Annotated in this window: 50 protein-coding genes (1 of these 50 cut by a window edge); 36 read left to right on the forward strand and 14 right to left on the reverse strand. The window is 71.8% G+C overall.

Features of this window, described 5'->3' with window-relative positions; translation table 11 throughout:
* The first annotated feature begins 133 nt into the window (after nucleotides 1-133).
* Genes ACYVIP_RS11915 through ACYVIP_RS11925 form a run of 3 tightly spaced genes read left to right on the forward strand, consistent with a single transcriptional unit; the run spans nucleotide 134 to nucleotide 2,166 of the window.
* The gene (locus ACYVIP_RS11915) at nucleotides 134-553 is read left to right on the forward strand and encodes a lipocalin-like domain-containing protein (protein ID WP_460395229.1); all 420 of its coding nucleotides are present in this window, start codon (nucleotides 134-136) and stop codon (nucleotides 551-553) included.
* Nucleotides 546-1,370, forward strand: coding sequence for an amidohydrolase family protein (locus ACYVIP_RS11920; protein ID WP_460395231.1), 825 nt, complete (start codon nucleotides 546-548; stop codon nucleotides 1,368-1,370). Before ACYVIP_RS11915 ends, ACYVIP_RS11920 begins: the two co-directional genes overlap by 8 nt.
* Entirely contained in the window at nucleotides 1,363-2,166 is an 804-nt protein-coding gene (locus ACYVIP_RS11925; RefSeq protein ID WP_460395233.1) for an amidohydrolase family protein, read from the forward strand. The genes ACYVIP_RS11920 and ACYVIP_RS11925 overlap by 8 nt, the downstream gene beginning before the upstream one ends.
* Here ACYVIP_RS11925 and ACYVIP_RS11930 read toward each other — a convergent pair.
* The gene (locus ACYVIP_RS11930) at nucleotides 2,131-3,078 is read right to left on the reverse strand and encodes a LysR substrate-binding domain-containing protein (RefSeq protein WP_460395235.1); all 948 of its coding nucleotides are present in this window, start codon (nucleotides 3,076-3,078) and stop codon (nucleotides 2,131-2,133) included. The genes ACYVIP_RS11925 and ACYVIP_RS11930 overlap by 36 nt on opposite strands.
* A gap of 118 nt (nucleotides 3,079-3,196) precedes the next feature.
* Here ACYVIP_RS11930 and ACYVIP_RS11935 point away from each other — a divergent pair, with 118 nt between their 5' ends.
* From ACYVIP_RS11935 to ACYVIP_RS11980, 10 genes are all read left to right on the forward strand, one after another.
* A complete protein-coding gene (locus ACYVIP_RS11935; RefSeq protein ID WP_460395237.1) occupies nucleotides 3,197-5,479 on the forward strand; it encodes a CaiB/BaiF CoA transferase family protein in 2,283 nt (760 codons plus the stop codon).
* On the forward strand, nucleotides 5,476-6,732 hold the full coding sequence (locus ACYVIP_RS11940; protein ID WP_460395239.1) for an amidohydrolase family protein: 1,257 nt from the start codon (nucleotides 5,476-5,478) through the stop codon (nucleotides 6,730-6,732). The genes ACYVIP_RS11935 and ACYVIP_RS11940 overlap by 4 nt, the downstream gene beginning before the upstream one ends.
* Nucleotides 6,722-7,729 carry a peptidyl-alpha-hydroxyglycine alpha-amidating lyase family protein gene (locus ACYVIP_RS11945; protein WP_460395241.1) on the forward strand — a complete coding sequence of 336 codons (1,008 nt, stop codon included), beginning with the start codon at nucleotides 6,722-6,724 and terminating at the stop codon, nucleotides 7,727-7,729. Before ACYVIP_RS11940 ends, ACYVIP_RS11945 begins: the two co-directional genes overlap by 11 nt.
* 12 nt (nucleotides 7,730-7,741) lie before the next feature.
* The gene (locus tag ACYVIP_RS11950; RefSeq protein ID WP_460395243.1) at nucleotides 7,742-8,941 is read left to right on the forward strand and encodes a uroporphyrinogen decarboxylase/cobalamine-independent methonine synthase family protein; all 1,200 of its coding nucleotides are present in this window, start codon (nucleotides 7,742-7,744) and stop codon (nucleotides 8,939-8,941) included.
* Nucleotides 8,938-9,414 (forward strand): methylenetetrahydrofolate reductase C-terminal domain-containing protein, encoded by a 477-nt coding sequence (locus ACYVIP_RS11955; RefSeq protein ID WP_460395245.1) that lies wholly within the window; start codon nucleotides 8,938-8,940, stop codon nucleotides 9,412-9,414. Before ACYVIP_RS11950 ends, ACYVIP_RS11955 begins: the two co-directional genes overlap by 4 nt.
* The gene (locus ACYVIP_RS11960) at nucleotides 9,411-10,385 is read left to right on the forward strand and encodes a methylenetetrahydrofolate reductase (protein WP_460395247.1); all 975 of its coding nucleotides are present in this window, start codon (nucleotides 9,411-9,413) and stop codon (nucleotides 10,383-10,385) included. Before ACYVIP_RS11955 ends, ACYVIP_RS11960 begins: the two co-directional genes overlap by 4 nt.
* Nucleotides 10,375-11,835 carry a hypothetical protein gene (locus ACYVIP_RS11965; RefSeq protein WP_460395249.1) on the forward strand — a complete coding sequence of 487 codons (1,461 nt, stop codon included), beginning with the start codon at nucleotides 10,375-10,377 and terminating at the stop codon, nucleotides 11,833-11,835. The genes ACYVIP_RS11960 and ACYVIP_RS11965 overlap by 11 nt, the downstream gene beginning before the upstream one ends.
* 1 nt (nucleotide 11,836) lies before the next feature.
* Nucleotides 11,837-12,943, forward strand: coding sequence for a uroporphyrinogen decarboxylase/cobalamine-independent methonine synthase family protein (locus ACYVIP_RS11970; RefSeq protein ID WP_460395252.1), 1,107 nt, complete (start codon nucleotides 11,837-11,839; stop codon nucleotides 12,941-12,943).
* Nucleotides 12,940-13,794: a formyltetrahydrofolate deformylase gene (gene purU / locus ACYVIP_RS11975; protein ID WP_460395254.1), complete on the forward strand. Its 855-nt coding sequence runs from the start codon at nucleotides 12,940-12,942 to the stop codon at nucleotides 13,792-13,794. The genes ACYVIP_RS11970 and purU overlap by 4 nt, the downstream gene beginning before the upstream one ends.
* Before the next feature lie 68 nt (nucleotides 13,795-13,862).
* Nucleotides 13,863-15,089, forward strand: coding sequence for an MFS transporter (locus ACYVIP_RS11980; RefSeq protein WP_460395256.1), 1,227 nt, complete (start codon nucleotides 13,863-13,865; stop codon nucleotides 15,087-15,089).
* Nucleotides 15,090-15,115: 26 nt separating this feature from the next.
* Here ACYVIP_RS11980 and ACYVIP_RS11985 read toward each other — a convergent pair whose 3' ends face one another.
* From ACYVIP_RS11985 to ACYVIP_RS12000, 4 genes are read right to left on the reverse strand one after another with little or no spacing between them, the layout of a single operon-like run.
* On the reverse strand, nucleotides 15,116-15,877 hold the full coding sequence (locus ACYVIP_RS11985) for an SDR family oxidoreductase (RefSeq protein ID WP_460395258.1): 762 nt from the start codon (nucleotides 15,875-15,877) through the stop codon (nucleotides 15,116-15,118).
* A gap of 5 nt (nucleotides 15,878-15,882) precedes the next feature.
* Nucleotides 15,883-16,902, reverse strand: coding sequence for a LysR family transcriptional regulator (locus ACYVIP_RS11990; protein WP_460395260.1), 1,020 nt, complete (start codon nucleotides 16,900-16,902; stop codon nucleotides 15,883-15,885).
* 32 nt (nucleotides 16,903-16,934) lie between these two features.
* Nucleotides 16,935-18,053, reverse strand: a complete 1,119-nt coding sequence (locus ACYVIP_RS11995; RefSeq protein ID WP_460395262.1) for a CaiB/BaiF CoA transferase family protein — start codon at nucleotides 18,051-18,053, stop codon at nucleotides 16,935-16,937.
* Between the two features lie 7 nt (nucleotides 18,054-18,060).
* Nucleotides 18,061-18,885: an enoyl-CoA hydratase/isomerase family protein gene (locus tag ACYVIP_RS12000; protein ID WP_460395264.1), complete on the reverse strand. Its 825-nt coding sequence runs from the start codon at nucleotides 18,883-18,885 to the stop codon at nucleotides 18,061-18,063.
* 167 nt (nucleotides 18,886-19,052) lie between these two features.
* Between ACYVIP_RS12000 and ACYVIP_RS12005 the strand changes: the two genes are divergently transcribed.
* The 5 genes from ACYVIP_RS12005 to ACYVIP_RS12025 all read left to right on the forward strand — a co-directional run bounded on the left by ACYVIP_RS12005 (nucleotide 19,053) and on the right by ACYVIP_RS12025 (nucleotide 24,139).
* Nucleotides 19,053-20,027: a tripartite tricarboxylate transporter substrate binding protein gene (locus ACYVIP_RS12005; protein ID WP_460395266.1), complete on the forward strand. Its 975-nt coding sequence runs from the start codon at nucleotides 19,053-19,055 to the stop codon at nucleotides 20,025-20,027.
* The gene (locus ACYVIP_RS12010; protein WP_460395268.1) at nucleotides 20,027-20,494 is read left to right on the forward strand and encodes a tripartite tricarboxylate transporter TctB family protein; all 468 of its coding nucleotides are present in this window, start codon (nucleotides 20,027-20,029) and stop codon (nucleotides 20,492-20,494) included. Before ACYVIP_RS12005 ends, ACYVIP_RS12010 begins: the two co-directional genes overlap by 1 nt.
* Before the next feature lie 13 nt (nucleotides 20,495-20,507).
* Nucleotides 20,508-21,998 carry a tripartite tricarboxylate transporter permease gene (locus ACYVIP_RS12015; protein ID WP_460395270.1) on the forward strand — a complete coding sequence of 497 codons (1,491 nt, stop codon included), beginning with the start codon at nucleotides 20,508-20,510 and terminating at the stop codon, nucleotides 21,996-21,998.
* Between the two features lie 228 nt (nucleotides 21,999-22,226).
* On the forward strand, nucleotides 22,227-22,874 hold the full coding sequence (locus ACYVIP_RS12020) for a response regulator transcription factor (RefSeq protein ID WP_460395272.1): 648 nt from the start codon (nucleotides 22,227-22,229) through the stop codon (nucleotides 22,872-22,874).
* Entirely contained in the window at nucleotides 22,871-24,139 is a 1,269-nt protein-coding gene (locus ACYVIP_RS12025) for a sensor histidine kinase (protein ID WP_460395274.1), read from the forward strand. Before ACYVIP_RS12020 ends, ACYVIP_RS12025 begins: the two co-directional genes overlap by 4 nt.
* Here the strand turns inward: ACYVIP_RS12025 and ACYVIP_RS12030 are convergent.
* A complete protein-coding gene (locus ACYVIP_RS12030; protein ID WP_460395276.1) occupies nucleotides 24,120-25,619 on the reverse strand; it encodes an aromatic amino acid ammonia-lyase in 1,500 nt (499 codons plus the stop codon). The two genes, ACYVIP_RS12025 and ACYVIP_RS12030, sit on opposite strands and share 20 nt — an antisense overlap.
* Nucleotides 25,620-25,681: 62 nt before the next feature.
* On the opposite strand from ACYVIP_RS12030, the gene ACYVIP_RS12035 reads away from it, so the two are divergent.
* The 7 genes from ACYVIP_RS12035 to ACYVIP_RS12065 are packed head-to-tail and all read left to right on the forward strand — an operon-like array spanning nucleotide 25,682 to nucleotide 34,289.
* Nucleotides 25,682-27,232 carry an NAD(P)-binding domain-containing protein gene (locus ACYVIP_RS12035; RefSeq protein ID WP_460395278.1) on the forward strand — a complete coding sequence of 517 codons (1,551 nt, stop codon included), beginning with the start codon at nucleotides 25,682-25,684 and terminating at the stop codon, nucleotides 27,230-27,232.
* Nucleotides 27,219-28,604: a class I adenylate-forming enzyme family protein gene (locus ACYVIP_RS12040; protein WP_460395280.1), complete on the forward strand. Its 1,386-nt coding sequence runs from the start codon at nucleotides 27,219-27,221 to the stop codon at nucleotides 28,602-28,604. The genes ACYVIP_RS12035 and ACYVIP_RS12040 overlap by 14 nt, the downstream gene beginning before the upstream one ends.
* Before the next feature lie 14 nt (nucleotides 28,605-28,618).
* The gene (locus ACYVIP_RS12045) at nucleotides 28,619-30,181 is read left to right on the forward strand and encodes an NAD(P)-binding domain-containing protein (RefSeq protein ID WP_460395282.1); all 1,563 of its coding nucleotides are present in this window, start codon (nucleotides 28,619-28,621) and stop codon (nucleotides 30,179-30,181) included.
* Nucleotides 30,178-31,230 (forward strand): alpha-hydroxy acid oxidase, encoded by a 1,053-nt coding sequence (locus ACYVIP_RS12050; protein ID WP_460395284.1) that lies wholly within the window; start codon nucleotides 30,178-30,180, stop codon nucleotides 31,228-31,230. The genes ACYVIP_RS12045 and ACYVIP_RS12050 overlap by 4 nt, the downstream gene beginning before the upstream one ends.
* The gene (locus ACYVIP_RS12055) at nucleotides 31,227-32,591 is read left to right on the forward strand and encodes a cytochrome P450 (protein WP_460395286.1); all 1,365 of its coding nucleotides are present in this window, start codon (nucleotides 31,227-31,229) and stop codon (nucleotides 32,589-32,591) included. Before ACYVIP_RS12050 ends, ACYVIP_RS12055 begins: the two co-directional genes overlap by 4 nt.
* A complete protein-coding gene (locus ACYVIP_RS12060) occupies nucleotides 32,588-33,877 on the forward strand; it encodes a cation:proton antiporter (protein WP_460395288.1) in 1,290 nt (429 codons plus the stop codon). Before ACYVIP_RS12055 ends, ACYVIP_RS12060 begins: the two co-directional genes overlap by 4 nt.
* A gap of 37 nt (nucleotides 33,878-33,914) precedes the next feature.
* Nucleotides 33,915-34,289, forward strand: a complete 375-nt coding sequence (locus ACYVIP_RS12065) for a YccF domain-containing protein (protein ID WP_460395290.1) — start codon at nucleotides 33,915-33,917, stop codon at nucleotides 34,287-34,289.
* Nucleotides 34,290-34,301: 12 nt separating this feature from the next.
* On the opposite strand, the gene betT is transcribed toward ACYVIP_RS12065, so the two are convergent.
* The 3 genes from betT to ACYVIP_RS12080 are packed head-to-tail and all read right to left on the reverse strand — an operon-like array spanning nucleotide 34,302 to nucleotide 39,484.
* Nucleotides 34,302-36,353 (reverse strand): choline BCCT transporter BetT, encoded by a 2,052-nt coding sequence (gene betT, locus ACYVIP_RS12070; RefSeq protein ID WP_460395292.1) that lies wholly within the window; start codon nucleotides 36,351-36,353, stop codon nucleotides 34,302-34,304.
* A gap of 3 nt (nucleotides 36,354-36,356) precedes the next feature.
* Entirely contained in the window at nucleotides 36,357-38,018 is a 1,662-nt protein-coding gene (gene betA / locus ACYVIP_RS12075; protein WP_460395294.1) for a choline dehydrogenase, read from the reverse strand.
* Nucleotides 38,015-39,484, reverse strand: a complete 1,470-nt coding sequence (locus ACYVIP_RS12080; protein ID WP_460395296.1) for an aldehyde dehydrogenase family protein — start codon at nucleotides 39,482-39,484, stop codon at nucleotides 38,015-38,017. Before ACYVIP_RS12080 ends, betA begins: the two co-directional genes overlap by 4 nt.
* A gap of 90 nt (nucleotides 39,485-39,574) precedes the next feature.
* Between ACYVIP_RS12080 and ACYVIP_RS12085 the strand changes: the two genes are divergently transcribed.
* The 3 genes from ACYVIP_RS12085 (at nucleotide 39,575) to ACYVIP_RS12095 (ending at nucleotide 41,747) form a co-directional block, all read left to right on the forward strand.
* Nucleotides 39,575-40,150, forward strand: coding sequence for a TetR/AcrR family transcriptional regulator (locus tag ACYVIP_RS12085; RefSeq protein ID WP_460395298.1), 576 nt, complete (start codon nucleotides 39,575-39,577; stop codon nucleotides 40,148-40,150).
* A 146-nt stretch (nucleotides 40,151-40,296) separates the two neighbouring features.
* A complete protein-coding gene (locus ACYVIP_RS12090; RefSeq protein WP_460395300.1) occupies nucleotides 40,297-41,379 on the forward strand; it encodes a hypothetical protein in 1,083 nt (360 codons plus the stop codon).
* Nucleotides 41,376-41,747: a hypothetical protein gene (locus ACYVIP_RS12095; RefSeq protein ID WP_460395302.1), complete on the forward strand. Its 372-nt coding sequence runs from the start codon at nucleotides 41,376-41,378 to the stop codon at nucleotides 41,745-41,747. Before ACYVIP_RS12090 ends, ACYVIP_RS12095 begins: the two co-directional genes overlap by 4 nt.
* A gap of 19 nt (nucleotides 41,748-41,766) precedes the next feature.
* Here the strand turns inward: ACYVIP_RS12095 and ACYVIP_RS12100 are convergent, their stop codons facing one another.
* From ACYVIP_RS12100 to ACYVIP_RS12110, 3 genes are all read right to left on the reverse strand, one after another.
* Nucleotides 41,767-43,089 carry an MFS transporter gene (locus ACYVIP_RS12100; RefSeq protein ID WP_460395304.1) on the reverse strand — a complete coding sequence of 441 codons (1,323 nt, stop codon included), beginning with the start codon at nucleotides 43,087-43,089 and terminating at the stop codon, nucleotides 41,767-41,769.
* A 152-nt stretch (nucleotides 43,090-43,241) separates the two neighbouring features.
* Nucleotides 43,242-45,053: a flavin-containing monooxygenase gene (locus ACYVIP_RS12105; RefSeq protein ID WP_460395306.1), complete on the reverse strand. Its 1,812-nt coding sequence runs from the start codon at nucleotides 45,051-45,053 to the stop codon at nucleotides 43,242-43,244.
* A 33-nt stretch (nucleotides 45,054-45,086) separates the two neighbouring features.
* Complete coding sequence (locus ACYVIP_RS12110) at nucleotides 45,087-45,851, reverse strand: SDR family NAD(P)-dependent oxidoreductase (protein WP_460395308.1); 765 nt, start codon at nucleotides 45,849-45,851, stop codon at nucleotides 45,087-45,089.
* A gap of 108 nt (nucleotides 45,852-45,959) precedes the next feature.
* Between ACYVIP_RS12110 and ACYVIP_RS12115 the strand changes: the two genes are divergently transcribed.
* Nucleotides 45,960-46,577: a TetR/AcrR family transcriptional regulator gene (locus ACYVIP_RS12115; protein WP_460395310.1), complete on the forward strand. Its 618-nt coding sequence runs from the start codon at nucleotides 45,960-45,962 to the stop codon at nucleotides 46,575-46,577.
* Between the two features lie 3 nt (nucleotides 46,578-46,580).
* Here the strand turns inward: ACYVIP_RS12115 and ACYVIP_RS12120 are convergent, their stop codons facing one another.
* Both ACYVIP_RS12120 and ACYVIP_RS12125 read right to left on the reverse strand, forming a co-directional pair.
* A complete protein-coding gene (locus ACYVIP_RS12120; protein WP_460395312.1) occupies nucleotides 46,581-47,231 on the reverse strand; it encodes a response regulator in 651 nt (216 codons plus the stop codon).
* Nucleotides 47,228-48,361: a sensor histidine kinase gene (locus ACYVIP_RS12125; RefSeq protein ID WP_460395314.1), complete on the reverse strand. Its 1,134-nt coding sequence runs from the start codon at nucleotides 48,359-48,361 to the stop codon at nucleotides 47,228-47,230. The genes ACYVIP_RS12120 and ACYVIP_RS12125 overlap by 4 nt, the downstream gene beginning before the upstream one ends.
* 174 nt (nucleotides 48,362-48,535) lie before the next feature.
* Between ACYVIP_RS12125 and ACYVIP_RS12130 the strand changes: the two genes are divergently transcribed.
* The 7 genes from ACYVIP_RS12130 to ACYVIP_RS12160 all read left to right on the forward strand — a co-directional run.
* Nucleotides 48,536-50,065: a multicopper oxidase family protein gene (locus ACYVIP_RS12130; protein ID WP_460395316.1), complete on the forward strand. Its 1,530-nt coding sequence runs from the start codon at nucleotides 48,536-48,538 to the stop codon at nucleotides 50,063-50,065.
* Nucleotides 50,062-51,201 (forward strand): MFS transporter, encoded by a 1,140-nt coding sequence (locus tag ACYVIP_RS12135; protein ID WP_460395318.1) that lies wholly within the window; start codon nucleotides 50,062-50,064, stop codon nucleotides 51,199-51,201. The genes ACYVIP_RS12130 and ACYVIP_RS12135 overlap by 4 nt, the downstream gene beginning before the upstream one ends.
* Nucleotides 51,198-51,614 carry a Dabb family protein gene (locus ACYVIP_RS12140; RefSeq protein ID WP_460395320.1) on the forward strand — a complete coding sequence of 139 codons (417 nt, stop codon included), beginning with the start codon at nucleotides 51,198-51,200 and terminating at the stop codon, nucleotides 51,612-51,614. Before ACYVIP_RS12135 ends, ACYVIP_RS12140 begins: the two co-directional genes overlap by 4 nt.
* A gap of 1 nt (nucleotide 51,615) precedes the next feature.
* On the forward strand, nucleotides 51,616-52,665 hold the full coding sequence (locus tag ACYVIP_RS12145; RefSeq protein WP_460395322.1) for a medium chain dehydrogenase/reductase family protein: 1,050 nt from the start codon (nucleotides 51,616-51,618) through the stop codon (nucleotides 52,663-52,665).
* Nucleotides 52,662-53,255 (forward strand): ABC transporter permease, encoded by a 594-nt coding sequence (locus ACYVIP_RS12150; protein WP_460395324.1) that lies wholly within the window; start codon nucleotides 52,662-52,664, stop codon nucleotides 53,253-53,255. The genes ACYVIP_RS12145 and ACYVIP_RS12150 overlap by 4 nt, the downstream gene beginning before the upstream one ends.
* Nucleotides 53,256-53,425: 170 nt before the next feature.
* Complete coding sequence (locus ACYVIP_RS12155; protein WP_460395326.1) at nucleotides 53,426-54,925, forward strand: non-reducing end alpha-L-arabinofuranosidase family hydrolase; 1,500 nt, start codon at nucleotides 53,426-53,428, stop codon at nucleotides 54,923-54,925.
* Between the two features lie 201 nt (nucleotides 54,926-55,126).
* A protein-coding gene (locus ACYVIP_RS12160) for an ABC transporter substrate-binding protein (protein WP_460395680.1) crosses the window boundary here: on the forward strand, nucleotides 55,127-56,758 show its 5' portion. The gene runs 27 nt beyond the window's last position; the window shows 1,632 of its 1,659 coding nt (coding positions 1-1,632); it begins with the start codon at nucleotides 55,127-55,129; the stop codon falls past the right edge of the window.

Below are 56,758 nucleotides of genomic sequence, written 5' to 3' on the forward strand. Positions count from 1 at the left end.
CCACCCCGGGCGCGGCGGTGACCGGGGTCGGGCTCGGCCACCAGTTCGTGGTCGTCGGCAACGACGCGACCATGCTCGCCAGAACCGCGCACGGCCTGGTCGGCGCCGTGCGCGACGGGCTGGGGAGTGGCTCGTGAGCCCGGTCGTGGGGACCTGGGCGCTGGTCGCCCACGCCGTGCCGTTGGCCGACCCGGCACACCGGCACCCGCTGGGGCCCCGCCCGCTCGGGCAGCTGATCTACACCGCCGACGGCTACATGTCGGTGCACTACATGGCCGGCGACCGGCCACCGCTCACCTCGGCGAACTGGCGCTACGCGACCGACGAGGAGCGGCTCGCCGCGGTGGGCACCTACGGTGGCTACTCCGGCCGCTACACCTGGCTGGGCGACCGGGTCGAACACCACGTCGACGCGAGCATCAACCCCAGCTGGATCGGGCAGACCCTGGTCCGCGACGTCGAGTTCCATGGCGCGGACCTCGTGCTGTACGTCGGCTCCCAGGACCCGGGGTCGCCGCCGACGCCCGTGCTGACCTGGCGCCGGCGTGGCTGAGCCGGCGCTGGTCGACGCGCACGCCCACCTGGTCACCGACGATCCCGCCTACCCGATGGCGACGCCGGCCCGCCCGGATCAGGTGATGCGGGCGGAGACCCTGCTCGAGTCGTTGCGCGCCAACGGTCTGCACGGCGCGGTCGCGGTGCAGCGGGCACACGTGTACGGCTACGACAACAGCTACGTCCTGGACTCGGCGCGCCGGCACCCGGACCGGCTGCGCGCGATGTGCGTGCTCGACGGGCAGGCGCCGGACGCGGGCTCCACCGTGCGCGATCTCGCCGCCCGGGGGGCCGCCGCCGTCCGCCTGACCGCGCCGGGCGGCAACCAGCACGGCGGCCCGGCTGGCGTCGACTGGTTCGCCGGCGAGCAGGCCCGGCAGGTCTGGGCGGCGGCCGAGGACACCGGCCTGTCGATGTGCCTGCACGTGTACCGCTGGCACCGCGACGACGTGCTGCGCGCGCTGCCCTCGGTGGTGCGCGCGTTCCCCGGGGTGCCGGTGGTGCTCGACCACGTGGCCTCGGTGGACCTGGCCGACCCGGACCTGTTGCTGGCGTTGGTCGACGTGCCGGCGGTGCACGTCAAGGTGACCACGTTGAACTTCGCCCGGCTCGACGACCCGCGACCGCTGGTCGAGTGGCTGGTGGCGCGCTTCGGCGCCGACCGGCTGCTGTGGGGATCCGACGTCACGCAGACCAGGGGCACCCACGCCGAGATGGTGACCACGGCCCGCCGCGCGGTCGCCGGGCTGTCCGAAGTGGACGCCGCGCGGGTCCTCGGGGGCACCGCGGCGCGGCTCTACCGGCTCGATGGGTGACCCGGTGCTGGTCGACACCCACGTGCACCTGTTCACCCGTGCGCTGCCGCTGGCGTCGACCGCGTGGACCGCGCCGGCGGCCGACCTGCCGGTCGAGGCGTTCGAGGAGCTGATGGCCCGGCACGGCGTGACCCACGGGGTCATCTCGGCGATGAGCCTGCTCGCCGACCGCAACGCCTACACGATCGCCGCGCTGCGCCGGAACCCCCGGCTGCGCGGCACGGTCGACGTCGACCCCGGCATCGACCGTGCCGCACTGGCCGCGCTGCGGGAGGAGGGCGTGGTCGGCGTCCGCTTCCAGTGGCGCAGGCGAACACCGCTGCCCGACCTCACCGATCCCGACCACCGCCGCCTGCTGCGCCAGGTGGCCGACCTCGGCTGGCACGTGGAGCTGAACGTCGAACGCGACCGCCTGCCACCGGTGCTCGACCAGCTCCAGCGGTCCGGTGTGGACGTCGTGGTCGACCACTACGGCGATCCCAGCCCGCGCCACGGTTTCGCCACGCCCGGCGGGCAGGCGCTGCTGCGGGCGCTGGACACCGGCCGCGTGCGGGTGAAGCTCTCGGCCGGCTACCGCTTCCCGGTCACCGCCGAGCAGTTGGCGGGCTTCGCCGCGACGCTGCTCGCCAACGCCGGCCCGGGACGGGTGTTCTGGGGCAGCGACGCCCCGTTCGTCGGCGCCGCCCGCCCCACGAGCTACCAGGGGGAGCTGGCGGTCCTGGCCAGCGTCGTGCCCGATCCCGTGCTGCGGCAGGAGATCTCAGCCGGGGCGCACGCCTTCTACTTCGGCCGCTGAGCGTCCAACGGCGGTCTCGCTGAGCAGCCAGGCCCGGAACGCGGTGAACGCGCGGGTGGCCTGGCGGTCGGCCGGGCGGGTCAGGCAGAAGCGCATCAGCGGGCCGACGCCCTGCGCGAAGGGCATGACGAGCTGGTCGGCGGCGAGGTCGGCGGCGACGAACGTGAGCGGGGCGAGCGCGACACCCTGGCCGGCGGCGGCCGCCCGGCAGGTCAGGCTCGAGTCGCCGAAGCCGGGGCCGTGGCGGGCGTCGAGGCCGGTGAGCCCGGCGGCGGCGAACCACCGGTCCCACAGCTCCGGGGAGGCCGCCGAACGCAGGAACCCGTGCGCGGGCAGCCGGGCGACGTCGGCGGGCACCGCGAGCCGGTACCGCTCCCGGTAGGCGGGACTGCACACGAGCACGACCTCGTCGGCGACCAGCACGTCGGTCTCGAACCCCGGTGAGGTCTGCCGGCCGGCGGGCAGGATCTCCGCGTCGACGTCGCCCTGCCCGAAGTCGTCTGGCCGGCTGGAGGTCGTCAGCTCCAGCGCCACCCACGGCTGGCTCTGGTGGAACTCGGCCAGCCGGGGGATGAGCCAGTGGGTGGCGAACAGGGTGTAGGCGCGGAGGTGCAGCGCGTGCTCGCTGCCGGCGCGGCCGGTGAGCTCGTCGGTGGCCGCGCCGATCGCGGCCAGGTGCCGGGTCACCGCCTCCAGGTACCGCGCGCCGTCCGCGGTGAGCCGCAGGCCGCGGCCCTCGTGCTGGAACAGCGCCACCCCGAGCCACGACTCGAGCACGCGGACCTGCCTGCTGACCGCGCCGGGGGTGACCACCAGCTCCTCGGCCGCCGCCCGGATGCTGCCCAGCCGCCCGGCCACCTCGAAGGTGCGTAACGCGTTCAGCGGCGGGAGACGCCTCGGTTCTGGCCGCATGCCGCGAGTGTCCGCGACTGTTGAGCCAAGGTCAACGGTCGCGGGCTTTTCCGTCGTCCCAGCGGGTCCGCCGGCGCCATACGCTCGGCACACGGTCACTGTGGACAGAGGAGGCACCATGGCGGGTCCCCTGGAGGGAGTCCGGGTCGTCGACTTCGGCCACCACGTCGCGGGGCCGCTGCTCGCGGTCATGCTCGCCGACCAGGGTGCCGACGTGGTGCACATCGACGCGCCGGGCAGCCGGGAAGCCGACCGGGCGGCCGACGCGTTCCTCAACCGGGGCAAGCGGCGCATCACCCTCGACCTCACCGACCCCGGTGACCTGGACATCGCCCACCGCCTCGCGACCCGCGCCGACGTGCTGGTGGAGAACTTCCGGCCAGGGGTGCTGGCGCGCCACGGCCTCGACTGGGAGCGGCTGCGGGAGACCGCCCCCTGGCTGGTCCACGTGTCGCTGCCCGGGTTCGCCCCGGACGACCCGCGCGCGGGCCTGCGTGCCTGGGAGGGCGTCGTGGACGCCGCGACCGGCAACTGCCGCCTGCGCGCCGGCGAGGCCCCGGACGGCTGGGACGACCTGGTGCCCACCTACAGCGCGATCCCGGTCGCCTCCAACTTCGCCGCGTTCCTCGGCGCGGTCGGCGTGGTGGCCGCGTTGGTCGAGCGCCACCGGTCCGGGCTTGGCCAACAGGTCTCGGTGCCGCTGTTCGACGCGGTGTTCGAGGCGATCGGCGACGCGGGCGCCTACGTCACCGAGTGGGGCCTGACGCCGCCGCGTCCCATCAGGAGCAACGGCAGTGGCACCTACGCGTGCGCCGGCGGCGGCTACGTGCAGTTCAACCCGATCGGCGCCACCCGCCGGTTCGTTGCCTGGTTCCTGCGGGCCGCGGACCGGCCGGAGTGGATCGACGACCCCGACGACATCGACGACGACCTGCTCCGCAAGCGCCTCACCACGCTGTTCGCCACCCGCACCGCCCAGGAGTGGGAGGACCTCGGGCGCGCGGCCGGCGTGCCGCTGGCCAGGATCCGCACCCCGGCGGAGTGGCTGGAGACCCCGCACGCCCGCGCGTCGGGCGCCGTCACGTCGCTCGACGACCCGAGGTTGGGCCCGACGCTCATGCCGGGCACCGCGCTGCACGTCGGCGCAGACACAGACGCCGGGCCGCGCCCGCGCCGGCTGCCGGACGCGGACCGCGACGACATCCTGCGCGAGTTGGCCGCACCGGCACCCGACCGTCCACTCGGGACAGGCGAGCGCCGCCGCCCGCTGGCGGGGCTGCGCGTGCTGGACCTGACCCAGATCCTCGCCGGGCCCACCGCCGGGCGGATCCTGGCCGAGCTTGGCGCGGACGTGGTCAAGGTCAACGCCCCCGGCCGCACGATCTTCGCCCACGGCGTGGTCAACCGCGGCAAGCGGACCGTCCTGCTCGACGTGCGCGCCGACCCCGGCCAGGACGTCTTCTGGCGACTCGTCGATGACACCGATGTCGTACTGCAGAACTTCCCGCCCGGCACGGCCGAGCGCTACGGCATCGGCCACGACCGGGCCCGCGCCCGCCGGCCGGACCTCGTGCACGTCGCGGTCAGCTGCTACGGCGATGTCGGCCCGTGGGCGGCCGGCCGTGGCTACGAGACCCAGGGCCAGGCGGTGACCGGGCTGATGGCCCGCGCAGGCGGGCCAGACAGCCGGCCGGCCGTGCTCGGTCCGTACAACCTGCTCGACTACGGCACCGGCGTGCTCGCCGCGTTCGGCGCCGCGCTCGGCGTCTACCACCGCGCGGTCACCGGCGAGGGGCTGACGCTGCGCACGTCACTGGCGCAGGCCGGCACCTACCACCAGGCGACCTTCCTGATCAAACACGCCCGCGGCGCGCCCGGCCGCGAACCCGCCGGGCCGATGGCCAGGGGAACCACGCCGCTGCAACGGTTCTACCGGGCCAGCGACGGCTGGTTCTTCCTCGGCGCCACCCTCGCCGACCGCGACCGGCTCGCGGAGGTGGCCGGGTTCACCGTGCCGCGCGGGCGATCGCTGGACATCCTCCAGCCGCGGTTCGACGCCGCGTTCTCGACCATGACCGCGCGCGAGTGGGTGGAACTGTTGCGCGCCATGGGAATCGGCGCGCACGAGGTCGTCGACCTCGCGGAGCTGATGACCGACCCGCTGGTGCGCCGGCGGGGACTGAGTGTGACCCAGGTTTCGGCAGAAGTAGGTGAGGTGACCATGCCAGGCATCGCGTTGTCCATGTCCGCAACGGGTCCGCGCATCGGCGCGCCCGTCGCGCCGGCCGGCACGGACGCCGTCGCGGTGCTCGACCGGATCGGGCTCGGCGCCACCGTCGCCGAGCTCGAGGCCGCCGGCGCGCTGCAGACGGCGGGCCTGCCCCACGGGTGGCGGCGATGACCCCGCCACCGGACCGGGGTTTCGACCTCGTCCTCCGCAGCGGACACGTCCTGGACCCGGGCTCCGGGCTGGACGGGCGCATGGACATCGGGATCACCGGCGGCCGGATCGCGGCCATCGCGCCGGAGCTGGACACCACGGGCGCCGGCCGGATCCTCGACGCGCGCGGCGCGGACCGCTACGTGGTCCCCGGCCTGATCGACATCCACACCCACGTGGCGCACGGCGCGACCACGGCCGGCGTCGGCATGGGCTGCTGTGACCCCGACGTCGTCGGCGTCGGCTCCGGGGTGACCACGCTCGTGGACGCCGGCTCGGTCGGCGTGGCCAACATCGGCGTGTTCCCGGTGCACATCCTGCCCCGCACGCGCACCAGGGTGACCGTCTTCGTGAACGCCGGGCGGTACGCGCACACCATGCCGGGCCCGGCCGACTTCGCCTCCCTGGACGACATCGACGCCCCCGCCATCGCCTCCTGCGTGGAGCACAACCCCGGGCTCGTCGGCGGGGTCAAGCTGCGGCTGGTCGGCGAGCTGGTCAACGAACGCGGCGAGGACCTCGTGCGCCGGTCCTCGGCGATCGCCCGCGAGCACGGCGTGCCGCTCATGGTCCACATCGGCGACCTGAAGGCGGCGCGGCGGCCGAGGCAGGACCGGCTGGGCGAAGTGACCCGCTACTTGCTCGACGCCCTCCAGCCGGGCGACATCCTGACCCACCTGTGCACCCCGAACCCCGGTGGCGTGATGACCGGCGTGACCGACAGCGTCGACGCCACGATCGCGCTGCTCAACGAGGTCCGGGCGCGCGGAGTCGTGCTCGACCCGGCCGTGGGCATGGGCAACTTCGGCTACGCGGTCGCCCGCGAGCAGGCCGAGCGCGGCCTGCTGCCGGACACCATCAGCAGCGACGTCACGTCGATGGGCCAGTCGTTCCACAGCCTGGTGGAGTGCATGGCCAAGTTCATGGCGGTCGGCTACTCCTTCGCCGACGTGGTGGCCATGACGACCGGGCGGGCCGCCGCGGCCATCGGCCGCCAGGACGACCTCGGCGCCATCGCTGTCGGGCGGGAGGCCGACCTGACCGTCCTGGACCTGGTGGCTGGCGACTTCACGTTCACCGACACCACCAAGGCCGCCTTCGACGGCCAGCACGGCATCGTCCCCGTGCACACCGTGCGCGCCGGCGAGCTCGTGCCGCCGGTCTGGGGCACCCACCCGTGGGGCTGGCTGCCGAGGCGGACCGATGACCGCTGACCTTGCCTACGAGGTACTGACCGACTGGGAACGCACGCCGCCGGGACACCGCCACGTGGACGTGGCCGGGGTGGACGTCGACGCCGACGACCGGGTGTACCTGTTGACGCGCGAGGAGAACCGCGTGTTCGTCTACGACCGCGACGGCACCTTCCGCACGACCTGGGGCGAGGGCGTCTTCACCACGCCCCACGGCCTGACCGTCGCCCCCGACGGGACCGTGTACTGCGTGGACTGCGGCGACCACACCGTGCGGCGGTTCAGCCAGGACGGCACGTTGCTGGCGACCATCGGCACCCCCGGCGTGGCCACCGACACCGGGTACCGCCGGGGCGGCGGGACATCCGTGGTGCACAACGTCGAGACGGTCGCCCGGCCGGCCGGGCCGTTCAACGGATGCACCAACCTCACCGTGGCCCCGACCGGCGACCTCTACGTCGCCGACGGCTACGGCAACTGCCGGGTGCACCGCTTCACCCCGGACGGCGAGCTGATCGCGTCGTGGGGCGGGATCGGCATCGGGCCGGGCGAGTTCCACCTGCCGCACGGCATCCTCGCGACGCCCGAAGGCCGCGTCCTGGTCGGCGACCGGGAGAACGACCGGATCCAGGTCTTCGACCTCGACGGCGCGTACGTCACGTCCTGGACCGACGTGCAACGGCCGACCGACCTCGCCGTCGACCGGGACGGCCTGGTCTACGTGTCGGAGCTGTGGCGACCCCGCGGCACCGCCTCGTTCACCCGGGGCGCCACCCCGGTCGACCTCCCCGGCCGGGTCACGGTCCTCGACCCGGCCGGCGGCGTCGTCGCCCGCTGGGGCGCGTCGACCACGATGCGCGGCGCGCCGGGCAACTTCGTCGCCCCGCACGCGATCGCCGTGGACTCCGTTGGCGACGTCTACGTCGGCGAGGTGACCGGCACCTTCGGGGTCCGCGCCGGCCGGGTGCCGGCGAGCCTTGGCGCCCACCAACTCCAGAAGTTCGTCCGAACCACCTGAGGCGGGAACAGCATGCGACGCAACGACGGACACATCAGGACATCGCACGGCGGGAACCTGCCCCTGCCCGCCGACCTGGACGCGCTGCTGGCCACCGAGGACCGCGACCAGCTGGCCGTCGAGACCCGGCTGGTCTCGGCGGTGCGGGAGGTCGTCGGCACCCAGGTCGGCCACGGCATCGACGTCGTCAACGACGGCGAGTACGTCAAGGCGGGCGCCGCGGGCGCCTACACCGGGTACATCAACGCCCGGGTCACCGGCTGGGAGGTGCGCGACGGCGACGCCGCACCGCCGGCCAAGCGGGGCGGGCCAGGCGAGCGGGACCGCGCGCTGTTCCCCGGGACCTACGAGTCGGGCCTGTGGCTGTCGGGATCCGGCGGCGCGCTCCGGCCCGGCTTCGCCACCCCCGGCCGGACCCCACGCCGGCGCGGCACCCGGGTGTGCGTGGAACCGGTGCGCTACACCGGCCACGACGCGGTCGCGGCCGACATCAAGGCGTTGCGGGCGGCCCTGCCCGGCGGGGACACCGAGGGCTTCATCGCCGCGCTCGGCCCGCTCAGCCTCGGCGCCGGCGCGGTGAACGAGCACTACGCCACCGAGGAGGAGTACCTGTTCGCGGTGGCCGAGGTGATGCGCGAGGAGTACCGGGCGATCACCGACGCCGGCCTGATCGTGCAGCTCGACGAGCCGGAGTTCCTGACCACCTGGACCTTCCACCCGGACTGGGACGTGCCCCGGTACCGCAAGTACCTGGAGCTGGCCGTCGAGGTGATCAACCACGCGCTGGCCGGCGTCCCGCTCGAACAGGTGCGCTTCCACAGCTGCTTCGGCAGCGGGCACCGGCCGCACGTCACCGACATCGAGCTGCGGGAGGTCGTCGACCTGATCCCGCGCATCGACGCGCAGTGCTACGCCATCGAGTCCAGCAACGTCCGCCACGCCCACGAGTGGCGGGTGTGGGAGAACGTGACCCTGCCAGAAGGACGGATGGTCATGCCGGGCGTCGTCGGCCACGCGACCGATCTGGTCGAGCACCCGGAGCTGGTGGCCGAGCGGCTGGTCAACTTCGCCAGCGTGCTCGGCCGGGACAACGTGCAGGGCGGCACGGACTGCGGGATCGGCTCCCGGGTCGGGCACGAGGAGATCGCGTGGGCCAAGCTGCGCGCACTCGGCGAGGGCGCGGCGATCGCGAGCCGGACGTTGTGGCCGTGAGCGGCTGGCCGAGGCCGTTCCGGCCACGGATCTCCGCGCGGTGGTCCTACCGCCTCAACGCCGTGCTCGCCCCGAACCGCGCCTACCGGTGGCTGGCCACCCGGCTGGAGCGCAGCCCGCGCGCCTACCGCGCGTTCACCACGGCCGAGCGCGTGTCGAAGGAGCGGCTGTACGGCTGCCGGATGTGCGGTCAGTGCGCGTTGCCGCGTACCGGTTACGCCTGCCCGATGACCTGCCCCAAGCAGCTGCGCAACGGGCCGTGCGGGGGCGTGTCGGCCGACGGCGGGTGCGAGGTGTACCCGGGTGTCCAGTGTGTGTGGGTGCAGGCCGTCGACCGCGCGGTCGCGGCCGGCCATGGCGCCGACCTCGACCTGCTGCAGCGGCCGGTGGACCACCGCGAACTCGGCCGCAGTTCGTGGGTCAACTACTGGCAGGGCCGCGACGACGCGCTGACTGTCGCGGCGCGCCGATGACGGCGGGGCTGCGGGAGGCGCTGGCCGCCGGCCGGTTCGCGGTGACCGCGGAGCTGGGCCCGCCGCGGGGCGCCGACCCGGATGTCCTGGTACGCAAGGCGGAACTGCTGCGCGGGTGGGTCGACGCGGTCAACGTGACCGACAACCAGGGCGCGCGGGTGCGGATGTCGAGCCTGGGCGCGGCGGTCGTGGTCGCGCGCACCGGGGTGGCGCCGGTGATGCAGCTGACCTGCCGCGACCGCAACCGGATGGCGTTGCAGTCCGACCTGCTGGCCGCGGGCGCGCTGGGCATCCCGCACGTGTTGCTGCTGACCGGCGACCACCCGACACTCGGCGACCACCCGGACGCCAAGCCAGTGTTCGACCTGGACGGGATCCAGCTGACCTGGGTGGCGCGCACGTTGCGCGACGGCACGCTGATGTCCGGCGAGCCGCTCACCGTCGCGCCGAGCTGGCTGATCGGCACGGTGGAGAACCCGTTCGCGCCGCCCCGGGCGCACCGCGCCGACCGGCTGGCCAAGCGGGTGGCCGCGGGCGCGGAGTTCGTGCAGACCCAGTACGTGTTCGACGTCCCGGTGTTCGCGCGGTGGCTGGCCAGGCTGCGGGACCTGGGGGTGACCGAGCAGTGTGCGGTGCTGCCCGGTGTCGGGCCGATCCGGTCCACCCGGATGCTCGAGTTCCTGCGCACCGCCGTGCCCGGGGTGCACATTCCGTCCGAAGTGGACGATCGGTTCCGTGGCGTTCCCGCCGACCGGGTGGCCGAGGTGGGGCTGGCGTTGTGCGCGGACACCATCCAGGAGCTGGCCGAGCTTCCCGGGGTCGCGGGCGTGCACGTGATGGCGTTCGGGTTCGAGCACGGCGTGCCGGAGATCCTCGACCGCGCCGGGATCGGTCCACGCGGCACGGCCGACACCACAACAGTCGCCACCACAGTCGCCACCACACTGGAGGGCAGCGCAGATGCTCGTTGAGTTCCGGCCGCACGCGCGGCTGCGCGGAAAACGGCCAGCCGACCTCGGCGCGTCGGTGCTCCCGGTGGTCGCCGCGGTGAGCGAGAGCGACCTCGACCTCGGGACGGTGCGGGTCGTGTGCGACTGGGTGCAGTACCGCGACAACTTCCGCGACGTGGTGGCACTGCGGCCGATCCTGCACGACGAGATCGCGCCGGCCTCGGGGGTCCGGCAGGATCTGGAGATCGCGGTCGACGTGCGCCGGGCCGGGGACCTGCCGGTCGGCGCGCTGACCGCCGCGCTGCTGCACGGGCCGGGGGACCGGGTGCTCATCGAGGACTGGGGCCCCGGCCGCGACAGCTGCGTCTGGCAGTTCAACGCGCTGTACTGGTCGGCCCTCGACCTGTGGGAGAAGGCCACCGGCCGGGGCTACGAGCAGGCCCTGCCCGGCGGGGAGAGCGCCGCGCGCAACCGGGCCGCGGCGGCGGAGCTGATCGGTGAGCTGTTCGCGGTCTGGGACCGTCTCGCCGCGAGCGCGGCGCTACCGGACGAGCTGTACGTCATCGAGCTTGGCGTCGGCAACGGCAACCAGGCCAAGGTGTTCCTCGACGAGTTCCGCGACCTCGACCGCGAGCGCGGCACCGGCTACTACCGGCGCCTGCGCTACCTGATGTGCGACTACTCGGCGCACGTGCTCGACCTGGCCAGACAGACCGTCGCCGAGCACACCGAACGCGTCAGCTCGTTCGCGCTGGACGCCACCCGGCCGAGGACCTCGCTGGGTTTCCTGCGGTACAAGGCGTTCCTGGTCTACATCGCCAACGTCTACGACAACCTGCCGACCGACGAGGTGGCCCAGCTCGGCGGGCACACCTACCGCGTGCACACCCGTGCCTACCTGCCGGGGGAGGCGGCCGCCGAGCTGGCGGCGTCGGTCGGCGCGCGCGTCGAGGAGCTGCCAGGGCTGGTGCACAAGCTGCTGCGGCTGGGTCCGGCGCTGCTGGCCGAGGCGTGCCCCGGGCACGTGCCGGACACCGAGGCCGCGGTGCGTTTCTGGCAGCACACCTGGGCGGCACTGCGGCTGGAGGAACGCTACGTGCCGCTCGCCGGGCTGGACACCTACCCGCTCACCGACACGCTCACCGGGGAGGCGCTGCGGCCGCTGCTCGAGTCCGGCGCGGACGTGCGCATGCACGTGAGCAACGGGGCGGTCGCGAGCTTCGACGACACCCTGACCCTGTTGCACCCCTTCGGGAAGCTGGTGTGCCACGACATCTTCGTCGACGGCGTGGAGGGTTACCGCACGACGTTCCGTGGACCCGGCAAGTACGACGGGTCGGTGGTCAACTGGGTCAACGGCGCGCTGCTGGCCCACATCGGCCGCAAGCGCGGGTTCGACGTGGACTACACACCGTTCCGCCACCGCGCTGGCGGGCACGTCGTGACGATGACGGCGCAGGTGCGGGACTGACATGAGCGAGCCTGCGAGCGAATCAGTGTCACCGACCAACACACTGTTCGACCGGCTGCCGGTGCTGGCGACCACGGTGGTCGGCTCCTTCCCGGTACCGGAGTGGATGGAGCGACTGAAGACCGACCACGCCCGGGGGCGGGTGAGCGGCGCGCAGCTGGCCGACCTGCACGACATGGCGATCAAGGCCGCGCTGCGGGACCAGGAGCTGGCCGGCATCGACATCGTGTCCGACGGCGAGCTTCGCCGGGACAACGACATCGACTACTTCCTGGCCCCGCTGCCCGGGGTCGAGGCCCGGCGGTCCACAAAGGACTTCTACTTCGACTACCACGACCTCGCGGTGACCGCGCCCCTGCCACCGGCCACCGGTGCCGAGCTGGCCTGGCTCGCGGACGACTTCGCCTTCACCGCCGCGCAGACGACCGCGCCGATCAAGTTCTCCTTCACCGGCCCGTACTCGCTGGCCCGCAGGCTGCGCAACCAGGCCTACGCCGACCAGCGCGCGCTGGTGCTCGACCTCGCGCACCGCCTCAACGGCGCCGCACATGCCCTCGCGGCCCGCGGTGCGACGCTGCTGCAGATCGACGAGCCGTTCCTCGCCGGCTATCCCGGCGACGTCGAGCTGGCGGTCGAGGGCGTCAACGCGGTCACCGCCGGTGTGGACGTCAGCTGGGCGCTGCATGTCTGCTACGGCAACCGTTACGCGCGGCCGTCCTGGGAGGGCCACTACGACTTCCTGTTCCCCGCCGTGCTGGACGCGCGGGTCGACCAGCTCGTGCTCGAGTTCGCCCGCAAGGGCTACCAGGACCTGCCGGTGATCGAGAAGTTCGGCTGGGACCGCAAGGTCGGGCTCGGCGTCCTGGACGTGAAGAACCAGGAGGTCGAGTCCGCCGAGACCGTCGAGCGGCGCATCCGCGCGGCCCTGGACCTGGTGCCGCCGGAGCAGCTGGTGATCAACCCGGACTGCGGGCTGCGGAACCTGTCCGGCGCGGTGGCCCGCGCCAAGCTGGCGGCGATGGTCGATGGCACGGCGCGGGTCCGTGCCTCCCTGCGCCCGCTGCCGGTCGTCGAACCGGCCCCGGAGCAGATCGCGCAGGGCGCATGACGGTCATCGGCAGACTCGTGGTGTCCTGTGTGGACGGTCCGGGGATCGTGGCGCGGATCAGCACGTTCCTGCACCGCCACGGCGCCAACATCGTCTCGTCCGACCAGTACTCCACCGGGCTCGCGGACGGCCGGTTCTACCTGCGGGTGGAGTTCCACCTGTCGGCCACCGGCCCCGGACTGGCGGAGCTGGAGCGCGACTTCGCCACCGAGGTCGCGCCGGTCATCGGTGGGGTGTCCCGGTTCCGGGACGCGGCCGCCACCACCCGGGTGGCGGTGTTCGTCTCCCGCTACGACCACTGCCTGCTCGACCTGCTGTGGCGGACCCGGCGCGGTGAGCTGCCGGTGGAGATCGTGCAGGTGGTGTCCAACCACCCCGACCTCGCCGAGGACGTGGCCGGGTTCGGCGTGCCGTTCGCGCACGTCCCGGTCACCAGTGCGACCAAGCCCGACGCCGAACGCCGGGCGCTGGACCTGTTGTGCGGCAAGGTGGACCTGGTCGTGCTGGCCAGGTACATGCAGATCCTGTCGGGCGGCTTCCTCGACCGGATCGGCGTGCCGGTGATCAACATCCACCACTCGTTCCTGCCCGCGTTCGCCGGCGCGGGACCCTACGAGCGGGCCAGGGCGCGCGGCGTGAAGCTGATCGGCGCCACCGCGCACTACGCCACCGAGGACCTCGACGAGGGCCCGATCATCGAGCAGGACGTGGTCCGCGTCTCGCACCGCGCGAGCGTGGCCGAGCTGACCCGCAAGGGCGCGGACATCGAGCGCACGGTGCTGGCCAGGGCCGTGCGGTGGCACTGCCAGCACCGGGTCCTGGTCGACGGCCGCACCACCATCGTGTTCTGAAGATCGAGAAAATCCCTTGCGCCGGCCAATAGCCTGGCAGGAGCCGGCTGTCGGGGGGTGGCGTGTCGATGACCGTGGCGGCGCCGGCCGTCGGTCTGTGGAACCGTAACTTCAGTCTCTTCTTCGTCGCCAGGGCCGTGGCTCGGCTTGGCGACATGATGCTGCCGATCGCGCTCGCCGCCGGGCTCGTCCAGTTCGGGCACGGGGTCGGCGCGGTCGGCGCGGCGATGGCCTCCTTCAGCGCCTGCTTCGCCGGGTTCGTGATCTTCGGTGGGGTCATCGCCGACCGGGTCGACACGCGCAAGCTCATGGTGGCGGCCGACGCCGTCCGGGTCGGCACCCAGGGCCTGGTCGCCACGATGTTCTTCACCGGTCACGTCGTGCTGTGGCAGATCTGCGCCATCGGCATGGTCAACGGCCTGTGCGCGGCGCTGTTCCAGCCCGGCGTGGCCAGCACGATCCCGCGCATCGCCGGCGACGTGCAGGGCGCGAACGGCGCCATCCGCATCGCGGAGTCGGTGATGAGCATCGCCGGGCCCGCGTTCGCCGGCCTGCTCATCGGCCTCACCTCGGTCGGCGACGTGTTCGTCGCGCACGCGATGACCTATCTGGTGAGCGGCGGCTGTCTGCTCGCCGTCCGGCTGCCCGCCGGCAGTTCCCGGACCGCGCCGAGCACGTTCCGACGTGACCTGCGGGTCGGCTGGCACGAGTTCTGGGCACGCACCTGGATGTGGGGCGTGATCATCGTCTGGATGCTCGCCCAGATCACCGCGTTCGGCCCGACCGCGCCGCTGGTCGCCACGGTGATCGTCGTCGACCACGGGGAGACCGCGTTCGGCGTGGTCAGCGGGGTCGGCGGGCTCGGCATGGTGGTGGGTGGGCTGCTGGCCATGCGCCTGCGGCCGGTCCGCCCGCTGCGGGCCGGCGCCATCGCGCTGTTCGGGTTCAGCCTGCAGCCGGTGTCGGTCGGGCTCGACCTGCCGGTGCCGGTGCTGGCCATCGCGTTCGCGGTGGCCGGCGGCGGGGGCGCGTTCTGGGGCGTGATGTGGTCGACCAGCGTGCAGACCCAGGTGCCGCCCGGGGTGCTCAACCGCATCCACGCCTACGAGGTGGCCGGTTCGCTGGCCATGCTGCCGGTCGGTCAGGCGCTCGCCGGCCCGGCCTCGGGGCTGCTCGGCGCGCCGACGGTCCTGCTGACCAGCGGCGTTCTGGGGATCTGCTGTGTCACCGCGCTGGTGTCGGTGCCCGCGATCCGGAACCTGCGCCGGGTGCGGGACGGACCTGTCGGCGCCTGACCGACCGGCGCCGTGCCGCGGCCGAGTCAGCCGCGACCAACGAAGGGCATGGTGGTGGCGGTGAGGACCAGGAACTGGGTGTTCGCGTCCAGCGGCAGCCCGGCCATGAACCGGACGGCGTCGGCGACGTGCCGGGCGTCGAAGGTGGGCTCTGGCCGGACCGATCCGTCGGCCTGGCGCGCGCCGGCCGACATGTTCGACGTCATCTCGGTGGCGGCGTTGCCGATGTCGAGCTGACCGCAGGCGATCCCGAAGGCCCGGCCGTCCAGCGACAGCGAGCGGGTCAGCCCGGTGATGGCGTGCTTGGTCGCGGTGTAGGCGATGCTGCCTGGGCGGGGCGCGTGCGCGGACACCGAACCGTTGTTGATGATCCGCCCGCCCTGGGGCTCCTGGGCGCGCATGATGGCGAAGGCCGCCCGCGCGCACAGGAACGAGCCGGTGAGGTTCACCTCGACGGTCGCGCGCCACGACTCGACGGCCACCTCGTCCGGCGTGCCGACCGGACCGAAGCCGCCCGCGTTGTTCATCAGCAGGTCCAGCCGGCCGAACGCGTGCCGCACGGCGGCGAACAGGGCAGCCACCTGGTCGGCGTCGGTCACGTCGGTGGGCACCGGGAGCGCCCCGAGGTGCCCGTCGGCGGTCTCGGCGAGCGCCTCGGCCCGGCGGCCGGCGAGGGCCACCGACCAGCCGTCCGCGAGCAGCGCGCGGGCCACCATCCGCCCGATACCCGAACCGGCTCCGGTGACGACGGCGACGCGGCTCACCGGTCGTTCCACTCCTGCTGCCATGTCGATCACTTGCTCCCGGTGTCCGTCGCGGGTTGGTACGGGGTTTCCGTCAGGCGTTGGTAGGCGGCCTCGATGGCGGTGTCGGCGGCGATGGCCGCTTCCAGTAGAGGCATGCCGCTTTCGGTGCGGTTGATGACGGCCTGGTGCCAGCGGTCCAGGTTTTCCCTGCTGAGTTCGAGGAATCCGCGTGCTGGTACCGACAACGGGGTGGTGGGGGTGATGGCGTAGATCGGCCTGAGGGTCAGTGGCTCCAGCAGCCGAAGGGTGGCTCCCCGCCGTCGGGCGTCGAGTGCCTGGCGCATGGGGAGCAGGGCGGCGCCCGCGCCGGCGATGATCAGGGGTACGAGGCCGGCCGGTTCGCTGGTGTCGACGACCACGACGGGCTCGATCGCGCTCGTGTCCCGCAGGGTGTCGAGGTAGGTGCGGCCGAAGCCGCGGTCGACGATCATCGGCAGGCCGTCCAGCAGTTCGACGGGCACCGGGTCGGGGAAGTCGGTGCGCCAGCCTGGTGGCAGCGCCAGTACGACCTCGCCGTCGCCGATGTGGGCGCATTGGATGCCCTGGCGGGACATGGGGGTGACGGTGTAGGCGAGCTCGGCCTCGCCGGAGCGGATCAGTGTCGCGATCTCGTCGGAGTCGCCGCTGTGCTGGGTGAGCCGGACGGTGAGTCCGGGGTGCTTGCGGCGGAAGTGGCCCACCCACGCGGCCAGGAAGTTCGACGTGAGGGTGGGGGAGATCGCCACGTCGACCCGGCCGCGCTCCAGTCCCTGGTAGCCCTTGGCGACCTGGCGGGCGTGCTGCAGGTCGCGGAGGATCTGGCGGGCGGGGCCGACGAGTGCCTCGCCGGCGGCGGCCAGCACCAGCCCACGCCCGACCCGGCGGAACAGCTCGACGCCGAGGTCGGTCTCCAGCCGGCGGATGATCTGCGACAGCGACGGCTGTGCCAGGTAGAGCGCGGACGCGGCCCGGGTGATGCTGCCCTGGTCGACGACGGCGAGGAAGCACTCGATCTCGCGGACGTTCATGTGCCGATCAAAAGCTCGGCGCTCGGGGCCGGTCAAGGCCAGCTGGGCGTGTCGGCACCTGGACGGGGTACGACCCGGTCCGGCGCGGGCGCCACCCCGTCGAGGGTAAACGGCAGGGACGGGACGGTGTAGCGGTCGCCGTCCGGGCCGATGCCGGTGGTCAGGACGCCACCGGCGCGCACATCCGGCGCCTCGGTCACGTCGCGGTAGGTCCGCACCGCCGCCGCGACGATCCCGTGGTCGGCCAGCAGGTCCAGGCACTCGGCCGTGCCCAGCACCGCGAACGTCGGCGAGATCTCCGTCAGCAGGGCCGTGCGGTGAGCGACCCGGCCCGGGTTGTCGGCGAACCGGACGTCGTCGAGCAGCCAGTCCTTGCCGATGAGCCGGCACAGCCGGGCGAAGTGCTCCGGGGTGTAGGCGGACAGGACGATCGCACCGTCAGCGGTGGGCACGAGGTCGGCGGCGGGGGCCACGGTCGCCTGGCCGTTCCCCTTGCGCCGCGGCTCCTGACCCGAGGCGTGCCACTCGCCCCACATCGCCGACTGCAGGTGGATCGCGGCGTTGAGCAGCGAGACCTCGGCGACGCCGCCCTCGCCGGTGCGCTCGCGGCGCAGGAGCGCGGCGAGGACGGCCTGGACGACCGCGTAGCTGGCGGCGACGTCGGCGATCGGGAACCCGACACGCAGTGGCTCGCCGTCGTGCTCCCCGTTGATCGACATCAGCCCGCTCTCGGCCTGCCCGGCGATGTCGAGGCCGGCCCGGCGTGCCGACGGCCCCGCCGGGGGGAAGCCGCTCACCGAGACGTAGATGAGTGCCGGGTGGGCCGTCCGCAGTTCGTCGGGGCCGAGGCCGAGGCGGTCAAGGACGCCCGCGCGCAGGTTCTGCACGACGACGTCCGCCTCCGCGATCAGCTTCACCGCGGTGTGCCGGTCGTCCTCGGCCTTGAGGTCGAGCACCACCGAGCGTTTGCCGCGGTTGTAGGCCAGGACGATCCCCTCGCCGTACGCGCCGATGCCGCGGGCCTGGTCGCCGGCCGGCGGTTCGATCTTGATGATGTCGGCGCCGAGATCGGCCAGCAGCTGCGTGGCCGCGGGCGCGGCGATGTAGTGACCGAACTCGACGACACGCACGCCCGCGAGTGGGCTGCTCATGGCACTCCTACTCTCCGGTGAACACCGGTCGGCGCTTCTCCAGGAACGCTTGCGCCGCCCGCCGCGCGTCGCCACTGCGAGCACAGTCGACCATGCGCGGCACCTCGGCTCGAAGGTAGTCGGGCAACGTGGCGAGTGCGGCGTCGTCCAGGTTCTGCCTGGCGTACCGCATCGCCATGGGTGCCTGCGCGGCGAGCTTGCCCGCCAGCTCGCCGACCCGCGCCGACAGGTCGGCCGTGGTCTCGGTGACGAGCCCGAGCCGCGCCGCCTCCGTGGCGGTGATCCGTCCGGGATCGAGGAGCAGCGCCCGCGCGCGGGCACCACCAACGGCGCGGGTCAGCAGCCAGGCACTGCCGAGGTCGCCGGACACCCCGGCGCTGACGAACGCCGTGTTGAACACCGCGCGCTCGGCCGCGATCCGGAAGTCGGCGGCCAGCGCCAGCGAGAGCCCGGCACCCGCACAGGCTCCGTTGACGGCGGCGATGGTCGGTGCCGGGAACGACACGAGTGTCTCCACGATGGTCGACGCGCGGGTCAGCCGCTCGCGGTCGTCGGCCGTCGACCGGCCACGCAACGTCCTGGTCTCCTGGTCCCGCGCGCTGCCCGAGCCGATCCGCGCGAGATCCGCGCCGACGCAGAAGTCGGCGCCGGCCCCGGTGACGACGAGGGCGCGCAGCCCGGCTGCCGAGCCGGCCCGCTCGAGCGTGTCCAGCAGGTCCTCCACGAGCTGCCAGGAGATCGCGTTGCGGCGCTCGGGTCGGTTGAGGGTCACGGTGCCGACGCCACCGTCGAGCGTGAACGACACCGTCCGGCCAGGTGACGTCGAGTCCATGTGGTCATCCTGGGCACTGCCGTTGTAGTGCGTCAAAGAGCAAAACGAAGGGAGACTCATTGCCGGAGCCAATGAGTGACTCATTGCCTTTCGCAATGAGTCCGGTTGGGTTCACGTCTTTGACGTACTCCGTCGTGCGCGGTGGACTGTGGGCCAGGAGGTAGTCGATGAGTGCTCGTTCAGCCAGGTCAGGTGTCGTGTTGGTCGTGGTCGTCGCGCTCGGCGCGCTGGTGGCGACCGCGTGTGGCAGGCCGGGACAGGGCGCCGGCTACCCGGCCAGAGATGTCCAGGTGGTCGTGCCGTACCCGGCGGGAAGCGCCATCGACGCCACCGCCCGCGCGCTGGTGGAGGTGATCAACAAGCAGGACCGGCTCGGCAAGCGCCTCCAGGTCGTGAACAAGGAAGGCGGCGCCGGGTCGGTCGGCACCACGGAGGTGCTCAACGCGAAGCCGGACGGTCACACGATCGGCATCCTGCCCGACGGCCCGCTGACGTTGATCCCGCACACCGAGGAGATCTCCTACGACCCCGGGAAGATCACGGTGCTCAGCGAGGTCACCACGTCGCCGGTGTTGTTCGCGGTTCCCGGCGACTCGCCGTACCAGGACGTCGGGGACCTGGTGGACGCCGCCAGGGCGAACCCGGGCACGATCACGATGGGTGACGGGCCACTCAACTACGCCGTCCCGGCCCAGAAGTTCGAACAGCTGACGGACACGACGTTCAAGCACATCAAGTTCGACGGCGACCAGGCCACCACGACGGCCCTGCTCGGCGGCAACATCGCCGTGGGAGTCGTGCAACTCGCCGGGGTGGCGGCGCAGCTGAGGTCCGGCAAGGTCCGGGTGCTGGGGGTCGCGTCGACCGAACCCGTCGAGCTGGCGCCCGACATCCCGACCTTCGGCTCGCAGGACGTCGACCTGGACTGGGCGGCGTACAACGTGGTCGTGGCCCCGAGCGGGCTGCCGGCCGAGGTCGAGCGGAAGCTCGCGGACGTGTTCGACGAGGCCGTCAACAGCGCGGAGTTCGCCGACACCGCGCGTGAGCTGGGACTGGTGGTCAGTGGACTGGACAGTCAGGAGGCGCGGGACCGCCTGACCAGCAAGTCCGACGAAGCCGCGAAGCTCCTCGCGCCGAAGTGATGACCAGGCGAGTCACCCGCGACATGGTCGCAGCCGCGACGCTGCTCGGGCTGGGCCTGCTGTACGGCGCGCTGTCCGTCGGGGAGGGTCTCGGCTCGGTGGGGGACACCGGGGCCGGGTTCTTCCCGTTCATCGTCGCGCTCGTCCTGGTCGCCGCCAGCGTGACCGTCCTCGTGCGGAGTGGCCGGGAGACGGTCTCCACCGAAGTGGCGGCGGCCGACGGCGACGTCCACTGGTGGCGGATCGCGGGCGTCCTGGGCGCGGCCCTGCTGGTGCCCGCGGTGGGGGAGACGGTCGGGATGATCGTGACGCTGTCGGTCGCCCTGGTCCTGATCGCCAAGGTCATGGGCATCTCCCGGTGGGTCAACGCGCTCATCCTCGGCGTCGCCTTCGGCGCGGCCACCTGGTTGGTCTTCGTCTACTGGCTGTTCGTGCCGCTGCCGGCCGGCACGCTCGGCCTGGTCTGAACGGGAGGCCGACGTGTTCGACGACCTCGGGGCGGGCTTCGCCGCGTTCGCGGACCCCACCTTCATCGTCCTCGCGCTGGTCGGCGTCGTGCTCGGCACGGTGGTCGGGGTGCTGCCCGGCATCGGGCCCATCGGTGCGATGTCCGTCCTGCTCGGGATGACGACGCAGCTCGGCGCGACGGGTTCGCTGATCCTGTTCGCCGGCATCTACTTCGGTTCCACCTACGGCGGGTCGACGACCTCGATCCTGCTCAACGTGCCCGGCGAGGCGTCGTCGGTGGTCACCGCGCTCGACGGCCACGAGATGACGAAACGGGGGCGGGCGGGGCCCGCGCTGACCATCGCGGCCGTCTCGTCGTTCGTGGCGGGCACTGTCGCGATCTTCGGTCTCATGATGTTCGCGCCGTGGCTGTCCGGGATGGCGGTCAAGCTCGGTCCGCCCGAGTACCTGGCACTGTGCGTCGCGGGCCTGTTGTTGCTGGCGGCCCTGTCCACCGGCTCCACCGCGAAGGCGATCGTCATGATCTGCGCCGGCCTGGCGGTCGGCACGGTCGGCATCGACCCGGCAAGCGGTGACCTGCGGTTCACCATGGGCTCGACCGATCTGGCCCAGGGCTTCAGCTTCATCGCCATCGTGATGGGCGTCTTCGGCGTCGCCGAGGTGCTGACGATGGCCGGCAGGCGGTGGCGGCCGGAGCCGGTCAGCGCGCCGAAGCTGCGGGAACTGTTGCCCAGCAGGCAGGAGTCTCGGGCGGCGGCGCCCGCGGCGGTCCGCGGGTCGGTGATCGGGTTCCTGCTGGGGCTGGTGCCCGGTCCGGCGGCGGTGCTGTCCACGTTCGCGTCCTACGTCACCGAGCGGAAGCTCGCCAGGCACCCTGAGAGGTTCGGCAGGGGTGCGGTGGAGGGGGTGGCCGGTCCGGAGGCGGCCAACAACGCGGCGGCCGGCGCGGCGTTCGTGCCGTTGCTGGCGTTGGGTATCCCGTTCGCGCCGACGATGGCGCTCGTGCTCGCCGCACTGCTGCTCAACGGGATCGTGCCGGGACCGACGTTCATCAACGACCAGCCGGAGCTGTTCTGGACGGTCATCGCGGCGATGTACATCGCCAACCTGATGCTGCTGGTGCTCAACCTGCCGCTGGTCGGGTTGTTCACGCGCCTGCTGTCGATCCCGCCACAGGCGTTGATGCCACTGGTGATCGGCCTGTGCGTCGTTGGCGTGTACGCCGAGGGCAACTCGATGTTCGACGTGGTGGTGATGCTGGTCGCGGGCCTGCTCGGGTTCCTGCTGCGCCGCATCGGGTTCAGCATGGCCCCGTTCGTGCTCGCCGTCGTCCTGCAGCCGACACTCGAGACCTCGCTACGCCAAACCCTCGCCTTCTCCGACGGAAACCCGGGCTACGTGCTCGGCCGCCCCGTCAGCATGGTGATCTTCGGCCTCGTCGTCCTGGCGACGGCCGTGTCCATCCGACAGGCTCGACGACGTAGCCGGGCCGACGCCGGCTGACGCGCGTTCGTTGTTGACCGCCTTGACCACGTGCGACGCTGGCAGGTGTGCCCGCACCAGCTCGCGGCGAGCCGGCGATGAACACGTGAGCGGGTAGTACGCGCGCCCGCTGGTCAACGGTTCACCGCGGAGCGTGAGGTTCCCGTCACTCTTGACGCCCCGCCCCGGAGTGGGATTCTGAGGACCGTGCCAGGTCACGTCAAAACCTTGTCGCCACGCGGTTTCCGGGTGTTGATCATCGAGGATGACAGTGAGCTTGTCGGGTTGCTGTCCGAGGCGTTGCGGGACGAGGGCTATGACGTCGACATCGCGCTCGACGGGCAGCAGGGGCTGCATCTGGGGCTCACCCGCCCCTACGACGTGCTGGTGATCGACCGTGGGCTGCCGGTGCTCGACGGGCTGGACCTGCTGGTGCGGCTGCGATCGAGGGACGTGCGGGTACGGGCGCTGATGCTCACCGCGTTCGGCACGGTGCACGACCGGATCGACGGGCTGGACGCCGGCGCCGACGACTACCTGGTGAAGCCCTTCGACCTGGACGAGCTGAGCGCGCGGCTGCGGGCGCTGTGCCGGCGGGCACTGGAGGTGGCGGACGCGTTGCCGATCGGCGCCGGGCACCTCGATGTCGGGCAGCGGGAGGCGGTGCTGGCCGACGGGGAGCGGGTGCCGCTGTCGCCGAGGGAGTTCGCCCTGCTGCGCGAGCTCGCCCTGCGCCCGAACGTCGTACACCCGCGGTTGTCCCTGCGGCGCACGGTCTTCGGCGACGCCTCCGGGTCGTCCATTGTGGACACCTACGTGTACTACCTGCGGGCGAAGCTCGGCAAGCAGGTGGTCCGGACGGTGCAGGGGCTCGGCTACCGGTTGGGGGCGCTGTGAGTCGTTCGTGGGCCGAGTCGGAGCGGGCGGTGCTCCGGCGGGCGCGGCTGCGGGTCAGCGTGCTGGTGGCACTGGCGATCACGGTCCTGGTCATGCTCGTCGGCGGGATCGCGTACACGATGATGACCCACGCGCAGGACGACCAGGTCGCCCGCGAGCTGCGGTACAACATCGAGCACGGCACGCCCGCCGCGCCGCCGGGCTGCACGTGGCTGTTCTCCCTCGCCTACGGCACGCTCGACCTCGGGGTGCTGCCGCCGCCGGCGGGCTTCCCGCTGCACGACGACCTGCGCGCGGTCGAGGAGTCGGGCACGGCGATCGAACGGACCGTGGACCGCAACGACACCGTGTACCTGGTGCGCACGGAACCGGCGTCGAGCGGGCGCACGGTGCAGGCGGTGTTCGACACCCGCTACCAGATCGCGGACCGGCGGCACCTGGTGGTGGCGCTGGTGGTCGCGGAGCTCGGCGGCCTGCTCGCCGCCGCGGTGACCGGGCTGGTGGTCGGCCTGCGCGCGGTCGCGCCGCTCGCCGAGGCGCTCGCCAGGCAGCGGCGCTTCGTCACCGACGCCAGCCACGAGCTGCGCACGCCGATCGCGCGGGCCTACACCCGGGTGCAGCTGCTGGCCCGGCGGGCCGCCGCCGAGGACCTGCCGAGTGAGCACCGCGAGAGCATCAGCAGGCTCGCCGGGTCGATCGGCGCGCTCGGGGACGTGGTCGACGACCTGCTGCTGTCGGCCCGGTTGGCGGCCGATCCCACCGACTTCGACGTCCAGGTCGTCGACCTCGGCGAACTGGCCGAGTCCGCGATGGCGCCGGAGCGCGACCGGGCCGCGCTGCGGGGGGTCACGCTGGCCGTCGACCGCCGGACCGGGCCGCTGGCGGTCGTCGGTATCGAGACCGCGTTGCGCCGGGTCGTCGGCGAGCTGCTGGCCAACGCGGTGCGCCACACCCCGGCCGGCGGGCGGATCGACGTGCAGGTCGCGCGGTCGGCGGTCGCGGGGCAGGTCGAGCTGACGGTGGCCGACAGCGGCGCGGGGTTCGACCCTCGGGAGGCCGACCGGCTGTTCGACCGGTTCCACCGCGGCTCCGCCGGTGCCGAGCGGCAGTTCGGGCTGGGGCTCGCCCTGCTGCGGGAGGTGGTGACCAGCCACGGCGGCACCATCAGGGCCGTCGGCCATCCCGGCCGCGGTGCCCGCTTCACCATGCGGTTGCCCGAGGCGCAGGCGCGCACGGAACAGGGGGTCAGCGCACCACACCGGTGACGATCCCGGCGGCGGTGCGCACGTCGGTGTCTAGTGGCCGGTCCGGGTTCACCGGCGGGATCGCGTCGGCCAGGGCGGCGAGCAGCGCGGCGCACCCCGGGGCGGTTGGCGAACGCGCGCCGACGTGCGCGGCCTGGCGCAGCCCGAGCGCGAGGGACCCGCACAGCAGCCACAGCAGGTCGGCGAGGTCGTAGGCGCGCAGCGCGGCCTGGGTGCCGAACGGCACGACGTCCTGGTTGTGCAGGTTGGTCGGCAGGCTCTGGGTGCTCGCGGGCACGGCGGTGCGGCGGATCTCGGCCACGAACGCGGTCGTCGCGAGCTGGACGCCCTGCAGTCCGTGCTGTTGCCCGGGACCCGCGGCGAGCATGGGCGGCAGCCCGGTGTTGCGGGCCGGGTCGACGAGCAGGTCCAGCTGCCGCTCGGCGAGGTTGCCCAGCGAGGCGGTGACCATCGCGAGCACGTCGGCGGCGAACGCGGCCGGCTGGCCGAAGAAGTTGCCGCCATGGGCGACCAGGTCGTCGTCGGGGAAGAACAACGGGTTGTCGCTCACCCCGGCGAGGTCGGCGGCGACCACCCCGTCCACGTACCGCAGCGCGTCCTCGGCGGCGCCGAGCAGCTGCGGCGCGCACCGGATGCTGTAGGGCTCCTGCAGCGGCCGGTTTCCGCTCGGCGTCGCGCCGGCGAGGGTGGCGCGCATGTGCGCGGCGACGGTCACCGCGCCCGCGTGCCCGTAGGCGGCGATGAGGCGGTGGTCGAGGAATCCGGGGTCGCTGCCGAGGATGTCGGTGAGCAGACAGGTCAGGTCCCGCAGTGCGCGCTGGGCCGCGCGGACGCGGTCCAGCGCGAGCGCGGTGGCCGCCGTGGTCACCGACGTGCCGTTGACCAGTGCCAGCGCGTCGCGCCCGTCCAGCGACAGCGCGGTGAGCCCGGCGCGGTCCAGCGCCTCGGCGGCCGGCAGTCGCGCACCGTCCACATAGGCGTGACCGCGGCCCCGCAGTGCCTGCGCGGCGTAGGCGAGCGGGATGAGGTCGCCGCTGGCGCCGACCGAGCCGTACCGGGGGACCGCGGGGGAGAAGGTGGTCGCGAACATGGCCGCGAGCGCCTCGACCACGTGCGCGGAGACCCCGGAGGCGCCCTGGCCGAGCGACCACGCGCGGACCAGCAGCGCGGCCCGGGTGATGTCCGCTGGCAGGTCGGGTCCCTGCCCGGCACCGAGGTGTGCGAGCGTGTTGTCGCACTGGTCGGCCTCGTCGGCGCGGCCGGCGAACCCGACCAGCGCCCCGAATCCGGTCGTGGCGCCGTAGACCGGACGGCCGTCGTCGGCGAGCACCGACCGCAGGTACTCCCGGCCCCGCGCCACTCGCGCGCGCACCGTGGGTCCGATGTGGACGGTGAGCGGGACGGCCGCGCGGCGCAGGTCCTCGCCGCGCAACGGCTGGCTCAGGTCGACGGGAGCCGTGGTCGGCGCGGTCGTGGTCACGGCACCGACGGTAGGCAGGTGATCTCAGAGAGTTCTGAGATCATGTGGCTACCGTCCCGGCCATGGCGCACGACTACCTGATCATCGGGGCCGGGCCCGCCGGCCTGCAGCTGGCCGCCCACCTGGCCGTGGCCGGCCGGGACTACGCCGTCCTCGAACGCGGGCCGGGGCCGGGCACCTTCTTCACCCGCTATCCCCGGCACCGCACGCTGATCTCGATCAACAAGGTGCACTCCGGGTACACCGACCCGGAGCAGCGGATGCGCATGGACTGGAACTCGCTGCTGAGCGACGACCCGGAGCTGCTGTTCACCCGGTACAGCCCCAAGTACTTCCCGGCCGCCGACGACCTGGTCCGCTACCTCGCCGACTTCGCCGAGCGGACCGGTGTCCGCGTGCACTACGACACCGACGTCACGCGCGTCTCCCGCGACCACAACGGGTTCACCGTCACCGACCGAAGTGGACGGACCTGGTCGGCGACGCGGCTGGTCGTCGCGACCGGGGTCTCCCAGCTGTACGTGCCGCCCATTCCCGGTATCGAGCACGTCGAGCGCTACGACACGTTCGACACCGACCCGTCGTCGTTCACCGACCAGCGGGTCCTGGTGATCGGCAAGGGCAACTCCGGGTTCGAGACCGCGGACGCGCTCGTCGAGCACGCGGCGGTCATCCACGTCGCGGGGCCGAGTTCGGTGAAGCTCGCGTGGCAGACCCACTACGTCGGGCACCTGCGCGCGGTGAACAACAACTTCCTGGACACCTACCAGCTCAAGTCCGAGAACGCCGTGCTCGACGGCACGGTCGAGCGGATCGAACCCCGCCCCGGCGGCGGTTTCCGGGTGATCTTCCGGTACGCGCGCACGGTCGAGAAGCTGCGGGAACTGGCGTACGACCGGATCATCGCGGCCACCGGCTTCCGGTTCGACGCGTCGGTCTTCGACGAGACCTGCCGGCCGGCACTGGTGATCAACGACCGTTTTCCCGAGCAGACCCCGGCGTGGGAGTCGGTGAACGTGCCCGGCCTGTACTTCGCGGGCACCCTGAGCCAGCAGCGGGACTTCAAGAAGTCGACGAGCGGATTCATCCACGGCTTCCGCTACGGCGTCCGCGCGCTGCACCGCATCCTCGCCGCCCGCCACCACGACACGCCGTGGCCATCGACCGAGCTTGACCAGGCGCCGGACGCGATCGCCGACGCCATCGTCGCGCGGGTGAACCGGTCTTCCGCGCTGTGGCAGCAGTTCGCGGTCATGGGGGACGTCGTCACGGTCGACGGCGGGACCGCGCGGTACGCCGAGGAGGTGCCGGTCGCGTACGTGGCCGACGGCGGGCTCGGCGCCGCGGCGCACCGGTTCGTGACCACGCTGGAGTACGGGCCGGACCACGACACCGTGGATCCGTTCGACATCACCATCCCGAGGGTCGCGGAGAACGACGCGGTCAACGCGGCCGACGCGAGCTACCTGCACCCGGTGGTGCGCTACCACCGCGACGGCGTGCTCACCGCGACCCACCACCTGGCGGAGAACCTGGAGAACCACTGGGACCTGCCGGCGGTGCACCAGCAGCCGTTGTCGGTGTTCGTGAAGGAATGCCTTGCCGGGGCGTGAGACCGAGCCGTTCCCCCGCGCGGTGCTCGACGCGCTCGACGCGGCGGGGGACCGGCCGGTGTTCGAACACGGCGACCGGGTGCTGTCCGGTGCCGCGCTGCTCGATCTCGTCGCCCGGCTCGCGACCGCGCTGCGGCGCGCGGGGCTCAGGCCGGGCGACGGCGTCGCCCTGCGGCTGGGAGTGACACCGGCGGCGTTCGCCGCGATCCTCGCCGCGCACGTGGTCGGCACCCGGGTGGTGGGCATCCGGCCGGGGCTGGCCGACGAGCAGGTACGCCACCTGCTCTCCCTGGACATCGCGGCGGTCGTCACGGACGCCGACGTCGCGGGCATGGCCGCCACCGAACCAGGACCGCTGCGCTGCGCGGGCCGCCCCGGCGACGTCGCACGGATCCTGCACACCAGCGGCAGCACCGGGGTCCCCAAGGCGTGCGCGCAGACCTACGCCGCCATGACCGCGGCGTGGACCGCGCGCCCGGCCGCGTGGCCACCGGCGATCCGCGAGCTGGCGTCCCGGTTGGACCGTCACCTGGTGTTCGGCACGCTCTCCAGCCAGGTGATGTTCGAGTACGCCGTACTGACCGTCGTCGCGGGCGGCACCGTGGTGGTCGCCGACGATCCCGGGCTGCCCGGCGCGGTCACCCGTCATCGCGCGTCCTCGAGCGTGCTCACCGTGCCCCGCCTGGCCAAGCTCGTCGCCCGGCAGCGAACGGAACCGGCCGACCTGGCGACGCTGCGCGCGCTGCTGGTGTCCGGCTCCCCGCTCACCCCCGACCGGCACCGGGAGGCGTTGGCGGTGCTCGGCCCGGTCGTGTTCCACGGTTACGGCCAGACCGAGACCGGCACGATCGCGTTGGCCACCCCGGCCGATCCGCCGGGGTCGGTCGGCTTTCCGTTGGTGGAGCTGAGTTGCCGGGACGACGGCGAGCTGTTCGTCCGCGCCCCCGCGCAGGCCGACGGCTACTGGGGCGACCAGGAGCAGTCGGCGGCGGTGTTCGCGGACGGTTGGGTGCGCACCCGCGACCTCGGCCACCTCGACGCCGACGGCCGCCTTTACCTGTCCGGCCGCACCCGCGACGTGGTGATCGTCAACGCGAACCTGCACTACGTCGGTCCCATCGAGCGGGTGATCGCCGAGCACCGGGACGTCGCCGAGGCCTACGTGGTCGCCGTGCCGGACGAGGACACCGGCGAGGCCGTGCACGCGTTCGTGGTGCCCGCGGGCGCGCGGCGCCCCGACCTCACCGAGCTTCGCGCGCTGGTCACCGCCCGGCTCGGCGCCGCGTGCGCGCCCGCCCACCTCACCGTCATCACCGAACCTCCGGTCGCGCCGAGCGGCAAGCCGGACAAACGCCTGCTGTTGTCCCACTGACGTAAGGAGAACCCGTGTCCAGCGAGCTGTCCACGGACTGCCTGATCATCGGCGCGGGCCCGGCCGGGCTGCAGGCGTCGTACCTGCTCACCCGGGAGGGCAGGGACCATCTGGTGCTCGAGGCGGGGGACGCGCCGGGGACGTTCTTCACCCGGTTCCCGCGCCACCGCACGCTGATCTCCATCAACAAACCGGTCACCGGCTGGGACGACCCGGAACTGAACCTGCGCACCGACTGGAACTCGCTGCTGTCCGACGATCCGGCGCTGCTGTTCACCACCTACACGCCGAGCTACTTCCCGGCCGCCGACGACTTCGTCCGCTACCTCGCGGACTTCGCCACCAAGCACGACCTGCCGATCCGCTACGGCACCCGCGTCGAGTCGGTCAGCCGGCCGGCCGGCGACTTCGTGGTGCGCGACCGCGATGGCGGCACCTACCGGGCGAAGCGGCTGATCGTGGCGACCGGCGTGTCCAAGCCGTACGTGCCCGACATCGACGGCGTCGAGCACGCCGAGCTGTACAGCGACGTCCCGGTCGACCCGGCGGGCTTCACCGGGCAGCGGGTGCTGATCATCGGGCGGGGCAACTCGGCGTTCGAGACCGCCGACAACCTGGTCGAGACCGCGGCGGTCATCCACGTCGCCGGGCCGGGATCGCTGAAGTTCGCGTGGCAGACCCACTTCGTCGGCCACCTGCGCGCGGTGAACAACAACTTCCTGGACACCTACCAGCTCAAGTCGCAGAACGCCGTGCTGGACGGGAACATCCTCGCCATCCGGCGCGACGGCGACGGCTACGCGGTGCCGGTCAGCTTCGCCCGCGTCAACGAGCGGGTGAAGGAGATCCGCTACGACCGGGTCATCGTCGCGACCGGGTTCCGGTTCGACGCCTCGATCTTCGCGCCGGAGTGCCGCCCGGCGCTCACGATCAACGACCGCTTCCCGGACCAGACCGCGGCGTGGGAGTCGGTCAACGTGCCCGACCTGTTCTTCGCCGGGACGATCACCCAGGCACGGGACTTCAGGAAGTCGACGAGCGGTTTCGTGCACGGCTTCCGGTACGGGGTGCGGGCGCTGCACCGGATCATGGAGCACCGCTACCACGGCGTGGCGTGGCCGTCGGTGCCCGTGGCGGCGGACGCGATCGCCGACGCGGTCATCGACCGGGTCAACCGGACCTCGGCGTTGTGGCAGCTGTTCGGGTTCCTGGCTGACGCGGTGCTCGTGGGGGAGTCCGTGCGCTACGCCGAGGAGGTGCCGGTCGCGCACCTGCACGAGGCCGTTCCCCGCGGCGATCTCGGTGCGATGGCGTCCTATCTGACCGTGACGCTGGAGTACGGCGCCGACCACGACCGCGTGAACCCGTTCGACATCACCGCGGGCCGAGTGTCGCAACAGGACGCCAGCGGGCTCGACGGCCGCTACCTGCACCCGGTGGTGCGGCACTTCGGCGTCGGCGGCGCACTGCTCGGCGAGCACCACCTCACCGAGAACCTCGAGAACGAGTGGGACAGCGAGGACGTGCACCGCGCGCCGCTGGTGGCGTTCCTCGACCGGCAGCTGGGGACTCGGTGAGCGTGCTCGACGAGCTGCACGCCACGGCCCGCGCGGTGCTCGACCCGGTGCACTACGACTACTTCGCCGGCGGGGCGGGGGAGGAGGTCGTGCTCGCGCAGAACGAGGCCGCGTTCGGCCGCTTCGCCCTGCTGCACCGGGTTCTGCGCGGCGGCGAGCACCGGGACCTCGCGGTGGACCTCCCCGGCGGGCGGCTGCGCATGCCGGTGCTGGTCGCGCCGACGGCCTTCCACCGCCTCGCCCATCCCGGCGGGGAGGCGGCGACCGCGCGCGCCACCGCCGCGGCGGGCACGGTGCTGGTCACCGGCATGGCGGCCACGACCCGGATCGACGAGGTCACCTCGGCGGCCCGCGCGGTCGACCTGGACGCGGCCGTGTGGTTCCAGCTGTACCTCCAGCGGGACCAGGACGTGACCGCGACCCTGGTGCGCCGCGCGGAACAGGCGGGCTGCACGGCCCTGGTGGTGACCGCCGACTCGCCGGTCTTCGGCCGGCACCGCCGCGACGCCGAGCACGGTTTCCACGACCTGCCGCCGGGTCTCACCACCGAGAACATGCGTGACCTGCCCGGCGGCCGGCGCGACATCGCGATGTCGCCGGCGATCTCCTGGGACCACCTGGCCATGCTCCTGGAGATGACGACGCTTCCGGTGTGGCTCAAGGGAGTGGTCCACCCCGACGACGCCCGGCTCGCGGCGGCGCACGGGGTCGCCGGCGTGGTCGTCTCCAACCACGGCGGTCGCCAGTCCGACCTCGCGCCGGCCGCGATCGAGGCGCTGCCCGCCGTGGTCGCGGCCACGGACCTGCCGGTGGTGCTGGACGGCGGAGTGCGCCGGGGCGGTGACGTCGCCATCGCGCTGGCGCTGGGCGCGGCGGCGGTCGGCGTCGGGCGGCCGGTGCTGTGGGGGCTGGCCGCGGCCGGCGAGGCCGGGGTGGCCAGGGTGCTCGACGCACTGCGCGACGAGTTCGACCACGTGCTCGCCCTCTGCGGCGGTCGCGAGCTCGCGGACCTGACCCGCGACCTGGTCGTGGCACGGGGAACCTGGTGAAGGCCCGGTGGCCCGTGGTCGCGGCGGTGATGGCGACCGCGCCAAGGTGGCTGCCCGCGCGTGTGGTCGCGTTGCGCGCCAGGACGTTCGCGATGGTCAACGGCGACCGCGCGCTCACCTTCCCGGACGCGGCCGGGCCGGCGCGCTTCCGGGACGTGTACGGGCACCCGGCGGCCAACGGCCGCAGCAAGGGCGCCGGGCTGTCGGACCTGTTCTGGTACTGGCTTTCTCCCGGCCCGGAGGTGCACCAGGAACACCTGGAGGCCGGGCCACGCTACGACGACGTGGCGAGCACGACCCTCACGCTGCTGTCCGGGTCCAGTGCCGCGCTGGGCGCCGCGGCCGCGGCCTGCACCGGCCGGGTGCTCGACGAGCTGGTCACCGGGCGGGTGACGCTCGTGCGGCTGCGGGACCTGATGATGCCGGTGTGGGCGGAGTACTTCCACGAGCTGGTCTTCGGTGAGCGGTGCCCGCCCGGTGCCCGGGACGCGATCGTCGGCCACGCCGACGACGTGGCCTCCGCGCTCAAGTGCACCGGGCTGCGCCACCCCGCCAGGCGGGCCAGGCTGACCAGCTACCTCGCCCGGCGGGTGGCGGCGGGCGACGCCCGCACGGACCTGCCAGCGAGCCTGTCCCCGGTCGACCAGGTGTACTACCTGCAGGGCACGTTCTTCACCACGGCGGTGGTGCAGATGTCCGAGGCGATGGCGCACCTGCTGCTGGTGCTCGCCCAGCACCCGCGCGTCGCGGCGCGCGCGGCCGACGACGACCGGTACTTCGCCAACGTGTTGGACGAGACCCTGCGCCTCTATCCGCTGTTCGGCATCGCGCACCGCATCACGACCGGCGAGATCCCGTTCGACGACGGCACGATCCCGGCCGGTTCGGTGCTGTGCTTCAGCTATCCCGACTACCACGCGACCGGCTACGACCACCCCGACGAGTTCGACCCCGGCCGCTGGGAGCACACCTCGGCGCGGGTGGCCAACCACATCCCGTTCGGTGTGGCCACCAACCGGCCGTGCCCGGCGTGGCGGCTCTCGCCGCTCGCGCTGCGGGCGGCGACCCGCGAGGTGCTGGCCCGCCACACGCTGCACTCCACCGTCGCGCACACCCGGTCGCTGCCCAGCCGCGGCCCCTGCCTGCTCGTCCGCGCCGGTGCGCCGCTCGGCCGCCGGCCGCTGGCCGCCGCCGGTCTCGCGCTGCGGGTGCGCGACCGGTGGGAGGACGTGTGGCGCGGGGTGGTCCAACTCGTGCTCGGCACGTGGATGGTGCTCGACGCCCGCAGGCTGCGGCTCGCGGGCCGCTACTTCGACACGCACGACACCCAGGGCTGCCCGCTGCAGGAGGTTGGTACGTGAACCAGATCGAGTTCGCCTTGAAGGTCTTCGCCGCGCTGGCGGTCGTGCTCGCCGCGACCACCCTGTGCGGCCGGCTGGCCATGCTGGTCAAGCAGCCCCGCGTCGTCGGCGAGATGGTGGCGGGCGTGCTGCTCGGGCCCGCGCTGTTCGGCGCGGTCGCGCCGGGAGCGCAGGCCCAGCTGTTCCAGCCGGACGTCAAGAACGTCCTCTACGTACTGAGCACCATCGGGTTGACGTTCTACATGTTCCTGGTGGGTGCCTCGCTCGACCACGGCTCCGTCGGCGGCAGGAACGTGCGGCGCGCGGCGGTGCTCGCGGTCTCCGGGATCGTGCCGACGTTCGTGATCGGCGCGGGCGCGGCGGCGCTGTTCTTCTCCTCGCTGGCCACCGAGGGCGCGAACATCTGGGTGCACATGCTGTTCGTCGGCGGCGCGCTGTCGATCACCGCGTTCCCCATGCTGGCGCGGATCCTGCAGGAGCGCGGCATCGCGAACACCCCCATCGGCGGCCTCACGCTGGTCGCCGCCGCGATCGACGACGCGGCCGCGTGGGTGATCCTGGCGGTCATCGTCGCGGTCGGGGCCGCGGGCAGCCCGCTGGACGCGCTGGACACCGTGGCCGGCGCCGCGATCTTCGCCGCGCTGATGCTCACCGTTGGCCGCAAGCTCTTCGTGAAGTTCGGCGAACGCGTTGAGCGCGAACAGACGCTCGGCCGGGACATGATGGCGTTGGTGCTGTTCGTGGTGCTGGTGGCGGGCTGGTTCACCGACTACATCGGGGTGTTCTCGGTGTTCGGCGGGTTCGTCACCGGTCTCGCGATGCCGCAGTCGGCGATCGTGCGGCGGGAGCTCGAGACCCGGCTGACGGACCTGAACTCGATCCTGCTGCTGCCGGTGTTCTTCGCCTTCACCGGACTGAACACCCAGGTCGACGGCTTCGGCTCGGGCGGAGGGCTGTGGCTGCCGCTGGCGGTGATCATGGCGGCGGCGTTCGCCGGCAAGTATCTCGGCTGCGCCGCCGTGGTGCGCCTGCAGGGTTTCTCGTGGCGCTACGCGTCCGCGGTCGGTGGCCTGATGAACGCCCGCGGGCTGATGATCCTGATCTTCATCAACATCGGCCTCGCCCACGACCTGGTCACCCCGGAGCTGTTCGCGATCCTGGTCGCCGTGGCGATCGTGACCACGGCCGCCGCCATGCCGATCTACCGGGCCTCGCTGCCCGACACGATGGACCGCACCCTGTCGTCGGACTCCGGACCGGTCGAGGCGGACCCCGTCCGGACGTGATGCCCTCACCCGAAACCGGTTCTGGGATGATGCGCGGATGCGGACGATCCTGAACATCATCTGGCTGGTGCTCTCCGGTTTCTGGATGGCGGTTGGCTACACCATCGCGGGGATCATCTGTTGCGTGCTGGTCATCACCATCCCGTTCGGTCTCGCGGCGTTCCGGATGGCGAACTTCGCGCTCTGGCCGTTCGGGCGGACGCTGGCCGACCGCGCCGACGCCGGGGTGGCGTCGCTCATCGGCAACATCATCTGGATCGTGGTGGCCGGCTGGTGGCTGGCGATCGGGCACCTGCTCAGTGGTATCGCGCTGTGCATCACGATCATCGGCATCCCGCTCGGCGTGGCCAACTTCAAACTGATCCCGGTGTCGCTGGTGCCGCTCGGCAAGGAGATCGTGCCGGTGCGGTGACCTCCACCGGGTTCAGTCGCCGGGGACCGGGCCGTGGGTGGTCTCCCGGTGCAGTCGCAGGAACTCCAGGTGTCGCTCGTACTGGTCGAGCAGGTCGCTGATCAGCTGCTCGGCGCTGTAGCCGAGAACGTCGTAGCCCTGGCTGCCCTCGGTGAGGTAGACCTCGATCCGGATGTAGGTGTCCGCGTCGGTCTTCCCGTCCCCGCGCGGGGCGAACGACGGTGTCCGTGCGCGGCACGGCCACGCGCGGTACCTGAACTCCTCCTCGGTGCCCAGCGCCACGGTGAGCTCGTGGTACGGGAGGTCGAGTTCGGGCACCGTGCCCGCGCGGACGTCGGCGTCGGCACCCCTGTCCCGCAGTTCGGCGGCCACGTCGGTGAACGCGGGCCGGCACACGTCGTCCAGGAACTCGGTCGCGGTCTGCTCGTCCGGGTAGTGCATCGCGCGGGCCAGCCGCTGGCGCCAGGTGCGGGTGCCGCCGCGGTCCTCGATCGTCGTCCGCTCCGACAGGGACGACGGCAGGCTGGTACGGATGGCGTCCTCGCGGAACCGTTCGATCCGTAAAGCCTTGTACAGCCCCAACATCACCAGGAACATCACGAACGAGAACGGCAGCCCCATGATGATCGTCGCGTTCGTGAGCGCGCCGACGCCGCCGACCAGCAGCATGGCGAGGGTGAGCACCCCGGTGGCGACCGACCAGTACACCCGCACCCAGCGGGCCGCGTCGGTGGTCGGTGTCCGCAGGCGGGAGGTGAAGTTGCCCATGACGAGCGCGCCGGAGTCCGCCGAGGTCACATAGAACAACAGCCCGACGAACGTGGCGAGCCCGGCGCTGAACGTGACCCCGGGGTAGTGGTCGAGCAGGGCGTAGAAACCCTGTTCCGGCACGTTCATCGCGGTCTGGCCGAACTCGGCGTCGCCGCCGCGCACGACCCCGAGCGCGGAGTTGCCGAAGACCGACAGGAACGCCAGGGTGAACAGGAACGGCACGATCAGCGTCGCCGCCACGAACTGCCGTATGGTGCGGCCACGGGAGATCCTGGCCAGGAACAGCCCGACGAACGGCGCCCACGCGATCCACCACGCCCAGAAGAACAGCGTCCACGCGTTGAGCCACTCGGTCGGCTGGTCGTAGGCGAAGGTGTTCAGCGTCATCCCGGGAAACCGGCTCACGTAGTCGCCGATGTTCATGATGAACGCGTTCAGCAGTTGGACCGGGTTCTCCCAGATCGCCACGTACAGCATCAGCACGATGGCCAGCACGACGTTCAGCTCGGACATCCTGCGGATGCCCTTGTCGACCCCGGAGACCGCGGACACCGTGGCCATCAGCACGGCGACGGTGATCAACCCGATCTGCGCCGGCACCCCCTCCGGCAGTCCGAACAGGACCTTCAGGCCGTAGTTGAGCTGCACCACGCCGATGCCAAGCGACACCGCGATGCCGAAGATGGTGCCGATCACCGCCGCCAGGTCGACCGCGTCGCCGAGCCGGCCGTGCACCCGCCTGCCGATGATCGGGTACAGCGCGGACCGGATCGACAGCGGCAGCCGGTGGCGGAACGCGAAGTAGCCGAGTGCCATGCCCATCAGCGCGTACATCGCCCAGCCGGTGACGCCGTAGTGGAACATGGTCCACACCACGGCCTGGCGGGCCGCCTCGATCGTCTCCGCCGTGCCCTCCGGCGGGGCGAGGTAGTGCGAGACCGGGCCGGACACGGAGAAGAACATCAGGTCGATCCCGATGCCCGCGGCGAAGAGCATGGCCGCCCAGGCGAACAGGCTGAAGTCCGGTTTGGCGTGCTGGGGGCCGAGCTTGATCGTGCCGTACCGGGAGACGGCGATGAACACCACGAACACCAGGAAGATCGTGGCGGCGAGGAAGTAGTACCAGCCGAGGCTCCCGGACACCCAGCCGACGACGACGCCGATGGTCTCCTCGGCGCCTGCCGGGGTGATGATCGCCCACAGCGAGATCGCGATGATCAGCACCGACGATCCGTAGAACACCACGGGGTTGAGCCGCCTGTCCTTGACCGGTAAGTCCTGAGTGGACGACATACGTCACCTCTCCTGGTCGGTCCCGTGCCGGTAGTAGTCCACTGTGGAGGGTTCGAGTGGGGTGTTGCCGAGGATCAGGTCGGCGGCCTTCTCCGCGAGCATGATCACCGGGGCGTAGATGTTGCCGTTGGTGAGGTAGGGCATCGCGGACGCGTCGACCACCCGCAGGCCGGTGACGCCGTGCACCGCCATGGACTTCGGGTCCACGACCGACAGCTCGTCGACGCCCATCCGCGCGGAGCACGAGGGGTGGTAGGCGGTCTCGGCGTCGCGCGCCACCCAGTCGAGGATCTCCTCGTCGGACTGTACTTCCTGGCCAGGGGACAGCTCGCCGCCGTCGTAGGGCGCGAACGCCGGCTGGCCGAGGATGTCGCGGGCCACCCGGACCGCCTCCACCCACTCCCTGCGGTCGCCCGGGGTCGACAGGTAGTTGAACCGCAGCGCCGGATGCCGGCGCGGATCGGTGGAGGTGATCTTCACCGACCCCCGCACGTCGGCGTACATCGGTCCGATGTGGACCTGGTAGCCGTGCTCGGCGGCCACCCGGGTGCCGTCGTAGCGGACCGCGACCGGCAGGAAGTGGAACATCAGGTTCGGGTAGGCGACCTCGTCGTTGCCGCGGACGAACCCACCGGCCTCGAAGTGGTTGGTGGCCGCGGGTCCGTCGTGCCGTAACAGCCAGCGCAGGCCGATCGCCGGGCGGTTGCGCAGTTTCAGCGCGGGGTTGAACGAGATCGGCCGGGTGCAGGCGTGCTGGACGTAGACCTCGAGGTGGTCCTGCAGGTTCTCGCCGACCCCTGGCAGCGCGTGCACCATCTCGACCCCGAGCGGGGTCAGCTCGTCCGGGTTGCCGACGCCGGACAGCTGGAGCAGTTGCGGCGTGTTGACCGCGCCGCCGCACAGGATCACCTCGCCCGCGTCGACCCGCCAGGTCCGACCGCCTGGCCTGCGATAGTCGACACCCACCGCGCGGGTCCCCGCGAAGCGCACCCGGTCGACCTGGGCGAGGCAGCGCACGGTCAGGTTGGGTCGGTCGCGCACCGGATGCAGGTAGGCGCGGGCGGCCGACCAGCGGCGGCCGTCGCGGATCGTGCGGTCGAAACGGGCGAAGCCCTCCTGCCGGTAGCCGTTCACGTCGTCGGTCAGCGGGTGGCCCGCCTGCTCGGCGGCGGCGAGGAACGCGTCGAACAGCGGGTTGGCGGCCGCGCCGCGTTCCAGCCACAGTGGACCGTCCTGCCCGCGCCAGTCGTCGGCGCCGGCCACGCAGTGCTCCATCTTCCTGAAGTACGGCAGGCAGTGCGCGTAGTCCCAGGTTTCCATGCCGGGGTCGGCTGCCCAGCGGCGCAGGTCCATCGGGTTGCCGCGCTGGAAGATCATGCCGTTGATCGAGCTGGAGCCGCCGAGCACCCTGCCGCGCCCGTGGCTGACCCGCCGCCCGCCGAGGAACGGCTCCGGCTCGGACTCGTAGCACCAGTCGTAGAAGCGGTTGCCGATCACCATGGTCAGCGCGGCTGGCATGTGGATGAGCAGGTCCCACCGCCAGTCCGGCCGGCCGGCCTCCAGCACCAGGACGCTCGTGGCCGGGTCGGCGGACAGCCGGTTGGCGAGCACACACCCGGCGGACCCACCGCCGACGATGACGTAGTCGTAGCGTTCGGTACTCATACCGTGCCTCCGAACCAGCGCGCGGGTGCGGGGGAGATGTTGTGGTAGATGTGTTTGGCCTCGCGGTACTCGTCCAAACCGGACGGTCCGAGCTCGCGACCGATCCCGGACCTGCCGAAACCGCCCCATTCCGCCCCCGGCACGTACGGGTGGAAGTCGTTGATCCACACGGTGCCGTGTCGCAGCGCGTTCGCCACTCGCTGCGCACGTCCCGCGTCGCCGGTCCACACCGCACCCGCCAGGCCGTAGTCGGTGTCGTTGGCGATCGCCACCGCCTCGGCCTCGGTGCCGAACCGTTCGACGGTGACCACCGGGCCGAACACCTCCTCGCGCACGATCACCATGCCGGCGTGGCAGCCGGTGAAGATCGCCGGCCGCAGGAAGTAGCCGGTGGCCAGCCCGTCGCCAGTCGGCCGGGTGCCGCCGGTGACCAGCGTGGCGCCCTCGGCGACCGCCTGCTCGAGATGTCGCTCGACCTTGTCCCGGTGCGCGGCCGACACCAGCGGCCCGCACTCGCTCTTCTCGTCCATGCCGTTGCCGAGCCGGATCCGGTCGGCGCGCCGCGCCAGCTCGGCGACGAACTCGTCGTGCAGCTCCTCGGCGACGATCAGCCGGGAGCCGGCCGAGCAGACCTGTCCGGAGTGGAGGAACGCGGCGGTGAGCGCGTGGTCGACGGCGGTGTCGAAGTCGGCGTCGGCGAACACCACGTTGGGGTTCTTCCCGCCAAGTTCCAGCGCGACCCGCTTCACCGTCGGCGCGGCCATCGCCATGACCAGCCTGCCGGTGGCCAGCCCGCCGGTGAACGACACCAGGTCGACGCCGGTGTGGGCCACCATCGCGGCGCCGACCACGGTTCCGGCCCCCAGCACCAGGTTGACCACACCGTCCGGCACGCCCGCCTCGGCCACGAGCCGGACCAGGTGAACGGTCGACAGCGGGGTGAGCTCGCTGGGCTTGCACACCACGGTGTTGCCAGCGGCCAGCGCGGGCGCGAGCTTCCAGGACATCTGCAGCATCGGGTAGTTCCACGGCGCGATCAGCGCGCACACCCCGACCGGCTCCCGCACGACGCGGCTGACCACCCCCGGGTTGCCGGTGTCCACCACGCGGCCGGCGTCGAGGTCGGCCAGGTTGGCGTAGTAGCCGAACACGGCGGCCACGTCGTCGACGTCGATGCGCCCCTCGCGCAGCGTCTTGCCGGTGTCCAGGGTTTCGGTGCGGGCGAGCTCCTCGCGGTCGCGAACCAGCAGGCCGGCGACCCGGCGCAGCAGGTCACCGCGCTGGCGGGCGGTGGTCGCCCGCCACGGCCCGTGGTCGAACGCGGCCCTGGCGGCGGCGACGGCGGCGGCCACCTCGTCGGCGCCGGCCTCGGACACGGTGGTCAGCGTGGTGCCGTCGGCCGGGTTGACCACCTCCCGGCTGCCGCCAGACGAGGTCCACCGCCCGTCGATGAACAACTCCGGCATCGACCGTCCTCCGTTCCCACACGGAAATGCGGACGATCGTACACATTATGTGTACGATCGTCCACATCTGTAGGAGATACCGTTGAGGTCATGAGTGGGGACCGAGGTGCGACCGTGGTGCGGCGACGCGGCCCGACCGACCACGACCGCCGCGACCGCATCGCCAGGGCGGCCATGCTGCTCATCGGCGAGCGGGGCATCGAGGGCCTGACCCACCGCAAGGTAGCTGCCGCGGCGGGGGTGCCGCTCGGCTCGACCACCTACCACTTCGCCACGCTGGACGACCTGATCGCCGCCGTGCTGGACAAGGCGGCCGAACGCAGCGTCGCCGGACTGCGCGCCTGGGAGCAGTCCCTGGCGCCGGACGCCGACCTCGCGGCGGCTCTGGCCGACTTCGTGTTCCGCTCGGTCACCGAGAAGCGTGCCGACACCATGGCCGAGTACAACCTCTACGCGCTCGCGCTGCACCGCCCGCGCCTGCGCGAGGCCGCCGTGGCGTGGGACGACGCACTGGCCGACGTGCTGTGCGCGCGGACCGACCCGCTCACCGGTCAGATGCTGGGAATCCTGTTGTGTGGCCTGCTGATGCAGGCGGTACTGCGCGACGACCTGCTCGACCGCGCCGAGATCGAGGCTCCGTTGCGCCGCGCGCTCGCCACGCCATGACGCGGCGTCAGTAGGGCTCGATTTCCCCGTTTTGCCCCACGTCGGCCACGGGCATGCGACATGATTGTTAAAACTGTCACAGGCCAGTGGAGGGGTGGATGTCGTTCTACGTGCAACCGTGTGCCGTTGCCGGCTTGGGCCGTCTGGTGACCCGAAACGCCGGCGGGGCCCAGCTGTTCGCCTTCTACAACAACGGGTCCGGCCCGAACGAGCTCGGCGAGGGGCTGCTGATCAACCTCTGCGCGCAGGCGCTCGACCGGTGGCAGCAGCTCGCGGAGGACAATTCCCAGCGCGGGGCCCACCTGCTCGCCGGATGCGGGGCGCAGCTGAAGGAGGCCGCGAAGTTCTACGTTGACGAGGACCGGGAGGTGGCGGGCAGGCTGGACGAGGCCTACCCGCACGGCGGTGGCGCGGCGCCGCTCGAGCCGGGTCAGGTGCGGGCGCCCGACTCGGCCGGTGAGTGGACCGACTGGGAGGACCCCTCGTCGAACCCGCGCGACCCCAGCCGGGTGTACCAGGGGCCACCTCAGCCGACCGAGGCGGACGCGGCGGGCTCCGGCTGGGACATCGACCTCGAGGGCGAGGTCGACCGCGTCACCGGCGCCGTGTCCCTGGCCAGACAGATCCGCGACCTGCTCAGGGCCATCCTCGGGTTCGACCTCGTCGACGTGGTGGTCACCCTGATCACCGGCCACTGGGAGATGCTGCTCTACCAGGCCATGTGCGTCGAGGACCTGGACCCGGGGTTCACCAGGATCCGGGAGAACCTGGACCGCGGCCGGTTCGCCGTGCAGGACCAGTGGGAGGGAAACGCGGCCGGCGCGGCCGAGGTGTGGCTGCTCAACTACGGCCTGGCCGCCGACGAGCTCGCCACCTTCGGCCGGGAGGCCGGCTGGAAGATGAAGAACTTCGCGCGCGCCGCCTACCACCAGTTCCAGGCGCTGAACCTGGCGATCGACTTTCTCATCGACACCCTCCTCGACGTCGCCCTCGCCGCGGGGGGCGGGATGATCGGCGGAGCCATCTCCGTGCTGCGCGGGGAGAACCCGATCGAGGCGGTCGGGTCCGTCGTGTCCGCGTACTCGCAGGTGTCCACGATCCTCGACGGCCTGCGGTTCCTTGGCCACGAGTTCGTCGGGATCGCCGAGCTCGTCGCGGGCAACGGCGAGATCGTCGCCCGCAGCTGGCCGAGCAACCCCAGCGAGTACGTCCACCCGGAGTTCCGATGACCGGACTACCGGAGAACCCCTGGGCCACCGAACAGGGCCGCATCGCCAGGGCCGAGCAGTTTCGGCGGCTGGCCGAAGGCGATGGCGAGGTGGCCGAGTTCGCCGGCGAGGTGCTGGCCGGCCGGGTGGCGGCGCGCGCCCTCCTTTACTCCCCGGTACTCAGCGGCGAGGCGATGACCAACCTCCACGCCCTGGTCGAGCGGTGGCATGCGCTGCCGGACCAGGAACGCGAGGAGATCGTGGCCGCCGCCGACGAACGGACCCGGGAGCGGATCGCGGCGCTTGCCGAGGCGGCCGGAGCCCCGGACGAGCCGACCCCGCCGGACGAGGACCCGCCAAGCGGACCGGTACTCCGCGACGCCTGGTGAGGCCCGCTACGCCGATGGATCAGTTCCGCAGGTCCACTCCCCGCGGTTCGCGGACCAACGAGACCGCGATCGTCGAGATCACCGTCAGCGCCATGATGTAGCCGCCGACCGCGATGACCGTGCCGGTCGACCGCACCAGTGCCTGTGCGATGGTGGGGGCGAACGCGCCGCCCAGGATCGCGCCGAGCGCGTAGCCGATGGAGACGCCGGAGTAGCGCACCTGGGTCGGGAACATCTCGGCGTACAGCGCCGACATCGGACCGTAGGACAGGCCAAGGCTGACGGACAGCACGACGATCGCCAGGACGAACAGCCGCACGTCGGCGGTCCGCATCAACAGGAACATGGGGATCATCCACACGAACAGCGCCGCGTAGCCGATCTGGAAGGTGCGCACGCGACCGATCCGGTCGGACAGCCAGCCGGCCAGGAGCGTGCAGACGAGCCAACCGGCGGCGCCCGCGACCGTGGCGCCAAGGACGCTGGGGCGGGACAGGCCAAGGGATGTGCCGTAGCTGATGAAGTAGGCGATGAGCAGGTAGCCGGCGGCGTTCTGGGCCACGAAGATCAGCGCGGTGAGCACGACGTTGCGGGTGTGGTAGCGGAACAGGTCGCGCAGCGGCGCCGAGGAGCGTGCCCTGCGGGTCAGCATCTCCTTGAATACCGGGCTTTCCTCGACGATGCGCCGGATGACGTAGCCGCCGATGATCAACACGACGGAGAACAGGAACGGGATCCGCCAGCCCCAGGAGAGGAACTGGTCCTCGGTGGTGAGCGAGGACATCAGCCACAGCACGCCGGTGGCCAGGATCAGGCCGATCGGCACGCCGATCTGCGGGTACGCGCCGAACAGGCCGCGCCGGTTCCTCGGGGCGTGTTCGACGGCCATCAGCGCCGCGCCGCCCCATTCGCCGCCTGCCGAGAAGCCCTGCACGATGCGCAGCACGATCAGCAGGATCGGTGCCGTGACGCCGATGCCGGCATAGGTCGGCAACAGGCCGATCAGTGTGGTCGCGCCACCCATCAGCAGCAGCGTGAGGATGAGCATCCGCTTGCGGCCGAGCCGGTCCCCGAACCGCCCGGCGATGATCGCGCCGAGTGGGCGGAACAGGAAGCTGATGCCGATGGTGGCCAGCGAGACGAGTTCGGAGAGCCCGGCGGACCGCTCGCTCAGGGGCGCGAAGAACAGCGGGGCGAAGACCAGACTCGCGGCCTGGGCGTAGATGAAGAAGTCGTACCACTCGATGGTGGTGCCGACGAGGGTGCTCCCGAGGACGCGGCGTTGTTCCCCGGTCATGGTGGAGCGGCGCGTTGAGGTGTCCGCGCTGGCGGATTCGGACATCGGAACCTCGCTGTTCTGACGGTCGCGGGTGGCGCGGTCGAGCGCGTCCTTCACCTGCTTACGCCAACGCCTTGGCGTCCGCGACCGCTACCGGTGTCGCGCTCAGGCGCCGAAGGCCGCGGCACGGCGCGGAATCGAGAATGCGCACCTGTTCAATCGGTACCCGCCAGGACGTCGTTCATGCCGCCGTGCTCGCGCCAGTGTCGCAGCAGGGCGTGGAAGGCGGTCGCGCCGTCGGGGTAGCCCTCGGTGCGCGGTCGGGGACTGCCCTCGTTGTTGTAGTAGCCAGGGGTGCATTCGGCGTGGAACGCGTGCTGGTCCGGCGCGTTCGCGCGCAGCGTGGCGACCCACGCGTCCTCGGCGGCCGCCGTCGGCTCCACCACGCGCGCGCCGCGCTTCTCCGCCTGCGCCACGATCTGTGCCACGTGGTGGGCCTGTTCGTCCAGGATGTGCGTGAAGTTCACCGAGCGGGCGTTCTGCAGTGCCCCCAGGTGGAACAGGTTGGGGAATCCGTGGGTGGTGAAACCGTGCAGTGTGCGCGGACCCCGCCGCCAGTACGACAGCAGCGGCACGCCGCCGCGGCCGAACACCGGGAGCCTGCCGGTCAGGACGTCGGACATGCCGACCTGGAAGCCGGTCGCGAGCACCACACAGTCCACTTCGTACTCACGGTCGCCGACGACGAGCCGGTCGCCGTCGATGCGCTCGACCCCGCCGTGGTCGGCCGTGTCGACCAGGGTGACGTTGGGCCGGTTGAACGTCGGCAGGTACTCGTCGCTGAACGTCGGCCGCTTGCACAGGTAGCGGTACCAGGGTTTGAGCAACTCGGCGGTGGCCGGGTCGTGCACGGTGGCGGCCACCCGGGCGCGGAGCTCGTTCATCTTGCGGAAGTCGGCGAGCTCGTCGACCTCGGCGCGTTCCTCGGCGGTGAGGGAGTCGTGGATCTCGCCGGGGATGAGGTGGTGCTGCAGGTGGGCGCCGCTGGTCCAGGCGTCGTCGACCAGGTCCTCCTCGACCAGGCCGCCGCTCATGATCGACAGGAAGTTCTCCCGGCGGCGGCGCTGCCAGCCGGGGTTGCGCGACGCGGCCCATTCCTGGTCGGTCGGCCGGTTGCCACGTACGTCCACTGTGGACGGTGTGCGCTGGAAGACGTACAGGTGCCTGGCGTCGCGGGCCAGGTGGGGCACGACCTGGATGGCGGTCGCGCCGGTGCCGATCAGCGCGACGCGCCTGTCGGCGAGCCGGTGCAGGCCGCCGTTCGCGTCGCCGCCGGTGTAGTCGTAGTCCCAGCGGCTGGTGTGGAACGTGTGGCACGTGGTGGTCTCGATCCCCGGTATGCCGGGGAGTTTGGGCCGGTCGAGGGTGCCGTTGGACACCACGACGTACCTGGCCCGGATCCGGTCGTCGCGGTCGGTGGACACCAGCCACTCCTCGGCGTCCTCGTCCCACCGCAGCTCGGTGATCCCGGTCTGGAAGCAGGCGTCGCGGTAGAGGTCGAAGTGGCGGCCGATGGCCCGCGCGTGTTGGCGGATCTCCTCGCCTGGCGCGTACTTCCACCGCGGCACACAGCCGAGCTCCTCCAGCAGTGGCATGTACACATAGGACTCGATGTCGCAGTGGATGCCCGGGTAGCGGTTCCAGTACCACGTGCCGCCGAAGTCGCCCGCCTTCTCGATCACCCGGATGCGGGCCAGGCCCTCCTGGCGCAGCCGGGCCGCGGCGAGCAGGCCACCGAACCCGCCGCCGACGACGACCGCGTCCATCCGGTCGGTCAACGGTTCCCGCGTGCTCGCGGGGCCGGCCCACGGGTCCTCGGCGTAGTAACCGAAATCGCCATCGGCCGGCCGGTACTGCGCGCTGCCGTCGGGGCGGATCCGGCGGTCCCGTTCGGCGCGGTACCTGGCGCGCAGGGTGTCCGGGTCGAAACCCAGGTCGTCGGCGGACGGCGTACGCGAAATGGACATACTGGTCCTGTCTCCGGTGGGGTGAACTCGTTGCTAGACGGCGGCCCAGCCGTTGTCGACGGGCAGCACGACGCCGGTGATGTTCGAGGCGGCGTCCGAGGCCAGGAAGACGATCGCGGCGGCCTGCTCGTCGGGCTCGGCGACGCGGCCGACATTGCGGCGGTACTCGGCCAGTACCCGAGGGCCGTGCGCGTCGGGATCGACCCGCGGGGCGATGCCGGTCCTGGTGCCGCCGGGGGCGATCGCGTTGGCGCGGATGCCGGCGTCGCGGTACATGACCGCGACCGACCGGGTGAGCCCGATGATGCCGTGCTTGGCCACGGTGTACGCGGCGCCGGCCGCGCTGCCGCGCAACGCCGCCGCGGAGGCGGTGTTCACGATCGCGCCCTTGCCGCGCGCGAGCATGTGCGGCAGGGCGGCGCGGGTGAGCAGGAACGGCGCGGTCAGGTTGACGCGCAGGACGCGATCCCATTCCTGGTCGGGGACATCCGCCGCGGCCGACATCGAGTCCATGATCCCGGCGTTGTTCACCAGCACGTCCAGTCCGCCGAACGTGCCAACCGCGGTCCCGACCACCGCGTCCACAATGGACTGATCGCTCAGGTCGCCGATGGCAGCCACCGCCGTGCCGCCGGCCGCCTCGATCTCCCCGACCGTGGCCCCGGCGGTGTCGCCGTTGAGGTCGGCCACCACGACCTTCGCGCCCGCGCTGGCGAACCGCAGGGCGGTCGCCCGCCCGATCCCCGAACCCGCGCCGGTGACCACGACGCTGCCGCCATCGAGCCCACTGCCGCCCATGCGCTCTCCCTCAGGTGGTGTGGTCCCACGCTACCAAGTTTGTGGCACAACATGCCACTAAGTCATCAGGCGACAGGAGTACGCTCCCGGGCAACCGATGGAGGTGACATGCGGGTACGGACCGGACGACCACCGCTGACCGAGCGGCGCAAGGCCGAGACCCGCTACGAGGTCGCCCGAGTCGCGCTGCACCTGTTCGTCGATCGGGGTGTCGCCGCCACCTCCGCCGACGAGATCGCCGCCGGGGCCGGTATCTCCGTGCGCACCCTGTGGCGGTACTTCCCGACCAAGGAAGGCTGCGTCAAACCCCTGCTCACCGGCGGCACGGAGCTGGCGGCGCGGTGGCTGCGATCCTGGCGTGCCGACCAGGGCGTTGCCGAACTCGTCGAGGCGATGCGCCGCCACTCGGCCGAAGCGTCCACAGAGGACAGAACGGCCATGTTGAACCTGGTGCGCCTGACCACCACCGAACCCGGCCTGCGCGCGGTATGGCTGGCGGCCCACCGCGAAGCCGAACCGGTCTTCGCCGACGCGCTCGCCGTCCGCGCCGGCCTACCCGCCCCCGACCTGACCACCACCGTGCACGCCGCGATGATCAACGCCGCGATCCGGGCAGCCGTCGAGCAGCACGCGTTCCACCCCGATCCCGCCGACCACGCCGAGCGCGCCTGCCTGGAGATCGCGGTCGGTGAGGCACTGCTGATCACCGCACGCGGGCTCTCCTGACCCTCAGGACCTCGGCCGGACCAGGCCCGCGTCGTAGGCGAACACGATCGCCGCCGCGCGGTCCCGGGTGCCCAGTTTCGTGAACAGCGAGCCGACGTGTGTCTTCACCGTCGTCTCCGCCACGTTGAGCTGCCCGGCGATCTCCCGGTTCGACGCGCCACGGGCCATCAGGCGGAGCACGTCGGTCTCTCGCTCGGTCAGCGTCGCCGGCAGGTCCGGCCGCCGCGCCGGCCGGGCCAACTGCCGGTAGGACCGCAGGATCGGTCCCAGCAGGGTCCCGTCGATCCACGTGCCGCCGGCCGCCACGGTGCGCACCGCCTCGATGAGGTTCTCGGCCGTCGCGGACTTCAGCTCGAACCCGGCGGCACCCGCGTCCACCGCCGACCACAGCACGTCCTCGTCGCCGAACGTGGTCAGGATGCACACCGGTGGCCCGGCCGCCGCGTGCAGCCGCCGGGTCGCCGTCACGCCGTCCGTGCCGGGCATCCGCACGTCCATGCAGACGATGTCCGGCGCGGTCTCGGTCACCGCGGCCTCGATGTCGTCGCCGTTGCCGCGTTCGCCGACCACCCTGATGTCCGGCTGGCTGCGCAGCACCAGGCCGAGCCCGGCCCGGACCATCGGCTGGTCGTCGACCAGCAGCACCCGGATCACGCCGGCAGTCCGGGCACCCGCGCGGGCAGCCCGGCCCGCAGCACCCAGTGGTCGTGTTCGGGGCCGGCGGTGAACGTGCCGTCGATGGCGGTCACCCGGTGCTCCAGCCCGGACAACCCCATGCCGGCGCCCGGCGCGCTCGTGGCGGTGCCGAGCCGGCTGCGCACCCGGAGCGTGACGCCGTCCCGGCCCGCCCGGATCCGCACCTCCGCCGCCGGCGTGCTGGCGTGTTTGGCGACGTTGGTGAGGGCCTCGCGGAGCATGTCGTGCAGCACGATCCGCTGTGCGGCCGAGATCTCCCCGCCGGTTTCCTCGCCGGTTTCCTCGCCGGTTTCCTCAACGTCCACGTCGAGGGTGACGGTCATGCCCGCGTCCCGGTAGGTCGCGACGAGCTGGTCGAGCTCACCGCTGGGCAGCGGATGGGTGTCGCCGCGGTACATCAGCGCCAGCGCCTCCCGCAGCGCGTCCATGCCGGTCCGGCCGACCGCCTCGGCCTGCCGCAGCGCCGCCGCCGCCTCGTCGGGGGAGGTCGTGAGTTGCATCCGCGCGCCGGACAGGTGCAGCAGCACCACGCTGAAACTGTGCCCGACGAGGTCGTGCAGGTCCCGCGCGATGCGCTGCCGTTCCGCGGCGACCGCCGACTCCGCCAGCTCGATCCGGGTGCGTTCCAGCTCGCCGATCAGCGCCTGCTGCCTGCCGACCAGGCGTCCAAGTACCCACCCGAGCAGCAGCCCGGCCGACCACAGCCACGCCCCGATCCCGCGGTGCCAGTCGTTGGTGTTCAGCGCCCAGATGAAGAACGGCGACACCAGGCACACGGCCATCGCGACGGTGTCGGCCCGGCTCGTGCTGGTGGCCGCGACGATCGAGAGCGCGGTCAGCACCACCATGTACGCGGTCTCGGTGACCACGAACGCGTCGCCGACGAGCGTCGGCACCAGCATCCAGGTCAGCAGCAGCCAGCCAGGCATCGACCGCCACGCGATCCGGACGAGCAGCGCGGGCGCCATCAGCGCGGCCAGGATCCAGCCCCACTCCTTGGTGTAGGCGAAGTTCAGCACCTCGAACACACACCCGAGCACGGCGGCCTGGACGACGAACTCCTCGCGGCCGCGCGGCAGCAACTGCATGCCGCCGATGCTAGTTCGCCTGCCGGAGCGGGAGAACGCCTCCTCCCACGGTAGGAGAAGCCGGTTTGGCTCCTCCCGCGGTAGTGGCCGAAGACGGCACCGCCGTCCGAAGACGTCCATGCCCGCCGGTCAATACGGTTTTCCGCGCCAGTTCCCCTCAGGAAAGGCCATACCGTGCCCAACGAGCCATCGCCCCGCCGGCGCCGACGGTCGCTCCGGATCCTGCTCGCCATCGTGGTGCCGCTCGTCGTGGGCACCGGCGCGCTCGGCGTCTACTACCTACAGGCCAGTGTGGACACCGTGGGCGAGGTCCACTTCGGCGAGCGCCTCGCGATCCCGCCCATCGCCGACTCCCGGGTCGACGCCGCCGGCACCCGGGTCTTCGACCTCGACATCCGCGCAGGCGAGACCAGGTTCCTCGACGGGCAGGCCACCAGGACGGCGGGGGTCAACGGCAGCTTCCTCGGTCCGACGATCCGCGCGCGCCGAGGCGAGCACGTCGCCATCAACGTCCACAACGGACTCCATGAGGCCACGTCGCTGCACTGGCACGGCATGCACGTGCCAGCGGCCATGGACGGCGGTCCACACCAGACAGTGGCCCCCGGCGACGTCTGGAATCCGAAATGGACGGTGGAGCAGCCGGCGGCCACCCTGTGGTACCACCCCCACCTGCACGGGAAGACCGCCGAGCACGCGTACCTCGGCGTGAGCGGGATGTTCATCCTCGACGACGACACCACCGCGGCCATGAACCTGCCGGACACCTACGGTGTGGACGACCTGCCGCTGATCGTCCAGGACCGCGCGTTCGACGACGCCAACCAGTTCGACGGCTCCGTGCCGTTCCTCGGCAACCTCGGCGCACTCGGCGACGAGATCCTCGTCAACGGCGTGCGCGGTCCGTACACCGAGGTCAGCACCAGACTGGTGCGGCTGCGGCTGCTCAACGCGTCCAACGCCCGGATCTACCACTTCGGCTTCGCCGACGACCGCGGGTTCCGCCTGATCGGCACCGACGGCGGCCTGCTCGCGGCGCCGTGGGAGACGACCCGCCTGCAGCTCTCGCCGGGGGAGCGGGTCGAGATCGTCGTCGCGTTCACGCCGGGCGAGACCACCGAACTGCGCTCGTACCCTGGCGGTGAGGGCCTCGAGGGCTTCGGGGCGCGGCTCAACGGCGGCGCCGACCGCTTCGACGTGCTCCAGTTCCGGGTCGCCGACCGGCTCACCGACACGACCGAGGTGCCCGCCGTGCTCGGCGCCGCTCCCGACGTCGACACCGACGAGGTGGCCGAGGTGCGGTCGTTCGAGCTCGCCGGGCGGGAGATCAACGGCGAGACGATGGCCATGGACCGCGTGGACTTCGCCGTACGGAAGGGATCCACGGAGATCTGGGAGGTCGTCAACACCAACGGCTACCCGCACAACTTCCACGTGCACGACGTCCAGTTCCAGGTCATCGAGGTCGCGGGCGGCCAACCGCCACCACCGCTGCGCGGCTGGAAGGACACCGTGCTGCTGCCGCCGGACAAGGAATACCGGCTCGCCATGCGGTTCAGCGACCACGCCGACCAGGACTCGCCGTACATGTACCACTGTCACCTGCTCACCCACGAGGACGAGGGCATGATGGGCCAGTTCGTCGTCCTGGGCGAGGGCGAGCGGATCGGCCGCGTCCCGGCCGCCGGGCACGACCACCCGTGACGCCGACCCGCCTGGCCCGCGGCACGATCCTGGCCGCGGCGACCCTGACCATCATGGCGCCGGCCCTCATCGCGCCCAGCCTGCCCGCGATGGAGCAGGTCTACGGCACCCCGCTGCTGGTGCGGCTCACGATGACCAGCACGTCGCTGGCCGTGGCGGTCACCGCACCGCTGTCCGGGCTGGTCGCCGACCGCACCGGCCGCCGCCCACTGCTCGTGGCGAGCCTGCTGCTGTACACGGTGAGCGGCACCGCCGGCTACTTCACCACCGACCTGATCCTGTTGCTGGTGACCAGAACGCTGCTCGGCGTGGCGGTCGGCGGCATCATGACCTCGGTCAACGCGACGATCACCGACTGGTTCGACGGACCGGCACGGGCCTCGTTCCTGGGGCGCCAGCAGGTCTTCGCGAGCCTGTCCGGCGTGGTGTTCCTGCCGGTCGCCGGGGTGCTCGCGACCATCGGCTGGCGGGTTCCGTTCTGGCTGTACGGCGTGGCGGCGGTGGTCGCGCTGGGCGCGCTCGTGGCGGTGCACGACCGGCCGCGAACGACCGCCCCGGCGGCCGCCGGACACGCGATGACCGGTCCGGTGCTCGGCACCTACCTGCTCGCGCTCGGCGCGACGATGGTCTTCTACATGGCGCCGACCCAGGTGCCGTTCCTGTTGGCGGAGCGGGGGATCGGGCCCGTTCTCGTCGGCGTCGTGATCGCCGGCGGCACCCTGACGAGCATGCTCGGCGGGTTCGGGTTCCCGGCGCTGCGTAGGCGGCTCGATCCGGGCGCGGTCAACGCGCTGTGCGTCGGGCTGCTCGGCGTCGGCTGGCTGCTCGTCGGCGGTGCCGGCACCGTGGCGGGGATCGCCGCTGGCCTGCTCGCCGGCGGACTCGGTGTCGGCTTCGCCATCCCCAACCTCACCCTGCGCCTGTCCGAGCTCGCCCCGCCCGCCTGGCGTGGCCGGGTCTTCAGCGGGCTCGTCGCGGGGATCTTCCTCGGCCAGTTCGTCTCCCCGCTGGTCGTGCAACCCCTGGTCCGGACCGTCGGCGTCGCGGACGCCTTCACCTGGACCGGGGCCGTCATGGTCGCGGGCGCGGTGGTCGCCGCCGCCCGGATCACCCACCTGGAAAGGACCGTTCGATGATCTACCACGGCATCCGCTTCTCCCTCAGGCCAGGCGTCTCCGACGAGGAGGTGGCGGCCGGGCTCGCGGCCATGCGGGCCGCGTCACTGTCGATGCCGACGGTCACGTCCTTCGTCATCGGCCGCGACATCGGCGGCGACTACGACTTCGGCGCCGTCTCGGTGATCGAGGACCTCGCGGGCTACGAGGCGATGATGAACCACCCGGCACACCTCGAGATCGACCGCGCCGGCCTGCCGCTGGTCGAGCGGTTCGTGTCGTTCGACATCACCGACGACCCCGACCCGGCGCTCGGCGCGCGGATCGCCGAGATCCACCGGCGGCGCTACCAGGAGAACCCGGACGTCGCCGGGCTGGTCGCCGGCCTGGACGACTACCGGGGCAGCGCCGCGCCCGGCACGCGGGAGAACTGACATGACCACCTCCACCACCACCCGCGCCACCGAGATCGTGCTGCCCGGCCCGGTCGAGCCGGACGGTCTGCGGGTCCGGGCCCGCGACCTGCCGCCACCCGCCGAGGGTCAGGTCGTCCTGCGCATGGAGGCGACTGGGGTGTCGTTCGCCGAGCAGCAGATGCGCCTTGGCAAGTACTACGACCAGCCGCCGTTCCCGTTCGTCCCCGGCTACGACGTGGTCGGCACGGTCGTCGGCACGGGTCCCGGCGTGGACCCGGCGCTCACCGGCCGCCGGTTCGCCGCGGTCATCAAGACCGGCGGCTGGGCCAGCCACCTGCACGTCGACGCGGCCGACCTGGTGGCGGTGCCGGCCGGGGTCGACCCGGCGGCCGCCGAGACCGTGGGGGTCAACGGGATCACGGCCTGGCAGCTGCTGCACCGCAGTGCCCGCGTCCCGACCGGTGGCACGGTCGTGGTGCTCGGCGCCAACGGCGGTGTCGGCTCGACGCTCGTGCAGCTGGCCCGCCACGCCGGCCTCCGGGTGATCGGCACCGCGGCCCCCCGCCACCACGACGCGATCCGCGCGCTGGGTGCGACCCCGCTGGACTACCGCGCCAAGGACCTGTACCCCCGGATCCGCGAGCTGGCCCCCGATGGCGTCGACGCCGTCTTCGACCACGTTGGTGGCGCTGGCCTGAAACAGTCGTGGCGGCTGCTGCGCCGTGGCGGCACGCTGGTCAACTACGGCTCAGCCTCCACAAAGGACGAGAAGGGCAACGCCGTGCTGCCGATGCTCGCGTTGTTCGCGCGCCTGTACGCGTGGAACTACCTGCCCAACGGCAGGAGCGCCACGTTCTACAACTTCTGGGCCGGCAGGCGTCGCCGCGCCGGGGCCTTCCGTGCCCGGCTCGCGGAGGACCTGACCCAGGTACTGCGGCTGATCGCCGACGGGGCGCTGGAGCCGAGGATCGCGGCCAGGATCCCGCTGGAACGCACCGCCGACGCGCTGCGGCTCGCGGAGTCGCGGACGGTACTGGGCAAGGTCGTGATCGTGGGCGGCCCGACGTGACCGCGCCGGCCGGTGAGATCGACAGCCGTGCCGCGTACACCGGGTTCATGCTGGCGTACGTGTTCGGCCATGGCGCGGCCGCACTGTCCAAAGGGGACGATCCGGTGGTCGCCCTGCCGGTGTGGGTGCCGCTGGTGCTGTTGGCGGCGGGCCTCGTGCCCGCGCTGACGCTGGCCGTGCGGGCGGGGGTGCGCGCACAGCGGACGGCCGGCGCGTCGAGGCGACATGCCGAGCGGTTGCTGGGGACGGCGTGGTTCACCGGGTTCACGGCGCTGTTCCTGGCCATCACGGGGCTGGCGACCGCACGCGACGAGCCGGCGCTGCAGGACGTGCTGTGGCCGGCGGGTTCGGTGCTGCTGGTGGGGTTGCTCAACATCGCGGAGGGCGCGGTGCGGCGCAACACCCTGCACTACGCGCTCGGCTCGTGGCTGGCGCTGGTCGGTGCGGCGGCGCTGTTCTTCGACACCGCGGGCGTCTACGCCACGGTGGCCATCCTGGGCGGTGGGGGCTACGCGGTCGCGGCGGTGCTGGAACGCGGGCGTCTCGCGGCGGTGGACCGGACGACCCACGACATGCCAGTGGGTTTGTGAGCGCTCCCAAATGCCCCCTTGAAGGTTTGTTAACGATCTGGCAATGTCAGGGGCGGCGGGATTCACCGTTCCTTCAACAATTGAGTCGAGCGTACGCACGGACACCAATGTTAACGCTAACATGCAGCCGGCGTCCCGGACACCGCTGTTCACCTCGACGAGGAGCTGTCATGAAAACCACCATGAGTTCGCCGGGTCACGCCCCACCGACCGCACGCCGCGGTGGGGCGCGCGCGCTGGTCGTACTGCTCGCGACCGTCCTCGTGGGTACCGCGGCGGTCGCGTTCAACAACAGCGCGGCGTCGGCCGCGACCGTGGACACGACCGCGTGGTACGTACTGATCAACCGCAACAGCGGCAAGGCGTTGGACGTCTCCAACACGTCCACCGCGGACGGCGCGGCGATTCACCAGTGGGCCCGCCACGACGGCGCCAACCAGCAGTGGCAGTTCGTGGACTCCGGCAACGGGTTCTACCGACTGAAGTCGAAGAACTCCGGCAAGGTCCTCGACATCGGCAACATGGCGACCACCGACGGCGCGCGGGTCCAGCAGTGGACCGACCTCAACGGAACCAACCAGCAGTTCCAGCTCGCCGACTCCGACGGCGGCCACGTCCGGCTGATCAACCGCAACAGCGGCAAGGCCGTTGAGGTGACCGGCGCGTCGACCGCGGACGGCGCGGCCGTGGTCCAGTACAGCGACTGGGGCGGGGCCAACCAGCAATGGCAGCTCGTCCTGCTGGAGGACCCGCCGACCGGTTCGTGCTCGCTCCCATCGACCTACCGCTGGTCGTCGACGGGGTCGCTGGCGAACCCGAGGCAGGGGTGGGTCTCGCTCAAGGACTTCACCCACGTCGTCCACAACGGCCGGCACCTGGTCTACGCGACGACGCACGACACGGGAACGACGTGGGGCTCGATGAACTTCAGCACCTTCACCAACTGGTCGGACATGGGTTCGGCCAGCCAGAACGGGATGAACTCCGGCGCCGTCGCGTCCACGCTGTTCTACTTCGCGCCGAAGAACATCTGGGTGCTCGCCTACCAGTGGGGTGGGCCCGCGTTCAGCTATCGGACGTCGAGTGACCCCACCAACCCGAATGGCTGGTCGTCGCCGCAGACCCTCTCCACCGCGAGCATCACCGGCTCCGGCACCGGACCCATCGACCAGACGCTCATCGGTGACGGCACGAACATGTACCTGTTCTTCGCCGGCGACAACGGCAAGATCTACCGGTCCACCATGGCCATCGGGAACTTCCCCGGCAACTTCGGCTCGTCCTACACGACGATCATGAGTGACTCGACGAACAACCTGTTCGAAGGCGTCGAGGTCTACAAGGTCGATGGCCAGAACCAGTACCTGATGATCGTCGAGGCGATCGGGAGCAACGGGCGCTACTTCCGCTCGTTCACATCCAGCAGCCTTGGCGGATCGTGGACACCGCAGGCCGCCTCCGAGAGCAACCCCTTTGCCGGCAAGGCGAACAGCGGTGCCACCTGGACCAACGACATCAGCCACGGCGACCTGATCCGCAGCAACCCCGACCAGACCAAGACCATCGACCCCTGCAACCTGCAGCTCCTCTACCAGGGGCGTAGTCCCAACTCCGGCGGCGACTACGGCCTGCTGCCCTACCGGCCAGGACTGCTGACGCTGCAACGCTGATCGCCTGACGCGAGCACACCAACCGGGCCGGCGCCCTCACCCCTCACCGGGTGAGGGCGCCGGACTCGTTCTTGACGGGCGGCGTGTGGGCTGCCTAACATTCGTGCTCATACGTAGTAGCACACTCCAGCCGGTTCGGCGCGGAGCGTTGCTCATACGTATGCAGAGCCAAAATCCCGGCAAAGGAGCAGGGTGACCGATATGGTGCCGTCCAACCCGATGACCAGGCGTGCGTTGCTGCTCACGACCGCGGTCGCCCTGGTCGCCGCCGGGGCGTGCGCGGCGCCGAAGAGCGCGGGCGGCGGTGGCGCCGACACCCTGGTCATCGCCAAGACCGACGCCGGCACGACCTACCCGCGCAACTTCAACGTTGTCGGCCCGGCCACGCAGAAAACCCCTGGTGCGAGCCTGATCTACGAGCCGCTCGTGCGGACGGACTACAGCGACGGCGCCACCACGAAACCGTGGCTCGCCGAGAAGTGGGCGTTCGCCGACGGCGGTGCCACGCTGAACTTCACCCTCCGCCAGGGCGTCACGTTCTCCGACGGGAAGCCGCTCACCGTCGACGACGTGCTGTTCTCGCTGAGCCTGCCGATCGAGCAGCCCCAGTTCAACATCGCCGGGGTCACCTACGAGTCCGTGGCGAAGGTCGACGACCGGACCGTCGCCGTCCACTTCGCACAGCCCGCGTACAGCGAGCTGAACCAGTTCGCCAACCCGCAGCTTCCGGTGGTGCCCAAGCACATCTGGGCCGCACAGGACCTCAACACGTGGACCAACCCGGACCCGGTCGGCACCGGACCGGTGACGCTCGCGACCTTCTCCGCCCAACAGGTCACCCTCGCCACCCGCGCCGACTACTGGGGTGGCGCGCCGAAGATGAAGACCGTCAAGATCATCCCGACCAGTCAGGACGCGGTGAAGGCGCAGCTGCTGCGTGGTGAGGTGGACTGGGCGGCGACCTCCTGGCCCGGCGCGGACAAGGAGTACGTGGCCGTCGATCCCGAACACCACCAGTACCAGCAGTACGCGACGGGCCGGGCCTACGCGCTGGTGTTCAACGCCGCCAGGGCCCCGTTCGACGACCCGGACCTACGGCGCGCGCTGTCGCTCGCGATCCCGCGCACCGACATCGTGGCCACCCTCAACCGGCCGGGCACCGAGGCCGGCCCGACCGGCCTGGCCGAGCAGGTCTACGGGGACTGGCTCAAGTCCGACTACCGCGGCACCGACCCGGCCGTCGACCTGACCGGCGCGCGGAAAGCCCTGGCGGACGGTGGGTTCACCGTCCAGGACGGCGCACTGGTCAAGGACGGGCGGAGTTTCACTCCGACGCTGTCGTTCAACCAGGACTACGGCTGGGGTGCCTACGCCGACATCATCGTCAGCAGTTGGCAGCAGACCTTCGGTCTCACCGTGAAGACGGTCGGTGTGCCGTCGGTGAACCTCTACGAGCAGCAGCAACTCGGCGAGTTCGACCTCACCGTCGCGGAGATCGGCGGGCCGGGGGTGTTCGCCACCTATGCCGGGTTCAACAGCGTGTACCGCAAACCGTTGGGGCAGAAGGCGCCCGCGAACTTCGGCCGGTTCGACAACGGCGACCTCGACGCCGCGATCCAGGCGATGGCCAGCACCGACGACCAGGCGAAGCTCAAGGACCTGGCGCAGGACGCGCAGACGGTCGTCGTCGAGCAGGTGCCGTTCGCGCCGATCTACAACTCCTACTGGTTCATCAACATCAACTCCACGCGATGGGGTGGCTGGCCGGCGCCCGACGACTTCGACCGCGTGCCGTTCCCCGACCTCGGCCCCGACGCCACCCGCACGCTGCTC

This window comes from Actinophytocola sediminis (assembly GCF_054779715.1).

Excerpts from the sequence above, each read along its gene's own strand:
- ACYVIP_RS11925 (WP_460395233.1), top strand. The coding sequence starts at position 1,363 with ATGGGTGACCCGGTGCTGGTCGACACCCACGTGCACCTGTTCACCCGT.
- ACYVIP_RS11930 (WP_460395235.1), bottom strand. The coding sequence starts at position 3,078 with ATGCGGCCAGAACCGAGGCGTCTCCCGCCGCTGAACGCGTTACGCACC.
- ACYVIP_RS11935 (WP_460395237.1), top strand. The coding sequence starts at position 3,197 with ATGGCGGGTCCCCTGGAGGGAGTCCGGGTCGTCGACTTCGGCCACCAC.
- ACYVIP_RS11940 (WP_460395239.1), top strand. The coding sequence starts at position 5,476 with ATGACCCCGCCACCGGACCGGGGTTTCGACCTCGTCCTCCGCAGCGGA.
- ACYVIP_RS11945 (WP_460395241.1), top strand. The coding sequence starts at position 6,722 with ATGACCGCTGACCTTGCCTACGAGGTACTGACCGACTGGGAACGCACG.
- ACYVIP_RS11950 (WP_460395243.1), top strand. The coding sequence starts at position 7,742 with ATGCGACGCAACGACGGACACATCAGGACATCGCACGGCGGGAACCTG.
- ACYVIP_RS11960 (WP_460395247.1), top strand. The coding sequence starts at position 9,411 with ATGACGGCGGGGCTGCGGGAGGCGCTGGCCGCCGGCCGGTTCGCGGTG.
- ACYVIP_RS11965 (WP_460395249.1), top strand. The coding sequence starts at position 10,375 with ATGCTCGTTGAGTTCCGGCCGCACGCGCGGCTGCGCGGAAAACGGCCA.
- ACYVIP_RS11970 (WP_460395252.1), top strand. The coding sequence starts at position 11,837 with ATGAGCGAGCCTGCGAGCGAATCAGTGTCACCGACCAACACACTGTTC.
- purU (WP_460395254.1), top strand. The coding sequence starts at position 12,940 with ATGACGGTCATCGGCAGACTCGTGGTGTCCTGTGTGGACGGTCCGGGG.
- ACYVIP_RS11980 (WP_460395256.1), top strand. The coding sequence starts at position 13,863 with ATGACCGTGGCGGCGCCGGCCGTCGGTCTGTGGAACCGTAACTTCAGT.
- ACYVIP_RS11985 (WP_460395258.1), bottom strand. The coding sequence starts at position 15,877 with ATGGCAGCAGGAGTGGAACGACCGGTGAGCCGCGTCGCCGTCGTCACC.
- ACYVIP_RS11990 (WP_460395260.1), bottom strand. The coding sequence starts at position 16,902 with ATGAACGTCCGCGAGATCGAGTGCTTCCTCGCCGTCGTCGACCAGGGC.
- ACYVIP_RS11995 (WP_460395262.1), bottom strand. The coding sequence starts at position 18,053 with ATGAGCAGCCCACTCGCGGGCGTGCGTGTCGTCGAGTTCGGTCACTAC.
- ACYVIP_RS12000 (WP_460395264.1), bottom strand. The coding sequence starts at position 18,885 with ATGGACTCGACGTCACCTGGCCGGACGGTGTCGTTCACGCTCGACGGT.
- ACYVIP_RS12005 (WP_460395266.1), top strand. The coding sequence starts at position 19,053 with ATGAGTGCTCGTTCAGCCAGGTCAGGTGTCGTGTTGGTCGTGGTCGTC.
- ACYVIP_RS12010 (WP_460395268.1), top strand. The coding sequence starts at position 20,027 with ATGACCAGGCGAGTCACCCGCGACATGGTCGCAGCCGCGACGCTGCTC.
- ACYVIP_RS12035 (WP_460395278.1), top strand. The coding sequence starts at position 25,682 with ATGGCGCACGACTACCTGATCATCGGGGCCGGGCCCGCCGGCCTGCAG.
- ACYVIP_RS12065 (WP_460395290.1), top strand. The coding sequence starts at position 33,915 with ATGCGGACGATCCTGAACATCATCTGGCTGGTGCTCTCCGGTTTCTGG.
- betT (WP_460395292.1), bottom strand. The coding sequence starts at position 36,353 with ATGTCGTCCACTCAGGACTTACCGGTCAAGGACAGGCGGCTCAACCCC.
- betA (WP_460395294.1), bottom strand. The coding sequence starts at position 38,018 with ATGAGTACCGAACGCTACGACTACGTCATCGTCGGCGGTGGGTCCGCC.
- ACYVIP_RS12080 (WP_460395296.1), bottom strand. The coding sequence starts at position 39,484 with ATGCCGGAGTTGTTCATCGACGGGCGGTGGACCTCGTCTGGCGGCAGC.
- ACYVIP_RS12085 (WP_460395298.1), top strand. The coding sequence starts at position 39,575 with ATGAGTGGGGACCGAGGTGCGACCGTGGTGCGGCGACGCGGCCCGACC.
- ACYVIP_RS12095 (WP_460395302.1), top strand. The coding sequence starts at position 41,376 with ATGACCGGACTACCGGAGAACCCCTGGGCCACCGAACAGGGCCGCATC.
- ACYVIP_RS12100 (WP_460395304.1), bottom strand. The coding sequence starts at position 43,089 with ATGTCCGAATCCGCCAGCGCGGACACCTCAACGCGCCGCTCCACCATG.
- ACYVIP_RS12105 (WP_460395306.1), bottom strand. The coding sequence starts at position 45,053 with ATGTCCATTTCGCGTACGCCGTCCGCCGACGACCTGGGTTTCGACCCG.
- ACYVIP_RS12110 (WP_460395308.1), bottom strand. The coding sequence starts at position 45,851 with ATGGGCGGCAGTGGGCTCGATGGCGGCAGCGTCGTGGTCACCGGCGCG.
- ACYVIP_RS12115 (WP_460395310.1), top strand. The coding sequence starts at position 45,960 with ATGCGGGTACGGACCGGACGACCACCGCTGACCGAGCGGCGCAAGGCC.
- ACYVIP_RS12125 (WP_460395314.1), bottom strand. The coding sequence starts at position 48,361 with ATGCAGTTGCTGCCGCGCGGCCGCGAGGAGTTCGTCGTCCAGGCCGCC.
- ACYVIP_RS12140 (WP_460395320.1), top strand. The coding sequence starts at position 51,198 with ATGATCTACCACGGCATCCGCTTCTCCCTCAGGCCAGGCGTCTCCGAC.
- ACYVIP_RS12145 (WP_460395322.1), top strand. The coding sequence starts at position 51,616 with ATGACCACCTCCACCACCACCCGCGCCACCGAGATCGTGCTGCCCGGC.
- ACYVIP_RS12155 (WP_460395326.1), top strand. The coding sequence starts at position 53,426 with ATGAAAACCACCATGAGTTCGCCGGGTCACGCCCCACCGACCGCACGC.